The 57,671-nt window shown below is 43.5% G+C and carries 49 protein-coding genes, 2 tRNA genes, 2 pseudogenes and 1 other annotated feature (2 of these 54 only partly in view); of the genes and pseudogenes, 15 read left to right on the top strand and 38 right to left on the bottom strand.

What is annotated here, in order from left to right; genetic code table 11:
* The 8 genes from LOZ80_RS06510 to LOZ80_RS06475 all read right to left on the bottom strand — a co-directional run.
* A protein-coding gene (locus LOZ80_RS06510) for a response regulator (RefSeq protein WP_238170659.1) crosses the window boundary here: on the bottom strand, positions 1 to 87 show its beginning. Its footprint begins 1,530 nt before the window's first position; only the first 87 of its 1,617 coding nucleotides appear in the window; it begins with the start codon at positions 85 to 87; its stop codon lies off the left edge, out of view.
* Between the two features lie 131 nt (positions 88 to 218).
* Entirely contained in the window at positions 219 to 1,478 is a 1,260-nt protein-coding gene (locus tag LOZ80_RS06505; RefSeq protein WP_238170658.1) for an FAD-dependent oxidoreductase, read from the bottom strand.
* An 85-nt stretch (positions 1,479 to 1,563) separates the two neighbouring features.
* On the bottom strand, positions 1,564 to 2,094 hold the full coding sequence (locus LOZ80_RS06500) for a DinB family protein (RefSeq protein ID WP_443147014.1): 531 nt from the start codon (positions 2,092 to 2,094) through the stop codon (positions 1,564 to 1,566).
* A gap of 36 nt (positions 2,095 to 2,130) precedes the next feature.
* A complete protein-coding gene (locus LOZ80_RS06495) occupies positions 2,131 to 3,081 on the bottom strand; it encodes a sensor domain-containing protein (RefSeq protein ID WP_238170657.1) in 951 nt (316 codons plus the stop codon).
* Positions 3,082 to 3,948: 867 nt separating this feature from the next.
* Positions 3,949 to 4,641, bottom strand: coding sequence for a M24 family metallopeptidase (locus tag LOZ80_RS06490; protein WP_238170656.1), 693 nt, complete (start codon positions 4,639 to 4,641; stop codon positions 3,949 to 3,951).
* The gene (locus LOZ80_RS06485) at positions 4,619 to 5,404 is read right to left on the bottom strand and encodes an HAD-IIB family hydrolase (RefSeq protein ID WP_238170655.1); all 786 of its coding nucleotides are present in this window, start codon (positions 5,402 to 5,404) and stop codon (positions 4,619 to 4,621) included. The genes LOZ80_RS06490 and LOZ80_RS06485 overlap by 23 nt, the downstream gene beginning before the upstream one ends.
* 107 nt (positions 5,405 to 5,511) lie before the next feature.
* Positions 5,512 to 6,870 (bottom strand): MocR-like pyridoxine biosynthesis transcription factor PdxR, encoded by a 1,359-nt coding sequence (pdxR, locus tag LOZ80_RS06480; protein WP_443147051.1) that lies wholly within the window; start codon positions 6,868 to 6,870, stop codon positions 5,512 to 5,514.
* A 415-nt stretch (positions 6,871 to 7,285) separates the two neighbouring features.
* On the bottom strand, positions 7,286 to 8,719 hold the full coding sequence (locus tag LOZ80_RS06475; protein ID WP_238170654.1) for a DHA2 family efflux MFS transporter permease subunit: 1,434 nt from the start codon (positions 8,717 to 8,719) through the stop codon (positions 7,286 to 7,288).
* A 228-nt stretch (positions 8,720 to 8,947) separates the two neighbouring features.
* On the opposite strand from LOZ80_RS06475, the gene LOZ80_RS06470 reads away from it, so the two are divergent.
* Positions 8,948 to 9,667 carry a DUF4386 domain-containing protein gene (locus LOZ80_RS06470; protein WP_238172915.1) on the top strand — a complete coding sequence of 240 codons (720 nt, stop codon included), beginning with the start codon at positions 8,948 to 8,950 and terminating at the stop codon, positions 9,665 to 9,667.
* A gap of 8 nt (positions 9,668 to 9,675) precedes the next feature.
* Here LOZ80_RS06470 and LOZ80_RS06465 read toward each other — a convergent pair whose 3' ends face one another.
* Both LOZ80_RS06465 and LOZ80_RS06460 read right to left on the bottom strand, forming a co-directional pair.
* Complete coding sequence (locus LOZ80_RS06465; RefSeq protein WP_238170652.1) at positions 9,676 to 10,260, bottom strand: Crp/Fnr family transcriptional regulator; 585 nt, start codon at positions 10,258 to 10,260, stop codon at positions 9,676 to 9,678.
* A 160-nt stretch (positions 10,261 to 10,420) separates the two neighbouring features.
* Complete coding sequence (locus tag LOZ80_RS06460) at positions 10,421 to 11,137, bottom strand: metallophosphoesterase (protein WP_238170651.1); 717 nt, start codon at positions 11,135 to 11,137, stop codon at positions 10,421 to 10,423.
* A gap of 803 nt (positions 11,138 to 11,940) precedes the next feature.
* On the opposite strand from LOZ80_RS06460, the gene LOZ80_RS06455 reads away from it, so the two are divergent.
* Complete coding sequence (locus LOZ80_RS06455) at positions 11,941 to 13,380, top strand: ABC transporter substrate-binding protein (protein WP_238170650.1); 1,440 nt, start codon at positions 11,941 to 11,943, stop codon at positions 13,378 to 13,380.
* A 101-nt stretch (positions 13,381 to 13,481) separates the two neighbouring features.
* On the opposite strand, the gene LOZ80_RS06450 is transcribed toward LOZ80_RS06455, so the two are convergent.
* Positions 13,482 to 14,156 (bottom strand): MBL fold metallo-hydrolase, encoded by a 675-nt coding sequence (locus tag LOZ80_RS06450; protein ID WP_238170649.1) that lies wholly within the window; start codon positions 14,154 to 14,156, stop codon positions 13,482 to 13,484.
* A 372-nt stretch (positions 14,157 to 14,528) separates the two neighbouring features.
* Here LOZ80_RS06450 and LOZ80_RS06445 point away from each other — a divergent pair, with 372 nt between their 5' ends.
* The 7 genes from LOZ80_RS06445 to LOZ80_RS06415 all read left to right on the top strand — a co-directional run bounded on the left by LOZ80_RS06445 (position 14,529) and on the right by LOZ80_RS06415 (position 19,871).
* Entirely contained in the window at positions 14,529 to 14,843 is a 315-nt protein-coding gene (locus LOZ80_RS06445) for a hypothetical protein (RefSeq protein WP_238170648.1), read from the top strand.
* A gap of 1,199 nt (positions 14,844 to 16,042) precedes the next feature.
* On the top strand, positions 16,043 to 16,708 hold the full coding sequence (locus LOZ80_RS06440) for a stalk domain-containing protein (RefSeq protein WP_238170647.1): 666 nt from the start codon (positions 16,043 to 16,045) through the stop codon (positions 16,706 to 16,708).
* 314 nt (positions 16,709 to 17,022) lie between these two features.
* Entirely contained in the window at positions 17,023 to 17,232 is a 210-nt protein-coding gene (locus LOZ80_RS06435) for a hypothetical protein (protein ID WP_238170646.1), read from the top strand.
* Positions 17,233 to 17,488: 256 nt separating this feature from the next.
* Positions 17,489 to 18,043 (top strand): 2'-5' RNA ligase family protein, encoded by a 555-nt coding sequence (locus tag LOZ80_RS06430; protein ID WP_238170645.1) that lies wholly within the window; start codon positions 17,489 to 17,491, stop codon positions 18,041 to 18,043.
* A gap of 461 nt (positions 18,044 to 18,504) precedes the next feature.
* Positions 18,505 to 18,732, top strand: a complete 228-nt coding sequence (locus LOZ80_RS39305) for a hypothetical protein (protein WP_337951005.1) — start codon at positions 18,505 to 18,507, stop codon at positions 18,730 to 18,732.
* Positions 18,733 to 19,141: 409 nt separating this feature from the next.
* A complete protein-coding gene (locus LOZ80_RS06420; protein ID WP_238170644.1) occupies positions 19,142 to 19,363 on the top strand; it encodes a DUF7660 family protein in 222 nt (73 codons plus the stop codon).
* Positions 19,364 to 19,562: 199 nt separating this feature from the next.
* Complete coding sequence (locus tag LOZ80_RS06415) at positions 19,563 to 19,871, top strand: pentapeptide repeat-containing protein (RefSeq protein WP_238170643.1); 309 nt, start codon at positions 19,563 to 19,565, stop codon at positions 19,869 to 19,871.
* Positions 19,872 to 20,031: 160 nt separating this feature from the next.
* Here the strand turns inward: LOZ80_RS06415 and LOZ80_RS06410 are convergent, their stop codons facing one another.
* The 3 genes from LOZ80_RS06410 to pyrE form a co-directional block, all read right to left on the bottom strand.
* A complete protein-coding gene (locus tag LOZ80_RS06410; RefSeq protein ID WP_238170642.1) occupies positions 20,032 to 21,114 on the bottom strand; it encodes a hypothetical protein in 1,083 nt (360 codons plus the stop codon).
* Positions 21,115 to 21,725: 611 nt separating this feature from the next.
* The gene (locus LOZ80_RS06405; protein WP_238170641.1) at positions 21,726 to 21,872 is read right to left on the bottom strand and encodes a hypothetical protein; all 147 of its coding nucleotides are present in this window, start codon (positions 21,870 to 21,872) and stop codon (positions 21,726 to 21,728) included.
* Positions 21,873 to 21,967: 95 nt separating this feature from the next.
* The gene (gene pyrE, locus LOZ80_RS06400) at positions 21,968 to 22,504 is read right to left on the bottom strand and encodes an orotate phosphoribosyltransferase (RefSeq protein WP_238170640.1); all 537 of its coding nucleotides are present in this window, start codon (positions 22,502 to 22,504) and stop codon (positions 21,968 to 21,970) included.
* A 357-nt stretch (positions 22,505 to 22,861) separates the two neighbouring features.
* Between pyrE and LOZ80_RS06395 the strand changes: the two genes are divergently transcribed.
* The 4 genes from LOZ80_RS06395 to LOZ80_RS06380 all read left to right on the top strand — a co-directional run bounded on the left by LOZ80_RS06395 (position 22,862) and on the right by LOZ80_RS06380 (position 25,516).
* Positions 22,862 to 23,221, top strand: a complete 360-nt coding sequence (locus LOZ80_RS06395; RefSeq protein WP_238167655.1) for a transposase — start codon at positions 22,862 to 22,864, stop codon at positions 23,219 to 23,221.
* Positions 23,222 to 23,244: 23 nt separating this feature from the next.
* Positions 23,245 to 24,120, top strand: coding sequence for an IS3 family transposase (locus LOZ80_RS06390; protein WP_238168157.1), 876 nt, complete (start codon positions 23,245 to 23,247; stop codon positions 24,118 to 24,120).
* 310 nt (positions 24,121 to 24,430) lie between these two features.
* Positions 24,431 to 25,048 carry an amidase family protein gene (locus LOZ80_RS06385; RefSeq protein ID WP_238170639.1) on the top strand — a complete coding sequence of 206 codons (618 nt, stop codon included), beginning with the start codon at positions 24,431 to 24,433 and terminating at the stop codon, positions 25,046 to 25,048.
* Between the two features lie 255 nt (positions 25,049 to 25,303).
* Entirely contained in the window at positions 25,304 to 25,516 is a 213-nt protein-coding gene (locus LOZ80_RS06380) for a hypothetical protein (RefSeq protein WP_238170638.1), read from the top strand.
* Between the two features lie 197 nt (positions 25,517 to 25,713).
* Here the strand turns inward: LOZ80_RS06380 and LOZ80_RS06375 are convergent, their stop codons facing one another.
* From LOZ80_RS06375 to LOZ80_RS06355, 5 genes are all read right to left on the bottom strand, one after another.
* Positions 25,714 to 27,390: an S-layer homology domain-containing protein gene (locus LOZ80_RS06375; RefSeq protein WP_238172914.1), complete on the bottom strand. Its 1,677-nt coding sequence runs from the start codon at positions 27,388 to 27,390 to the stop codon at positions 25,714 to 25,716.
* Between the two features lie 888 nt (positions 27,391 to 28,278).
* Entirely contained in the window at positions 28,279 to 28,683 is a 405-nt protein-coding gene (locus tag LOZ80_RS06370) for an NUDIX hydrolase (RefSeq protein ID WP_283214779.1), read from the bottom strand.
* 294 nt (positions 28,684 to 28,977) lie between these two features.
* Positions 28,978 to 29,286 (bottom strand): GNAT family N-acetyltransferase, encoded by a 309-nt coding sequence (locus LOZ80_RS06365; protein WP_337951004.1) that lies wholly within the window; start codon positions 29,284 to 29,286, stop codon positions 28,978 to 28,980.
* 107 nt (positions 29,287 to 29,393) lie between these two features.
* Positions 29,394 to 29,466 (bottom strand) — tRNA-Phe (locus LOZ80_RS06360).
* Positions 29,467 to 29,481: 15 nt separating this feature from the next.
* Positions 29,482 to 29,554 (bottom strand) — tRNA-Phe (locus LOZ80_RS06355).
* A 117-nt stretch (positions 29,555 to 29,671) separates the two neighbouring features.
* Positions 29,672 to 29,901: a binding site (T-box leader), on the bottom strand.
* 356 nt (positions 29,902 to 30,257) lie between these two features.
* Between LOZ80_RS06355 and LOZ80_RS06350 the strand changes: the two are divergent.
* Positions 30,258 to 30,464, top strand: a pseudogene (locus LOZ80_RS06350) (IS110 family transposase); the annotation flags it as partial.
* Here the strand turns inward: LOZ80_RS06350 and LOZ80_RS06345 are convergent.
* Positions 30,436 to 30,924, bottom strand: coding sequence for a Gfo/Idh/MocA family protein (locus tag LOZ80_RS06345; RefSeq protein ID WP_443147013.1), 489 nt, complete (start codon positions 30,922 to 30,924; stop codon positions 30,436 to 30,438). The pseudogene LOZ80_RS06350 and the gene LOZ80_RS06345 sit on opposite strands and share 29 nt — an antisense overlap.
* A 20-nt stretch (positions 30,925 to 30,944) precedes the next feature.
* On the opposite strand from LOZ80_RS06345, the gene LOZ80_RS06340 reads away from it, so the two are divergent.
* Complete coding sequence (locus LOZ80_RS06340) at positions 30,945 to 31,547, top strand: helix-turn-helix domain-containing protein (RefSeq protein WP_238170637.1); 603 nt, start codon at positions 30,945 to 30,947, stop codon at positions 31,545 to 31,547.
* Positions 31,548 to 31,863: 316 nt separating this feature from the next.
* On the opposite strand, the gene LOZ80_RS06335 is transcribed toward LOZ80_RS06340, so the two are convergent.
* The 18 genes and pseudogenes from LOZ80_RS06335 to LOZ80_RS06255 all read right to left on the bottom strand — a co-directional run.
* On the bottom strand, positions 31,864 to 32,823 hold the full coding sequence (locus tag LOZ80_RS06335; RefSeq protein ID WP_238170636.1) for an acetylxylan esterase: 960 nt from the start codon (positions 32,821 to 32,823) through the stop codon (positions 31,864 to 31,866).
* 186 nt (positions 32,824 to 33,009) lie between these two features.
* A complete protein-coding gene (locus LOZ80_RS06330) occupies positions 33,010 to 33,288 on the bottom strand; it encodes a hypothetical protein (RefSeq protein ID WP_238170635.1) in 279 nt (92 codons plus the stop codon).
* A 58-nt stretch (positions 33,289 to 33,346) separates the two neighbouring features.
* The gene (locus LOZ80_RS39135) at positions 33,347 to 33,478 is read right to left on the bottom strand and encodes a hypothetical protein (protein WP_283214742.1); all 132 of its coding nucleotides are present in this window, start codon (positions 33,476 to 33,478) and stop codon (positions 33,347 to 33,349) included.
* Positions 33,475 to 34,557 carry a Gfo/Idh/MocA family oxidoreductase gene (locus tag LOZ80_RS06325; protein WP_238170634.1) on the bottom strand — a complete coding sequence of 361 codons (1,083 nt, stop codon included), beginning with the start codon at positions 34,555 to 34,557 and terminating at the stop codon, positions 33,475 to 33,477. Before LOZ80_RS06325 ends, LOZ80_RS39135 begins: the two co-directional genes overlap by 4 nt.
* Before the next feature lie 56 nt (positions 34,558 to 34,613).
* Positions 34,614 to 35,480 (bottom strand): carbohydrate ABC transporter permease, encoded by an 867-nt coding sequence (locus LOZ80_RS06320; RefSeq protein ID WP_238170633.1) that lies wholly within the window; start codon positions 35,478 to 35,480, stop codon positions 34,614 to 34,616.
* Positions 35,481 to 35,495: 15 nt separating this feature from the next.
* Positions 35,496 to 36,404 (bottom strand): ABC transporter permease, encoded by a 909-nt coding sequence (locus tag LOZ80_RS06315; RefSeq protein WP_238170632.1) that lies wholly within the window; start codon positions 36,402 to 36,404, stop codon positions 35,496 to 35,498.
* A gap of 78 nt (positions 36,405 to 36,482) precedes the next feature.
* Positions 36,483 to 38,006, bottom strand: coding sequence for an extracellular solute-binding protein (locus LOZ80_RS06310; RefSeq protein ID WP_238170631.1), 1,524 nt, complete (start codon positions 38,004 to 38,006; stop codon positions 36,483 to 36,485).
* Between the two features lie 352 nt (positions 38,007 to 38,358).
* Positions 38,359 to 40,572: a helix-turn-helix domain-containing protein gene (locus LOZ80_RS06305; RefSeq protein ID WP_238170630.1), complete on the bottom strand. Its 2,214-nt coding sequence runs from the start codon at positions 40,570 to 40,572 to the stop codon at positions 38,359 to 38,361.
* A 177-nt stretch (positions 40,573 to 40,749) separates the two neighbouring features.
* Positions 40,750 to 42,468 (bottom strand): S-layer homology domain-containing protein, encoded by a 1,719-nt coding sequence (locus LOZ80_RS06300; RefSeq protein ID WP_238170629.1) that lies wholly within the window; start codon positions 42,466 to 42,468, stop codon positions 40,750 to 40,752.
* 93 nt (positions 42,469 to 42,561) lie between these two features.
* Positions 42,562 to 47,814: a DUF4962 domain-containing protein gene (locus LOZ80_RS06295; protein WP_238170628.1), complete on the bottom strand. Its 5,253-nt coding sequence runs from the start codon at positions 47,812 to 47,814 to the stop codon at positions 42,562 to 42,564.
* Between the two features lie 314 nt (positions 47,815 to 48,128).
* On the bottom strand, positions 48,129 to 49,874 hold the full coding sequence (locus LOZ80_RS06290) for a multicopper oxidase family protein (RefSeq protein WP_238170627.1): 1,746 nt from the start codon (positions 49,872 to 49,874) through the stop codon (positions 48,129 to 48,131).
* 188 nt (positions 49,875 to 50,062) lie between these two features.
* Entirely contained in the window at positions 50,063 to 51,577 is a 1,515-nt protein-coding gene (locus tag LOZ80_RS06285; protein ID WP_238170626.1) for a sensor histidine kinase, read from the bottom strand.
* Positions 51,567 to 52,244, bottom strand: a complete 678-nt coding sequence (locus LOZ80_RS06280; protein WP_238172912.1) for a response regulator transcription factor — start codon at positions 52,242 to 52,244, stop codon at positions 51,567 to 51,569. Before LOZ80_RS06280 ends, LOZ80_RS06285 begins: the two co-directional genes overlap by 11 nt.
* 303 nt (positions 52,245 to 52,547) lie before the next feature.
* Positions 52,548 to 54,392, bottom strand: a complete 1,845-nt coding sequence (locus LOZ80_RS06275) for a cyclic nucleotide-binding domain-containing protein (RefSeq protein ID WP_238170625.1) — start codon at positions 54,390 to 54,392, stop codon at positions 52,548 to 52,550.
* A 76-nt stretch (positions 54,393 to 54,468) separates the two neighbouring features.
* Positions 54,469 to 55,077: a hypothetical protein gene (locus LOZ80_RS06270; protein ID WP_238170624.1), complete on the bottom strand. Its 609-nt coding sequence runs from the start codon at positions 55,075 to 55,077 to the stop codon at positions 54,469 to 54,471.
* Between the two features lie 337 nt (positions 55,078 to 55,414).
* Positions 55,415 to 55,872 (bottom strand): annotated as a pseudogene (locus LOZ80_RS06265) (IS6 family transposase); the annotation flags it as partial.
* A gap of 52 nt (positions 55,873 to 55,924) precedes the next feature.
* A complete protein-coding gene (locus LOZ80_RS06260; RefSeq protein ID WP_238170623.1) occupies positions 55,925 to 56,965 on the bottom strand; it encodes a phosphotransferase enzyme family protein in 1,041 nt (346 codons plus the stop codon).
* Between the two features lie 298 nt (positions 56,966 to 57,263).
* Positions 57,264 to 57,671, bottom strand: partial view of an endonuclease MutS2 gene (locus LOZ80_RS06255; RefSeq protein ID WP_238170622.1) — the end only. It continues 1,503 nt past the right edge of the window; the window shows 408 of its 1,911 coding nt (coding positions 1,504–1,911); its start codon lies beyond the right edge, outside the window; its stop codon occupies positions 57,264 to 57,266.

Genomic DNA, 57,671 nt, shown 5'->3' with positions numbered 1-57,671 from the left:
AACAATTCCAAAGTCACTCCACTCCACGAATTTGCTGAGCCCGCCCCGAACGGCCGGCTCATCGTCGATAATGACCAACTTAAACATAATCCCTGCCCCCTTATCTGAACATGTAGGAACGATATGACAACAACATGCACAAAAATGCACAAACGGGTATCGCTGCTGCTCCGACGCGCGAACCCGTTTGTGCTTTTACGGACGATTCAATGATTGATTCACTTGTGCGTGTTCTTCAAAAACAACACATTCTGAAGTCCCAGCGCTTCATGCAGCTCATCCGCGCTGACACGCTCCAGCGGAATTCCTTGATTCACCGCGATCGAGGCTGCGACACCTGCTGCTTGGCCGAGCGCAAAGCACGTCGCCTGAACCCGCATCGACGACATAGCCACATGCGTGGCCGATATGGAGCGCCCCGCTACGAGCAAACCCTCTACCCCCTGCGGAATCAGGCAGCGGTACGGAATATCGTATCCTTTCACTTCTCTCTCGTCAGTGCCCGCCTTGCCGTCTGGATTGTGAATATCAATTTCGTAGTTGGTTTGCGCCACGACATCGTCAAATCTCCGGCTGGAGAGAATATCATCCTCGGTCAGCGTATAATGACCGACAATCTGATTCGTCTCCCTGACGCCAACTTGACCTGGAAGATGCGAAATCACATAATTCTCGAATCCGTTTCGCTGCAAAAAGTCAGCGACGGAGAAAGCTTGCCGCACCGCTTCTTTTTCCGCATAGCTGACGTCCTTGACGTTGGCCCCGTTCCCCTTCACTCGGGTCATATTGACGAGCAGATTGCCTGGTTCGTTTTGCTCCCAATGGAGCAGTCTTCCTTGCGGCAATTCGGCTATGTTCTCGTAACGATAACAGCCCTCCGGCAGTTGCCGCACGGCCGGCTGACCGGTATTTTGCATCATGAACATTAGCGTCATTGGTTGAGTCAACCCGTCGACGTCACGTCCCGTGGTATAGTCAGCGCCCGCTTCGATGGCAACACGCCCATCGCCCGTACAGTCGATGAACACATCCGCTTCGAACGCCAACAGACCTTCGCGCGAATTCGCGATAACCGCTTTTACCCGTCCCCCTTCGGTAACAGTTCCCGCGAAGCTGACATGGAACAACACCTGAACGCCTTCCTTTTCCAGCTTCTCGTTCAAATAATGCCGCAGACGGAACGGATTGTACTGCGGCCAGATCGAACCTTTATGATCGTCCGGAACCGCCTGCTGCGGCAGCACTTCGGAAATGATCTCACGATAAATGCCCGTCACATTGCCAACACCCATAAATACGCTGACGTTGCCCAAGGTGCCCATTCCGCCTAATTGTCCGGATTGTTCGAGCAGCGCGACTTTTTTTCCGCACCTTGCCGCCGCAATAGCGGCAGCCACACCCGCCGGACCGCCTCCTACGACCAAAATGTCCGCTTTCTCATAGACAGCCACGTTTTTCTGGAATGTATACTGATTCATTCGGATAACCTCCCTTTGCTCCCAGTCCTATACTTTCTAATATAAAATGTTTTGGGAGTAATCTACAGGGTGGATCCTACTATTTCTAGGTTGATGTCACTCTCTTTTTTATCAAATTGATTTGACCCCTATGATTGATTTCATCCTCAAAAACGTGAAACCACATAAAATAATGATTGGCTTGTTTTTTATACCAGAACTCTTCTTCTCTGTATAGCCAGCTATCATCCACCGTTTTAAATAGTTCAAACGTTCGGTTTCTAACTTCATTTAATTTATCCACATAATAAATCAGATCATTGCCTTTAATCTTTTCCCGTCCTGCTTCACCGAGCTCCACAGCCGCTCCCCAGATCAACATTTCAGCTTCATTTAATTCTCTTTTTTCAAATGTTTCCACTTGATAGGCATATTCTACTGCAGCGAAATGCAGCAATAATGAACCTATTGAATTGCTCTCAGAATCCAACAAAAAATCCAATTGAGCCACAGATAAATTTTTTACAGATTCTAATGTCGTATGCCTTGCATAATTCATCATCGACAGCAACCGACTAATTTGAGGCGGATAACCAGGAATGTCAGTAATAAGATAGATATTATTCATGTTGATCATGTTGTTCCTCCACGTCTTATTTGATACATAGCTTGACTAAAAAAATTGATAGGCGTTCTTTCCGCTTGCCTTTGCTCGATATAAGGCATTGTCCGCATTTTTAAGTAGAACTTTCAAGTTGTTGTTCTCGTTTGCAGAATACGTTACAATCCCGATGCTAGCTGACAGTTGAAGCTCCTCTAGCTGAGTGTCCCAAGATGATAGACGAGAAAGTATAGTTTGCGCTAGTTGACTAATTTCTTCTTTGGAAGATAGATCACTAATATTAATAATAAATTCATCTCCTCCTAACCTAACGGCAAAACCATTTTGTTGCTGCACCAAATTTTCAAGCCTTAAAGCCACTTCCCTTAATACCAAATCCCCTGCATCATGTCCAAGTATGTCATTTATCTTTTTAAAACCATCTAAATCAAGAAAAAATAAAGTTCCACCTGTTGTCGCAGGAATTTCCTCAAAATATTTATAAAGAAATTGCCGGTTATAAAGTCCTGTTAAGGAATCTCTATAGGCAATACGCTCTAGCTCTAAGTAATGGGAGAACAACTTCGCTATTCTTTGGAGCATTTGTATGCCTTTCTTATTGAAATCGCTTGCATCTGTATGAACAGCACACAATGTTCCGAATTCCTTCCCATTAGAAAGAATAATAGGTATCCCCAAATAGGAATTAATATTAGCTGCAATTAGTGCTTTTCGCAGATTATCCAAGTTAGTTTCTCTACTCATATCTTCAAAAATTAAGGGAATGCTTTTTTCAAAGTCAATTCTGTTACAAACAGTGTCATTGCGCTCTATAATCATGCCTTCGCTTATATAAATACTCGTGTTAGTTTCAGAAAGCTTTAGAATAATTTGCTGCGTTTCTGTAAAAGTGGTTAAGTAAATTAACCTGTCCGGCATAAATTCTTTTGCCATGTCTAGAACGTCCCTAGCAAGTTCATCAAAGTTTTTATAAAATTGAATTTCATTTAAAGGAATTGACATCGTATACACTCCTTCTATGTTCGTTTGTGCTTATTTAGGTATTCGCGGCATCCAAAGTAAGTCCTCCTGTTTAGATAACCTCCCCCGGAGATTGCTTCTCCAAATAAACGAGAATCGATGTAACCAATGATTTTGGGGCTACATAATGAACAGGCGCACGAAAAACCTAGCCCGCGGCTAGGTCACCCAGTCAATGAGCCTTGAAGAAACCAACCAAGCCTCAAACGAACACAACACCTTTATTCGGCCAATAAAGTGCCGGGTAGCGTTAACTCCGTTCATTAAATCGCCAAAGCAGCTATTTTCCAGTCTATAAGCATCTTGATGCTCTTTAGATGCCTAGCTCAAAGGGAACTAGGATCCGCTATAATGGTGCATCCCGCCAAATTCCACTCCAAAAGGAACTATGTTCCGCTATTTCACCATTTCCCGGTCGGAACCAGCAGGTTCCGTTTAAATAGCATACCTCAGTTCCCTTTCATGCTGCTTTTACTCCAGTTCCCGTCAATTAGCGGATCATAGTTCCTTCTCACACTAGGTTCCGTGTCATCACGTAGCCCAAAGGGAACTGTAGGATGCTATTTAGACAAATAGCAGGGATATTAGGGAAGTAGCGGAACTACAGGGCCTTATTTCCGCGAAAACCGCTGAATTTCCCAGAAAACAGCAGAATAACGCCCTGTAGTTCCCTCAAGCTCGCGATATGGACACTTTTTGCTGTAATAGCGGATTGAGGTTCCCTTATCGAAAGCCGTCACCCCTTTGATATCGGCAGCCTTCTCGGGAGCGCATGCTGTGTATCGCTATTCACATATTGCCACACAATCGGACAGTGCTTTCATCGCTCAGTTAGTTTTATATGTTAGTTTAATCAACCGTTAATAATTGTTCGATAAACCCGCCAATTTCCAATTCCCGATCAACAAAATGGATTTCCAAAATCCAATCTCGCGGGTGACCGTTTTTATCCGGTTCTCTCATGGAAATATGATTGTCGGGATGAATATAGTTCTCAACTTCTTCTCCCTGGATTTCTTCGTGAGGGAATTCACCTATGAGATGACCTGCGTGTGGTCCTCCGAATTCCCAACCATATTTGTGCGCAAGATCACTAACAAATGCGAACAATTCACTACCTGTCATATTAGGTTTAGATTGAAAATAGGTTTTTCCTTCTGCCCAAGCTTGCGCAATATCATGACGTAATTTGGTCTTATTTGGATCTTGTCCGAGCACGTATGTCCGGCCGAAATCAGCCTCCCAATCTTCAAAAATCGGCCCAAAGTCGAGAAAAACAATATCATCCTCAAGGACGGTCAAATCGGGAGGGTTTTCTTTATACGGATGCAGCGTGTTTTTACCCGCTCGGACAATACGTTTATGCCAGTATTTCTTAATTCCGAACATTTGGAACGCCAACTCATAAATATCACGATTAATCTGCTTTTCCGTTGTACCGCTCCTTAATATATTCTTATCTTCGATCGCTTGGAAAAGTTCAGCCGCTTTCCTTTCAGCCTCCCGCAACGAAGCATGTCTATTCTCCACAAATGAATTCATATGTATCTCTCCTCTGTCGAAGTTCCTCTAGCTTAGATATAATATTATGCTCTATGTTGTCATCCATCAAGATTTGATGATTAGCTATCAACCGTAGAGGTTCGTATGTGCCAATTAATACGGAATGTTGGGCTTTTTGAAACAAGGGAAGATCATTCATATCATTTCCCATGCATACAAAAGATTCTAGTTGCAGACCCGTTTGCTTCAATCCCGTCATTTTATTAACATTCCTATTTGTAATATCTAGGATCCCTTCAGCGGAATGGTAGTGAATAGTGACATCGAGCTGTGATATGTTTTGCGACAATTCCTCGAATCTACTGCACGACAGAACGACAATTTTTATAAAAGACTCAATTTGATCCAATTCCACGTGTTTAGCCACCTGATTTTGATCTAGACTCATAAGAAGAGGATGCTGTTTCTCTGTTCTAATCGCGTAGTTCAATGTATCATCAACGAGAAAATCAGCCTGATAGTCATCCAGGAGCTTAATAATTTGATTCGCTAGCTGAGATGGAATCGGATTATAATAAAGAGGTTTTCCCTCGTTGAAAGCCATAGCTCCATTGGCGCCGATCAAAAGATGATCATAAAAGCGGTCATCCAAAATGGGCAGCATGTCCCGATAAGGCCTCGCCGAAGCAAATCCGATAAAGTGACCTAATTGTTGCAGCTCCAACAAATAATCTAAAATCCTTTTGGAAATTGGCTGCCCTTTAAAACAAATCGTTCCATCCATATCAAAAATAAAGTTCATTCATCATCCACTCCAATTACATTGATGTAATCAATAGTAAATAGAACTTCATCAAAGTTAAAGGGACAGAACGAACAAAGTCATTAGGACAAGAGGGTTAAAGAGCGTTAAACAGGCTCAAACCATGCTTCGGTTAACAGCTTTATGCCAAGATGTATCTCCTTACAGCTTAATGACCCGTATCCAAGCAGAACTGTCGGGTACTTCCCTGTCATATGGTATCTATACCTAGATGTACCATACACTTGTACGCCATTCATCTTGCCCAACTTGATTAATTCGGATTCTGATTTACTGGACTTTACTGTAACGAATGCATGTAAACCCGTATCTTTGGCTTCAACTTCCACAAAATACTGACTATTCTGGGACATGGCTTCGAAAAAAGCAGTAGACTTCTCTTCATATTGTTTCCGCACTTTCTGCAAATGCTTGTACCAATAACCATTGGATACATATTGTGCAAAGGTTAATTGATCGAGTCTCGACACAGGTTGATCATATTCGGTTACTCTTGAATGAAATAAAGACAACATTTCATAAGGAAGTACTGCATAGCTTATATTCGTGACTGGTAAAAGCGTTTTTGAAATTCTGCCAATATAAATAACTTTCTCAGGGGCAAGACTTTGAATAGAAGCCACGAACCCATTTTCATATTTATATTCCCATTCATAGTCATCCTCAAAAATATATTTTTTGGAATAGACCCACTGCACCAACTGTTGTCTCTTGTCCTGAGGCATCGTCAACTTATTGAGAAATTGCTGGGAAGGACTCACGTAAACCACATTGGCAGGACTCTTTTCTAGCTCATCTATGGAAATGCCGTCAGTCGTCAAAGGAATCGCATGCACACGAAAGCCAAGATTGATAAAAGTGTTTCTGGCACCGTCGTACCCGGGATCCTCGACTCCTATTACATAATCCCTCGTATCCATTAGCTGGCATAGCAGTGATACAAGCTGTTGAGGAGTAGCGCCTATTATGATTTGCTCGGGTGCAGAAATGACTCCCCTTGCTTCAAAAAGCAATCTTGATAATTCTTTCCTTAACGCGTTCTCTCCCTGTGAGTCACCTTCTACTTCATAATTTCTTTGATAGTGCCCTATAATTTGGTTGCGTGCTTTATTCCACTGATTCAGTGGAAATGAAGAAAGTTCAATATTGCCATAACGAAAGTCGATACGTACTTCATCGGTATAATCGCCACTCCAAATCGGGAAGGAGCTGCTCCCGGATTTTTTAACAAGATGAACAATTTGATATCCCTTTTTGGGAATGTTGCTGATGTATCCTTCTGAAACCAAAAGTTGATAAGCGCTCTCGACTGTATTTTTGCTTACATTAAGCGATTGTGCGCAGCTTCTAATGGAGGGGAGAAAAGTGCCGTATGGTAATTGCTCTTTCAGTATGCCTTGTTTGAAATAGTCATAAATTTGATAAAATAATGGCTTTCGATCCAGCGAAAGATCTAATGAAAACTCAAGAATGATACTTCCCTCATTTCTGGACTATTAAAGTAGATTGCTATATAAGTAGTACTTTCTAAGGACGATAATACGATTACTACAACTTATAAGGATACATCTTTTAATGGGCCAAGCGGTAGAATATCTAGTGGTAGATGGGTGTTAGGAAGTTGGCTGTTCAAATAAAGGTGGTACATACAATGAATAGCTGTTAAAAAAACGATTGATATGGGCTGGACAAACAAAACTCTTTTTTCATTTATTAACTTAATGGTGAATTTTCCATTAGACAAAGCTAACGGCAATTTCTATGTAAGCATCAAACATCCCCCACCATGTAGTCATGTTGAGGGATGAAAAAAAGGAGCAGCCGTTAAGCAAGCTCCTTCCTATTGTTTCGCTTATTTTGTCAATGCACCGCATTCATCGTCGCATGCTTAACGATAACGCGGCGGATGAAGAACGCCACAACTAACCCGATGACGGATACGATCGTCGCGAACAAGAACACGTTCTGGGAACCGAGCATCATCGCTTTAGCCATCTCGACCGGCTCACTCGGCACAGGAGAGCTGGTCAAATACTTCTCCATACCACTTGTGAGGATGCTGATTGCGATTGCCGTGCCGATCGCCCCTGCGACCTGTTGCAACGTGTTCATGACTGCGGTTCCGTGCGGGTAAAGTTCCGGCGGAAGTTGGTTAAGTCCGTTTGTTTGCGCCGGCATCCATACCATAGAGATACCAATCATGAGACCAATATGCAAAGCCACGATAAAGGCTACCGAAGACGCAACGGTTATGCTGGAAAAGAACCATAACATCACCGCTACGATGGCGAGCCCCGGAATTACAAGCCACTTAGGTCCATACTTATCGAAAAGGCGCCCCATACGCGGCGACAAGATACCATTCAATGCGCTGCCCGGCAGCATCATGAGCCCGGTAGCGAACGCGGATAGTTTCATCCCGTTCTGCAGATACATCGGCAAAATAATCATGCTCGATAAGATGATCATCATACACGTCAGCACAAGAAGCAGCCCCACGATAAACATCGGATACTTGAAGACGCGCAAGTTCATCATCGGCTCGCGCATGAACATCTGGCGCAGCGCGAACAAGACAAGTGCGATAAGGCCGATGACGATCGATGCGAGCACGATCGTGCTGCTCCAGCCTCCCTGTCCTTCGCCTGCTTTACTGAAGCCATACACTACGCCGCCGAAGCCGATCGATGACAAAATAATAGACAATGGATCAATACGGGGTCTTGTGACCTCAGTGACGTTATCCAGGTATTTCAATCCGATCAACAACCCTATGATCAAAAACGGTAGAGACAACCAGAAAATATAGTGCCATGTTAAATATTCGATTAAAAGCCCCGCCACAGTTGGGCCAGTCGCTGGTGCGAACATAATGACTAGACCAACGAAGCCCATCGCTGCCCCACGCTTCTCCGGAGGGTAAACGACGAGAATGGTATTAAACATGAGCGGAATTAATAACCCCATGCCGGCTGCCTGAAGAACGCGGGCAACCATCAGCATTTCGAAATTGACAGCAAGCGCTGCGATCAATGTCCCAACGATCGAGCTTGCAAGCGAAACAATGAACATCTGCCTGGTTGTCAACCATTGCAGCAGTAAACCTGTCATCGGCATCAGAATACCGAGAGTGAGCAAAAAGCCTGTCGTTAACCACTGGGCAGTCGCGGCCGAAATCTGGAACACATCCATTAAATTGCTAATCGCTATGTTGAGTGCCGTCTCGCTGAACATGCCTACGAAGCCGCAAATGAGCAGCGACGCCATTATAGCCCTTGTATTGTATTGCTTCATATGAATTTCACTTCCCTCTCCTGTGAACTATTTGGAATAGTTCTTTATCTATTTGGTTCCCGATATAAAATACAACAGAGTCTGCACTTATACAAGACCAAAAACAAATTAAACTATTTTCTACCTTTCAGTCCTATAAAAACTCCTTCCCCTTGATTTAAGTCAATGACCAGCCATACTCCTCCTAATTATAATGAAAATAAACAATCTCAAATAGGAGGCTATCTTATGACTACCTCAGTAAAAGAAGTAACGTATCAGCGAAAATCTGCATTAATTGCTGGTACTTCGCTTATCATCATGGCGCTTGCCTCATTTTTTTCCTACGGCTTTGTCCATGGAACTCTTGTGGTACAAGGCGATCCCATCGCCACATTCAACAACATCGCGTCATCAAACAACCTTTTCAAAGCTGAAATCTTGGGGTGGGTCATCATCCTGATCTGTGACATCGTGGTCGCCTGGGCTTTCTATATCTTCCTGAAGCCAATTCATCAAAGCCTTTCATTGCTTGGTGCATGGCTCCGTCTTACCTATTCGACGATATTAGGGATCGCTATAATGAACTTGATATTTGTACTGCTTCTCTCGAGAAACACCAACTATTTATCCTCATTTAAAATCGAACAAACGCAATCGCTTATGATGCTATTTCTTGAAGCGTTTGAATCCATTTGGTCTATTGGTTTGATCGTTTTTGGCGGGCACCTCTTGATTGTCGGCTATGTCGCTTTCAAATCAGACAGCATTCCTAAAATTATAGGCATTGGATTGTTGCTTGCTTCAATAGGCTATATGGTCATTCACTTAAGCAAAACGTTTCTTTCACACTATGATGCGGCAATTGCAATACTTAATCTTGTATTTATGATACCAATGATTATAGGAGAACTGGGTTTTGGGATATGGCTGCTGTTTAGAGGGGGAAAACTCCCCAAAGCTGCATGACAATCTACCTAAAAATCACTGGCATTGACCCGCTTCTTAATTCTACTTAATGACTCAGGCGTAATACCAAGATAACTTGCCAATTGGTGCTGAGGTACACGATTGACTAGATGAGGTCTTTTTCGCAATAGCGCTTTGTAGCGTTCTTCAGGTGCAGAAGCAATAAATGAACTCAATTCATCTTGTACCTCACCGAGGTTCTCTTCTACCATCTTGCGTATCATAGTTTCCAATTGTGCGTGTTTGTGAAATATGTCCATTTCGGCATCAAAATCACCAACAACCAATGTACAGTCTTCGAGACAAATTAAGGTGTAAGCAGATGTTTTATTTTGTTGATGACGATTGAAAATCGAGACTGCTTGCTCTTCTGTGTAGAAATTGGAAGTGACCTCTTTTCCCGTTTCATCTATCGAATACTGCCTCACACATCCCTTCAATACGAAATAACATTGATTAGGAACTTCTCCTTGTCTAAGGAGCATTGTTCCTTTTTTATATTCCTCAATTAGAATCTCTTCAGCGATAGCCCGTTGCTCCTCATCGTTAAGAGATGTAAATTTCGTCATATACTTGAATAATATGCTTTTCATTTTCCTCTCCTTTCATTTCTTATATTACGTTAGCAAGGTTAGTCTCATCATATCAGAATCTCTTATTGATAGCATAAATTTAGATGCAAAGAGTCCCGATAGATTACTCTGTTGGGACTTGGAGGTAAACTGTGCAAAGCTGCATAATTCTGTTAAGTCTTTAAACTAGTGTTAGAACAGTTATTTCCGGTCGACACATAAATCGGATTGGACGAACCGACACGCCGATACCACGATTTGTATAAAGGGTAAGCGATTTGTCTTTCCCAACATGATAAAGTCCGGATGGATATTTGACACCATAAGGAACCGAAGACAGCGGTCCGACTAGCGGAAGCCTCACTTGACCTCCGTGACTATGACCTGAGAGTTGCAAATGGACGGGTTCTAGAGCTGCAATATCGGCAAAATCTGGTGCATGGGAAAGCAATAGCACCCACTCGCCCTTTTTCACCTTCTGCATAGCATTCTTTAGATTAGGAACACCCTCCCACATATCTTCAACCCCAGCTATCCAAATCGATTGGGTCCCTTTTTGCACCCTAATACCATTATTACGCAAGCAGTGAAAACCAGCATCCTCTAGAACACCCGCCACTGCATCAGCATCCCCATAGTAATCATGATTGCCAAGCACAGCATAACAGCCTAATTTCGGTTTTAATGTATTCAATACATCACGAATGTCTTTACTATGGGGACCGAGAGCATAATCTACTAGATCGCCTGTAAAGCATACAATGTCCGGTTGTTCCGCCTGAATTTGCTCTACTACGTTGGTTAATTGCTTTATATCTAGATGGAATCCATAATGAAGATCGCTGAATTGCACTACACGTAGTCCCTTGAATGCTTCCGGCAGTGTAGGAAACGTCAACGATATACGCTCCACTTGTAACCAACGCGGCTCTACCAATGTAGCATACCCGTAACTCAAAGGTGGTATTGATAGCAGACCACCCGTCCATATGACGCTTTTCTTTAAGAAACTGCGACGAGTTATTTTCTCAATATTTGACATATCATTCTTCCCTCTTGCCCAATTCCCCCTTGTTTTCGGGAACTGGCTTCTCAATTATGCATCCAACTAGGAAAAGAAATATGAATAAAACACTCACTATTAATCGCATTATATCCTCCGATAGGTCAAAGTCGCAGCCTCAATGTACTTCTACAACCACGCTACCGAATAATTTTTCACCTACATGAGCTTCTAGTCTCCATACACCTTTTGAAGGTAAAGTCATCCAAGATGGCATTCTACCTACCTTATCATTATCATTTATAGCGGTATTCGGAATTCCGATACTACAACAGTATAAAATCACCGTTATTAAACATGCTGCTTACTTGCCATGACTCATCTAATATGTCGGGGCTTTCCTTGATCATTGCGTTGGTATCCGTTTTAGAACAACCCATTAAGAAAATCAGCAAAACTATATATCCTAATCTCAATCTCATCATGCCACCTCCTATAATTAGATGAAAGTTTGGCCACTGCATGCTCTAAACTTATCACAATTACCATTTTCTAACAATAAAACCGTACTCCTGACCAACAGAATAAACTTCAACTCTACTAAATATGGCATTATTTGTATTATTATGCCGACATGTGTATGATAGTGAAAGAATAATTACTATATTTGGTAATAGAAACAATATGGAGGGAATCAAATGAAACGTTGGATGTGTACGCTCGCGGCCATTGCAGTAACGGCCTCACTGACAGGCTGTAATTTTTCGGTGGAGGCTGACGGTACTTCGAGAGAAGCCGGGTCGCTGAAGAAGCTGGGGAAAGACGAGAAAGCAACGATTAAAGTACTGTATTATGACAAGAATTCTTTTTACCAACAATACGGTAATCTTTTTATGGCCAAAAATCCGAATATTGACGTAGAAGTCATCTCCAATCAAAGCATTTATGGATCAGGCCAAGATCCTCAGGAAGCGCTAGATAAACTCATCGAGGAAGAAAAGCCGGATATTATCCTCGTTAACGGCACCGAACAACTGGAAAAACTCGTACAAAAAGGACGTCTGTATGCGCTGGACGATGTCATTAAGCAGGATAAATTCGATGTAGAGAATATCCTCCCAGCTACATTGGAAACGATTAAGCTCAAAGGCGAGGGCAAATTATATGGACTTTCACCGGATTTCTACAGCCAGGCTCTTTACTATAACAAGGACCTATTCGAGCAATATGCCATAGAACTTCCCAAAAATAAGATGAGCTGGGAAGATGTCATGAATCTCGCCAAACGATTCCCGACTGACGGTCAGGGAGATCAGCGAGTTTATGGATTTTCCGCTTATTCTTACATGCGTGAAGGAGTCGCCTATGAATATATGAGCAGCATCGGCACGACACTGGGTCTGTCTTACATCGATCCCGAGCAGATGAAGCTGACGATCCAGACAGATGCCTGGAAGAAGGCTCTGCAGCTTACCGTCGACTCTCTGAAATCCGGCGCGCTGTACATGCCCAAAAATCAAACCGCCGATTCTAATGCGCCTCGCATGTTCGAGGATTATCTCAAAGAGAATTTGTTCGCCATGGGCAAGGTTGCAATGACGATTGACGGCAACTACATGATGCAAAACCTGCAAGAGGCCAAAGACCGCCTGAAAGATGTTAAGCCTGTCAATTGGGATATCGTCACCGTTCCCGTTGATCCTCAGAATCCGGACTTTTCCAACTCCGTATCCGTATCCAATGTATTCGGTATCAATGCCCAGTCATCCAATACGCGGGCAGCGTGGGAATTCATTAAGTATATCAACAGCGATGATTTCGCTAGAGTCATGTCCAAATCTTCAAACAGCCTGATGACTCGCACCACTTACTCCAAAGAGAGGGATGGGCATAATCTTGAGCCATTTTATCTCCTGAAACCTAATCCCGACAAGAGCTATAAAGGCTACGAGAAAATTCCAGTTGGCTTCTACCAACCATTCAGTACGCTTGCCAATCAAGAAATTCAAGCCGTCATCGATGGCAAAAAATCAACTGATGAAGCACTTAAGACGATTCAAGATAAAGGACAAGAACAGTTACTTCAAGCCAAACTAACTGATAAAGCGCAGAAAAAGGCTCAGTCCGAGAAGAAGTAAAGCCAAGAAGTTGCCGAATAAACATAACACGATAATGACACTTCTTGCCAGAATAGCGGCTTGCTGTTCCCTTATCTCAAAGTCTCATGTCTCTGCTCATTCTAAATGCTGCCAGTTTTAATCTGTAATGCTCGAATTTGATCATTCATTCTTCCCTTGCTTAGTCCACCGTGATAACATATGACAGATTCAATGTTATAATCCTGATATTTCTGCAACGAGAGCCTAGCTTCCCCTATATCAGGTGTAGTTGGCTCATGTATGCCTCCAAGTTTTCCATTTACACTATACATCGAATCCCCAGCAACTAGCGTTTTACTTCTTCTCAAATATAGGCTGATATGACCGGGAGTGTGCCCAGGCGTGTGAATGACTCGAATTCCACCGCAAAATGCAAGTTCCTGACCATCGATTAAGGTACTGTCCACCCTACCCATGGGTGGATTTTTTATATGTCCGTCTTTAAGAAGAGGCAGCTCCCCTTGAATATAAGGTTTATCCAGTTCGTGTGCGTAGACCTGAACGTTACTGCCACACTCCTGCAAAATCTCAGGCAGGCTCCCTATATGATCTATATCCTGATGTGTCAAAATCACAACTTTCAACATGTCGAGCGACACTCCGGCCTTCTTCATAGTCATTCTCAAATTTTCTATTTGTCCTGGGAATCCAGTGTCTATTAACACCGCCATTTCATGATCCCACAAAAGGATTGGGTTGATTGTATGCCCGTGAAAGTCTAGTTCAAGCATGTGAACACCATTCGCAATTTCCACGTTATTCAGCTCCCTTATAAACATGACCATTAAATAGGACGGCATGTTTCATCTGACACAAAATTATTGTTGTACGTAAAATTATATTATTACGTGAGCGGTTTATTTGTCAACAAATTACGTACATATTGGGTGACAAATAAGTTTTGAAGTAACAAATAAAGTCTTGAAGTAGAGAATAAATAAAAATATGAATAGTTCTTCTTAGCGTTCACTCACTTGGTGAATGCTTTTTTAATGAGATGACGCATGCATGCGGTGATTAAACTCACGGGCAGGTTTGCGTGGAAAAATCAGCATGGTGGTAGGTGTATTTGAATTAGCTGTCGAACTAATATGAATGATTGTTATTACGCGAGGAGACCTGAGCTATTGAAGCTTTTTGCAAAGGAAGTTAAGAAGATTATAGTCAATAATTACGAGTTTCTTTGCGTAATTGACCAAAGACCTGAAAGGGAATTTATTAGTTTTAAAATATACCCGTCCAATACGAAGACATCGTGCTTTTCAATAATGTTCTCTTGGAAGGTCAACTGGGAAACCAATCTTTGTCGACCGATGGTTTGTGCAAAGTTAATTCAACATGCCATAAACAGTGGCTGGGACTATAAAATTAAAAATGCTTTAGCTAAGATCCAAGATGGAGACATTTTAATTACGAACTTAGGTTTAGATGAGTTAGAATAATGTCTTTAATCGGTTAAGCTATCGTAAGAACGTTACTTGAATAAACTACAAAATGAGGCTTACTAAGTGCTTTATTTTCAATCATAGTTATGGCAATGTTATGTGCTATTACATATTTTTCTGATCATAAATTCGAGTTTTTTAGATTCGGATGTGTAATCTTCCTTATTCTTCATGTAGTTGCAGGTATACCTGTCTCCCTTACTATCTCAAAGATAATCAATCCAGAAACAGGAACAACTGTGCATAAAGTGACATACGTATTTTTACATATCCTTGGGGGATTCATAGTAGCTTTCTTATATTTATTATTAACTGACCCTGCTATTTTTGTTCGAGAGGCTTTTTCTAAGGATATGTTTATGTTTTATAATATTGGAATTTCTAATGGACTGGTTTTTAGTCTATTAGAGTTGATGATAATGAAACTCAGAAAGGCATATTAAAATTATTTGAGTATTTCTAGAAGTCAGTAAAATATATAACACCAAATTCATGCATCCGGCATTCGTTCTCGTACCGGTCCATTCGACAGAGATCATTGCGCTAACTGAGAACGTTAATTGAAGTTATTAAATTCATTTCATGGAGTACTTTTTTAAAGGGCAATTAATGCGGGTAGAAGATCAGTTAAATTGGGTGGGATAACTTTGAAGTATATAATTAAGTCGGTTCCAGTTCTGTTTTTAACTATATTTTATGGATTAGTCGATACGATGATTCTGGAATATTCTATTTTTGGTGAGGGTTCTGCCCCCCCAGTTATGATAAATTTGAAAGAGTTAATTTTATACCACTTAGTTTTGCCACTAATCGTTTTCTTCTTTGTTTTCATGTTCTATAATGTGGTCTCAAAGTTCAGTATAAAGGTTTCTATTATAACAATTGCTATTTATTTTATAGTTTTTGAAATATGGATAATGAATATGGCAAATTACTACAATGGAAAAGTATGAGACAAAATCAATAGCTACAAAAGTGCGGACCCTAACATAAGTAAGTAGTTATGGTTATTTCGCTAACGCAGAACTATAATTCAATCACATCACGACGGCAGCCGGCACACGATCGGCTGCCGTTGTCAATTGAAGTAACGGGCAGTTTAGTGAAATAGCATGCGTGTAAGAAATAATGAAATGGAAACTTTTTACATGACTCTTTCGTCTTATTTCTAGAACTAAATGTTAGGAGTGATGAGATTGAAAAAGTTTGTATTAGGTCTAATTTGCGGAATTGGTTTAACCGCGACAACCGCTGTTTATGCTTCAGACACAATTCAAGCGTATTTGTTTCCAGCCAAGTTTGTGTTTAATGGTGAAACCAAAGAGTTGGATACGAATGAAAATATTGTGTTAAATCATAACGGTCATGCATATGTACCTGTTCGTTTCGTGGCTGAAAATATGGGGAAAATCGTTAAATACGAATATGAAACGAAAACCATTTTTATTGAAGACACTTATTTAAGTAAAAAGTTGACGATAGATAAAGAATTTCTTACATTTGCTTCCGTAGGTAAAATTAAAGGTATTGAGTTCGGAATAGGGGCAAATAAAAATGACGTTATTCAAAACTGGGGAGAACCACATCAAATTGGTTCCTGGCAAACCGAATTTTATAGATGGCATAGTTACTATTTCTTTTTTTGGAAACCTGATGAAAATGCTGGTGCGATTAGAGTTAACGGAAATGTGATACCATATCGTTTAAATGAAGTTAGAGATATTATCGGGAAACCACTTTCAGAGGGTGAAGGTGTTGACGGCGGATGGGCTTATGTGTATCAAGTGGGCGAATATCAGGTATTCTTTAATGCTGATTCAAAAGAGGGGAAAATAAGTTATCTAACATTAAAGAAGAAATAGATGAATTGGATGGAATATAAGGGTTCGTAAGTACCATACACCGACACAACTTGATTGCGATTCATCATTAAACTACCGAGGAACGATAGTTCAATCAGAACTACTTCACAAAACAACTGCTTTTATGTATATGTGTCTGCCGATGAAACATCGTCAAACACATAAAAAAGGCCCTAGAATCCATTTACTATTTCTTGGACTTCGACGGAAAGGTAAAATGGATTCTAGGGCCTCTCTGCTTGGGATAAGGCTACTGTTACTTTGCATGTTGCTTTCGTCGTTACCGTCGTAGAAAATATACAAGGGGGAAAAACATGAGAATTGATGGAAAGCGTAAGTGTTCTGATTGTTCGAAGGAATTTGAATGGATGTCGATTGTTGCTCAACCTGATCAACCTGCTAGCGCACCGATCTATACGGTTGAAACGATCGATAAACCACAAGCTAGGATAGTAGAAAAGCGCGGCGATAGATATTTAATCAACATCTTTTGCTCGCATTGCAAACAACTGAATGCATTCTAACACAAATAAGGTAAATGATCGGATGGATAGGGACTAAGGAGGCTGCTGAGGCAGCCTTTTTACATGCTCACAAAATAACGGAATTTGTACATATGTACTGCTGGGCGTTGAGCTAACGGGCAGTTTAACAGTAAAGCAGGATTTGAAAAATATTTGAGGAATACTTTCTAAAAACATAAATGTTCGGAAAGTTGATGATTGAAATGAATAGGAATGCTCCGAGAAAAATACATATTATTTATAAAGGGGTGTAAAAATGCCTTTTTTCATAGGAATCGTTCCACCTGAAGATTATAAAGAACAAATTTTGGTATTTCGTAATAAATGGGCTAAGACATTTCGAAATCGATGGGATAATAACGGATTTAGGGCTCCTGTGGAGCCTCATATTACTGTCAAACTCTCAAATGGACTTGCGGAGGATATGAATTGGCTTGAAAAGGCAAGAGAAACTTGTTCTTCATTTCCAATCTTCCAGTTAACTTTGTCTGAACCAGGAACATTTGGAACAGCGGTTACATTCCTTAGCGTTGAATCGAAAGAGATTTATAATCTTCACAAGAATTTGGTAGATGCAGTTTCCCCACCGCCCGAACTTATTGACAGTGATATAGAGTTGGATAACTTCATTCCACATTTAACTTTGGGTCAAACAAAATGGGGCATGAATGAAGCAGAAATTATAGAAATGAAATTGGCTGCGAGAGAAGCATTACCTCCTTTTCCAAGCTTCGATGTAACATTTGTGCGGGTATTTGATATCAAAACAAACGTACCTTTAGAAGATATCAAACTTGCCAAGTTGTTCTAATTAGATCATTGAACTAACGGGTAACGATAGTTCAATCATTACATGACGGCAGCCGGCACACGATCGGCTGCCGTCGTCTATTGAAGTAACGGGAGGTTAGCGTGGTAATTACTGGGTATTATGAACATATTAAAGGTGTTAAAATATTCCATGTAATAAAATTTTGCGCTGTTGCGAAGCAAGTAACTCAGAAGTGTGGGGGGATAATAAAATTTGATATGGCAAGATATATTTTAGAGTAAGACGTCTGTAGTTCAAACTAACGTGGACACGAAAGTTTAACGTCAAAATACGTAGAAAGGAGAGTGAAATTATATGTGTAGATATGCAATGTATGGGCCATATAAAGACATTTTTGCATGTTTAATTGTAGAAAGGTATTTAAACAAGTATCTGATCTTGAACTTAGTGGCACGGAGATTAGAAATAGACAATTTAAATGTCCCCAATGCAGCGAAATCATGAATGATATGGGACATGATTTCAAGGCACCAAAGCAAGATGATAAAATGCAATGGAGAAAGGTAGAACTGTTATATAAAAGTGGATTTGCTTACCATTCCTGCGGATGCAATGGACCAGGTTATCGGCCGGCAAAATTATCAGAAGTGGAAGAGTTCGTAAACAAAAATAAAACATTTAAGTCAGCTGGAGAGGCTTTACTACAAAATTTATCGTTTAAAAATTAATGTTCTCTAAAGATACATTGTAGAGCGCGGAACTTTAGTTTAACAAAGAGCTGTCGTTTACAATCTGATGTTTCATAACTTTGAGCTTACAGGCTGGTTAGCAACCCGCGGTGATGAATTTGATAGTCGAAATTGATGGTTATTTCGAGAAAGTACTTCTTATTGGTAAGACATGTTCTATTTCAGAATTAAGAAAAAAAATATGAAACAGCCAAAAACCGTTGTACTAACATAAATGAATTCACAGATATCTTTTGTAGGATGTTTCAATTTGAGCGTCTGCCATCTTCGCGCGGAATAGGTGTTAAGCCAGATGTTGTAATTGATACCGATACTGACTGTATTTATGTGCCACTGTATTGAGCTAACGGAGAACGATAGTTGAATAATGCGAGGAGGATCTGAAACCTTGAACCCTAATGATGTGTCCAGTAAAGATGAGTTGGTTGCATTTCTTCATACATTAAGACATGATCTAACGGATAATGCTTCGAGGTGGGAGAACCAAACACTGGAAAGCTTTTTGGAGGCTATGGCTGCATGGTTAAATGATTCTGATGATGCGAATTCTAAAACGCCTACCTGGAGTTTGCTTGCAACCTCTTTATGGGCTGGTAAGGCATACGAGTGAAAAAGTCAATACTCTAACGTAAGAACGAGAGTTCAATAACAACAAGAGGCTGCCGACCTGATTGGATTGGTTGCCTTTTCTCAACTATCGGGCACTAGAGCATGGTGGATACACACTTCCTGTCAAGTAGGAAATGAAGGAATTTCTAGTGGAAGTATCGAATAATTTTGTTTGATACTAGTATTGGAGGTTGATGAAAATGGAATTAAAGGTTGAACGTTTAGATTTTGAAATGGCTGATATTTCTGGGTCGAGGTTTCAAAAGGTTAAAGCTGAGGAATTAAATTTTGATAATGTTAATTTAGCAAAGACGCAAATTAATAATGCAAATATGAGTGGAATGGTATTAAACGATGTGAATATGTCCGAGTTTAGAATTTCGGATGCTAATCTCTCTAATGGGCAACTAACAAACAGTAATTTAACAAATCTGGATATTCGCGAATGTGATATATCTGGATTGAAGATTAACGGGGTGTTAGTAGAAGAATTAATAAAAAATAAATAATGCATCTGAAGAACTAAGATAGACATTTTTTTGGTAATACATGGTGTTATACATAAAAGTACCGGAAGCACCGGACAAAATGAAAGCCCGGAGATACTTTCCCTCGGGCTTTTCAGCGTCTTCAACCAATCTCGTCATCGATTAAGATAAATGCTTTTGATTATCTTAAAACTTCATTTGCCTGCTGTGCAACTTCAAACTCATCGTAATCCTCGTAAAATTTAGCATCAGTAATAGGTTTATCTCTTAACCCAGTTATATGGCCCCTGCCTATTTTAACCATGCTAGGAACTGGAAGATTAGCGATATTTTTAGCCATATATCGCTCTCTTAAAGCATTAGCTTTTGACATAGCATCGTTCTTATCAGGATTATTATAATCATTATATACATCATATCCATCTCTATCTTCTCCTTTGATAATGGCTAAACAAGCAGTCTTCATTGTTGTTATGACAGCCATCAACCTATTTAAATCTTTATAAAAAGAACTCACATCTTTATGACCCTTAACTCGTTCGAATAATACCCTTTTATTCTTAATATTTAAAAAGGATGTGACTTCGGGAAGTCCAGGGTGGGCCGGCTCATTTCTAAACCTTCTGGCAAAATAACCAGGTGAATTTTGTTTATAGATTTTAAGCGAATCTTTGATCCTCATCAGACCTGGCAAAGCTGATATAAAACTTGGAATATAAGTTTTACTAATTTTTTCCATCTTATCGTACTTCTCCTCACTCTTCTCATCATCGTCGCTTCTTTTAGTTTTCCCTTCTTTAATTTCCCTGATCATGTTCAAAATGTAAATAGCAAGGTCAATCTCAAATAATTGCTTAGCAACCGTGTTCTCCAAAGGCATCGCTTGGTATTCGGGTTCATTTTTATCTTCACGAGCCACTCGTTCTTGAGGCGATGCACCCATTCGCGGATGCGAGGTAAGCTTCTCTGCCATCCTCGGGGCTCCCCACGACCAATCATCTACCGCTTCTTTAAATCTAGAATTTTTATGGATTTCACCAATAACGTGTTTGTGTGGTGTTAATATATTAACTCCAACGTAGTTTGCTGCTTCAATTTTCTCAACGTCCTCCTCTGACTTCAACAAATAAGATCCTTCAGCTCGTTTGATTTCTTGAACACGGAGAGGGTCCCTTGGCGAGACTCTGTCACTCCCGTAAATTCCTCCTGTTTTAGTCTTTAATTTTCTTTGTAGAGTCTCTGAACTTTCTGATATGGTATTCATCGATATCTGATGCCTCATTAGTCGGATTACGGCTTGATTGCCTATTTCCCTGTGCATTTGCATCACATGAGAGTGAGAGTATGGTGAATGAGGATATCCAGAAGTATAAGGTGACGCTGCCGAGGAATTCACCTTAACATTAGAGTTAGATTGATCTTTCGCTTTCGCCTGAAGTTGATTATCGGGTTTAGAAGCCGCGGTAGTTTGCTGTTTATACTTCACTTTATCCATCCTCATCTCACTTATAATATAAATATTGAATGGCGCGGGTTTACAATATTTAGAAATCTACGTTATTTTACCATGTCTTACTGAAAGAATTCTAAATAATTCCACAAATTTTTCCTCATTCCTCATACTTTATCCAATCTTTATCCAATTCCATCGGACAAAGAAAAAGCCCAAGGGAAATCCCCGGGCTTTTGATTTAATATTTACTTACCCTTTTTTCTACTTTTCCCATGATTCGGCTTATTATCTTCTTGATCTTTAGCGTGATTTTCTTGCTGTTTATCGTGCGTTGTCATGACATTAGCCTCCTTCTGAGTAATTGAAACATAAATATTGTACTCAGAAAATGGGTTTTGTACGCAGCCACTTTGTTCCAATTTCTAGATCTTTTCAAGCAACCAATATGCTTCCATCTCTATATCAAAAACTATTATCTGTCCACCGTCGCCATAAACCATGTCATTCAATTCAAGATGGCTCAGCGTCTTCTCTTCGCCTGTCTCCTTATGCTTTACAAGGTATTCCATTGGATCACTCCTATACAATAAATTCCTCGAACAACGGCAGCCGATCGTGTACCGGCTGCCGTTGTACTGTGATTGAACTATAGTTTTCCGTTAGTTTAATGAACTATTGATTTTGTGTCTATCAGTTCTTCCATCTTAAACAAGGATAAGAATGTTAAGCCTGAATTTTCTAAATTCTCTCTTCCTTGCTGTTCACGTTCGATTACACATATCACATTTTTAACAATAGCACCGTAGCTCTTCAAATCATCTGCACTTAACAATATTTGACCGCCAGTCGTTACGACATCTTCAATAATACAAACATTTTTCCCTTGAATATCAATGCCTTCTGCCAGTTTACAAGTACCGTATTCTTTAGCTTTTTTTCTTACAAAAGCAACTGGAATACCAGTTTTAAGTGATAATGCTGTTGCAATAGGTATGCCACCCATTTCAAGCCCCGCCAGTATTTCAGTGCCCGTTGGGATTAGTTTAGATAAATGTTCAGCAATCTCGCTTAACAAAACTGGGTTAGATTCAAACAAATATTTATCAAAATAATCATTTGACACTTTTCCTGACCTTAACTTGAAGGTTCCTGTTAAATGTGCTGTCTTATAAATCTCATTTGCTAATGTAATTCTATCCATTTTACACCCACCATAAATTTTTACTTTATTTTACCATATGACCATCTTGTTGAATATAACTCCCGTTACTTGAGAAAGGCAACCAAACCACCTGGGAAAATGCTTTTTCATGTTCATTAAGCTATAGTTCTCCGTTAGGTTAATCATACCTCTAGAAGCTTTTAGTTTTTCATGTAATATCTATAAGTAATTCAGTTAAGCCATTAGGATATAGGATTCTTTGACCGAGTTCAAAATCGGTAACTGATATCCATTGTGCATATGTGATTTTTTCACCTTCATTCTATTAAGCCCCCTAATTAGATTGGAGAATACCACGGGAAATAAGGTACACTTTTTATTAGGGAGGCGAATACCGTGCAACAACGTAACAAGGTGTTTGAAGAAGTGCGTTTCAAGGTAGCTCAAGAAGCGCTTGGTGGAATTAAGACGGGTGTTCTTTCGCGAAGATATGATGTATCGCCAAAAACCATCCGTAACTGGGTAAAGGAATATCAAGAGACCTTTGGGGATGATGCGTTACCAACATTAGATGAACGTATGGCTGAATCCAAGCGCCTAGCTGAACTGGAAGAAAAATATGCTTGTGCGCTAAAAGCACTCGGAGAGAAAGAGTTGGAAAACAATATTCTGAGAGAACTTGTAAAAAAGTCCAGCCCTGCCTCGAAGATAAACTCAACATTGCCCAAACGTTCATCGAGCAGGGACATCCCATAACGACTGTACTGCGCCTAACTAATGTGGCTTCTTCGACCTACTACGACCGTCACAAAGTTATGCGTTCTTCGCTAAAGCGCCCTTCAGCACCTGGAAGGGGGCGTCCAGCCACACTTCACTCGAAGACGCATACGGGTCAAATCGTAAGCAATGCCCAGATTGAGGAATGGCTGTTAGAGCTAGTTTCGGGTGAGGAGCATAGTTATGGTTACGTTCTACTGACGGAGTGTTTGCGCGTTCAACATAGCCTTGTAATCAACAAAAAGAAAGTGTATCGGTTATGTCAGAAGCTCGGTATTTTAAATCCGCAGCGGCGCAAAAAGATTCATTATCCGAGACGTTTAGCCCGCAATCATACCATTAACGCGTCCAACCAACTATGGCAATTAGACATCAAATATGGGTACGTAGCAGGCTATGATCAATTCTTTTATCTCGCGGATATTATCGATGTATTTGATCGAAGCATCGTCGGCTATCATCTTGGATCCAGCTGCGAAGCTAAGCATGTTTGCCAAGCGGTTAAAGACGCTCTACGTTCACGCATAGCATCAGGTGCAAGCAAGCCGATTATTCGCACAGACAACGGTCCTCAGTTTATTAGCAAGGCTTTTGGAGACATGTGTGAGGATGAAACGATGATTCACGAGCGGATTCCACCCAAAACGCCCAATAAAAATGCCTATATCGAATCATTCCATGCCACATTAGAGCGTGACTTATTGAGGAAAGAAAGCTTTGAAACGTTTGAAGAAGCTTATCGAGCTATTCATACGTACATGGATTTTTATAATAATCGTCGCATGCATAGAAGCCTCGGTAAACGATCGCCAGCCGCATTTATGAGGTGGGTAGAAAAAGCATCGATGGATACGTCCAGCTATGTGCTCGCCATTTAACTAGCAAAAGAAGCCGACAGCGCTTCAAAAAACAAGCAATACTAAGATAACACCTTGTTGTACAACCGATTCTCCGGAATTAGGGGGCCTGACCGCATTAACCTCAAAACGTTCTTGCTCATATAAATTTGGGTCGTTTAATTCTACTAGGTATATTTGAGTTATTTCATGCCCTATATTCTCATCGATCTTATAAATGTTTTCTACACATTTGACATGCCTTTTTATTGTTACTTGAACACTTTTGTGCTTGAAAATGGGGGGGGTATTATAGTTTTGAATAATTGCAGTCATACTAGGAAAGACAAACATGACTGAGTGGTCTAACTTTATGGCTAACCGAATGCCAGCGGGATACAGCTCACGGGGCGGATATGTTCTGAATCCATACGGTCCCGGAAAGTACTTCGTCAACGGCTCCAGTTCAGGCTCAGCTGCAGCCGTAGCTGCGAATCTCTGTGCGGCCGCCATTGGCACAGAAACCACTGGTTCAATTGTTGGGCTGGCCAGCCAGCATTTCCTCGTCGGTATTAAGCCTACTGTTGGCCTTGCGAGCCGTAGTGGCATCATCCCTATCTCCATAAGCCAGGACACGCCGGGGCCGATTGCCAGAACAGTTACCGACGCAGCGATTCTGCTTGGGGCGATTACAGGGATTGACGAGAACGATAGGGCCACATTAGCAAGCCAAAATTACATTCCTGCTGACTATACCGCTTACCTCGAAGCTGGATTTCTGCGTCAAGCACGTATTGGGATCCCTAGGCATTATTATCGTGTGTTAGACGAAGAAAGAAAATCCATCATGGAATCCGCCATTGATGTTCTAGGTAAACAAGGCGCCACAGTCATCGATCCCGTCGAACTCTATTGGAGCAACATCCTTGAAACAATGACGTTATCACCTATGAATTCAAGGCAGGGCTGAATCGCTATTTATCACAGCTACATGCGGATGTACCCGTGCATTCTCTCCATGAATTGATTTCTTATAATCATAAGCATGCCGCTTCTGCATTGAAATACGGACAAGAAAATCTCATTCGCTCGGAACAAAATATGATGAACGAAAAGACCTATCTGCTAAAGCGTCAGGAATATAACCACCAAGCAATAACCCAAGGAATAGACTATTGATCAATACGGCTTGGATGCGCTGATGCTACCTGGGGATATAGATGGTATGTACATTGCCGCCCGGCTAGGTTACCCCCTTATTACCGTTCCCGCTGGCTATTCTGAAAAAGGAATAATCGATACGGACGGCGATTCGAGCCAGGGATCATTCGGTGTTGTCTTCTCCGGGAGAGCCTTTAGCGAGCCAACGCTGATCAGTATCGCTTATAGTTTTGAGCAGGCGACCCTCCAGCGCCGCCCGCCCATGCTGGATAATTGAACAGCATTCCCAATCAATTGCAAAGGTTTTGTAAAGAGGCTGCCGATCATGCCGGCAGCCTCTTCCTGATGGTTTATGAAGCTATCGTTCGCCGATAGTTGAGAAAGTGGCAGTCGATAGTATCCGGCTGCCATTTCTTGATGTTTATGTTATCTTACCTTTTTTAATATGACTCTAAATATACTTCCTAGTCCAAATTATCTCTCGTTATGTACCTCTAAGTTAGGCTTGGCCCTTATTAAGGTTACACTCGCATTGCCACCGTTTTTGCCATAACTTTGGTACCTGTAGTAGCTGTTGGGAGTAAACGTAATATCGGACAAAATGCCTGCACTCATGTCACCCTTGGGGTGCAATTGCCCGGCAACCCAGTAATATGTCTCCCCAGTTTGAAGAACAGTTCTGGATGGGTTATAACCTTTTTTTATATTAAGATCCTGTTCGTTTTGTCCGATTTGAATTTTACTATATAGGATGTGATCATCACTTTCCTGTGGGATAAATTTATCTAACGGGTTAATCACGATACCTGCATTCGTTTTACTGCTTTCATCAATGGGGCTGATATTGACCTGTGCCCTACCTCCGGCAGCATTAGTCATCCATGAAGGATAAGGTCCCGTTAATTCTTGTTTTACTTTGGAATAGGAAATATAAGATTGATTTGGAGCAGAAATCGTTTGAAATTTATATCGATTCTCGTTTGAATCGTAAGCCTTCCGACTGAATAGCATCCCTTCGGTTTCAGCCTTGAAAGGATCATGAGGATCATCTACATCTACAACGATAAACTCCAATAATTGCTCATGATAAATTCCGTCTGGAGAATCCCATTTTCCTTTTCCAATATCAAACGAGTCTATAAATCTTTCCGGAAAATATCTAGGCCACATCGTGAATACATTTGTCCCATGCCATAAAAGCTCAGCTCTCGACATCGCATGCTTATCAGCAGTAAGAATTGTTCCTTGATTGAATGCAAGCATTCGTTCAATACCCACAACTGCCTGCGCGCGGGTCAGAGTAGATTTAAGGGCAAGATCGCCTTCGGCATCTATCCCAGTAAGTAATCCACGCTTTGTAGCTTCAAACACTATTTTATTGTAAGTATACTTCTTCTCGGCTTCTTCGACTTCTATAACAATAGATTGCAAAAAATCTATGTACTTCGCAACAACCTGTCCATATACTGCATCGGATTGTAGGTAGCAGATTCGTGATTTGTCCTGTTTGACTATACAGTAGGTTCCTTCTGTTTTATTGGTTTTAAACTTCACAATTAATTCATCCCAGTAAACTTGCAATTCTTTAATTAATTGGGGTGTCTCCTCAACATCATTAATATTTCCAAATGTTTGGCCTCTAAAGTTCGGAAGATTCTGCAGAGTCTTTAATTCCTCAGGCTTCATGATTAGGCCTTCCTGCTGAGATCGTTCCCTGGCAAGCATGCGATTCTTTTCAACTGCTTGGGTTGCTCTGACTAAGGTTTGGGCCGCATCTCCGCGAGTAAGTGGTTTAGACCAATCGCTTCGGTAATCATCGTGATAAATTCCATTTTTCTTCGCTGCTTCGTAATAAGGAGTAAACCACGAGGCATTGGACGGTTGTGCATTAATCGGAAGTTTAACCGCTCGAACAACCATGGATAAAAACTCTTCTTCCGTTATGGATGCATCCGGTTTGAAAGTTCTGTCTGAATAACCGTTAGCATAACCAGCCTTAACTGCATTTTTAATTTCAGAAACTGCCCAATGACCGTCTAGGTCTGTTAATTTGATTGTTACGTCTGATGGTTCTGCCGTAACGGGGTTGGGGGATATTAGGAAAATACAAAAACAAATTATAAGAGCTATTGTAGATAATATCTTGTTCATGTTCAATTCAATAATCCTCCGTCTTTAGGTTGTTATAATTTATCTATCGGATCTTTTATAATATTTTTGAATTTAATAAAATAACCCAGTTATCACAAATACTTTATAGAACTCTTTCTAAGCTCCAAATTAGACTCAGAGGTTAACTGGTACTAATGTATTTTAGCATGTTGCTCAAAAGTGGTAGAAGCCTATTTAATGAGCTAACGTATCTCGTCATGACTAAACCCATTTCGTTTCGTAATCTGAAATAGCTTTTTAATCATTGTAAAATCAGTCACCCGCATCACACCTTATCCTTGTATAATACTCCATCGATTGACTTAAGAATATTCCAAGTCGGTCTCCTTAACCATCAAGAGAGCATATTATACCCCCATTTTACCATATCTTTACTCGACTATCCTGCCGTTAGCTTAATAAAACAAGGGGCGAGCTGCCGGGGCAAAACTGCTCCTTGTTTTTGTTCAACTATCGTTACCCGATAGTTCAATGGTTCCTCACGCTATTAATATTCGCCATTGTATTCAACAAAACTCGTTTTTTTAACGAGAGAAATATGATAAGGCACATAGCGATTCTTTGTATCTGGTAGTATATTTTCGATAAAGTCAATTGCTGCTTGCACTATTTCATCATTATTAAAGAAGCTTTCATCTAAATGTCCGCATACATAGGTACCCGTGACCAGGATCAACATGAACTAAATTAACAATTTCATCTTCATGTTGTTCACTTTTATTATCATAAAATCTTACCACTGTATTTTGGTCATTTAGGAACAGTTCAACATCACACGAGACGCTATTGTAAATAAACTTCATTCGTTCCTCCTTAATATCAAGGCAATTCGATAATCTGGGATGATTGAGCTTTAGAACCAATGAATCAGGAGAGCTCATTTCTTAGTAAATCTGTTAATCCATTTGGATAAAGTATCTTATTCCCTAATAATAATTCTTCTTTTGAAACCCATTTTGCATATGTAACCTTATTCCCTTCAAGTACAGTAAACTGTTCTTTCTCATATAAGCTTTTATCTTTAAAGTCTACTAAATATATTTGAGTTATCTCGTGTCCTATATTATCATCTATTCTGAATATATTTTCTAAACAAGTGATGTAACGTTTCATAATTACTTCAACGCCCATCTCTTCACAAAATTCTCTTATTAACGTCTCATCTGACCGCTCTCCAAGTTCAATTGTTCCACCGAGTGGACGATAGTAAACACCTACTCCTTTTGAATGTTTACCTTCCTGCTGTTCTAGAAGAATTTGGTTATCTTTAATTATTAGACCTAATGTATTAGCCTAGCAACGCCCCCTCTACTTCCCAATATCTTTCTACTAAGATATCAAGTATCCTGTCCATAGGTGAATAAAGGCTGCCAATCATGTGGCAACATTTAAGATGTTTTATTGAACAAACATTTCCGTTAGTTCAGTACCAATTAAGTTCTGACACTTTAAACAATAGCTTTCTTGAAATAATAATGATTACTCCCGATTGGAGCTTTTCAAATATTGCGACGACGATATAACCGTTCTTTTGATAAAATTCAGGTGCTTGAAAGCTGAAGGTATTTAGCTAAAAAACGTACAGCTTTTTTCCTTTGCGATATTCTCAATAATATTTAACAGGCGGGTACCGTAACCCATCCCCCGGAGAGATTTTTCTATCCAAAAAATATCAACCTCTATCCAATTCCAACAGAGTATAGCTAACATTCCGCCAATAATCCGACCATCACCATCCTTGATGGTTAGATTAATTTCTTCATAACGTGAGCTTAAATTCTCAGGAACATGCCCCGCGTTAAATTCATTCAACCTTCTTCGAATGTATTGACTATCTTCTTTATTTCCAAAAGAAATATCGAGTTCATCAATCATGTAAACTCACACTTTCTGGGTTTTGGTGGACGGTTCGGGATGAAATACATCGGATTTTCAGTTCTTTGCCCTACCGACTGAGCTACCAAGCCTTATTGGGTTTGTGATGGCTTGGGACGGAATCGAACCGCCGACACAAGGATTTTCAGTCCTTTGCTCTACCGACTGAGCTACCAAGCCTTATTGGGATTATGATGGCTTGGGACGGAATCGAACCGCCGACACAAGGATTTTCAGTCCTTTGCTCTACCGACTGAGCTACCAAGCCTTATTGGGTTTATCTTGTTGGACGGTTTTTCTACTCATTACTGCTTTAATTTCATCGATTATTTGCCCTTTGGACACTGAGTCAATCGATAAGAAAACACAAAAAGCCCCTCATCCAGAAAGGGACGAGGAGCCGTGGTACCACCCTAATTAGAACACACCCTACGGAGGTTCTCACTTATTTGTCATAACGGAAAATATCCGGTGCCCTCTAATTGCCGCTTAATGGTTTCAAGGGACTGCTTAGGAGTGAACTTCAATCAACCCTATCCCTAGAAACGCTCTCAATCTCCGGCGCTTCCTCCCTGTAAGAGGTATTGATCTACTTTTCTCCATCTTTGCATTTTTGGTTGTATTCAATTTTTTCCATTGTATGTTAAATAATGGATTAATTCAACAAAAAATCCCGGTTGCATCGTCTACAGTAAGAGATTAAGGGATTATTACGTTATTCTGCCCGATCGTATTATGAGGTCACCAGATCTTTCTGGTAGACCTCATTTTTGTGTGGTCTTATTATAACGGTAGCCGGGGATTGAACGTTTCTGCCCGTGGGACTTGGATTCCGTAAGCTATTCAGTTCATCCCCCCTACTTGTTCAACCATGGTTAGGCTGGTTGGGACATGAATCCCGTATCACATGCGATAGTGTGGAAGACAAGAAGGTTAGGGGTTACCGGTGAAAATATTAAAGGAGTGATGTCATGAATCCAGTCATTGGTGTGGATGTTTCAAAGGGAGAGAGCCATGCACAAGCTTTTTTAGACCGTGGAGTACCTCATGGGAAGATTTTTAGGTTTAATCATGATCTAGAAGGTCTAACGTCTTTTCTAAGTTATATTAGTAGTGTGGAAGCGGTAGCAGGGATTCGTCCTACTATTGTTATGGAAGCAACAGGTCATTATCATGCTCATAGCCAAGAATATGGCCCGACGGCCAATACGCTTGAGCGAACGGATGGGCTTCCTCCGTGCAGTTAATGACGCGAAAGCCTTGGCAACCGGCGTCGTCCCCATCCAAATATAAGTGAAGATTGTTCATATTTTCAAGATCCCATCGTATGGATCCTTTGGAACCGTTGATTTCGATCCGGTTGCTGTTCCGGTTGCCCTTGGCAAAGCGCGACACTTCGAACACGCCGGTGGCCCCGTTATCAAACCGCGCTAAGCAGGATGCAGTATCGTCTACATCCGCTTGCGGACGGAACGATTCCATCTGCGCGGATACGTCTCGGATTTCACCAACTAGGAAACGCGCTAGATCGATCGAATGCGCCATTAGATCGCCGAGCGCACCAGAGCCGCTGACCTGCTTATCGGTACGCCAAGACGGGGTCGCGCTCGCCTGCGACAACCAGTCCTGGAGATACACGGCGCGGAAGTGACCTTATCATGAAAGACAATAGCATCGATTACTTTGTGATTTGCAAGGGAACATGGATCGACCAATGGTGGGCAAATTTCTCACCTCCGCAGAAGACAACCATACCTCTCGACGACGATCTTCTGAAACAATGGAATCAGTTGGCGAAGGAAAAGTATCGGATGAATGACACCAGTAAAGAGCTGACAGATTATATACTACGCGTCTTTTGTTTAACTTTGCAGCGTCTGCATGAAATTGCCAGTATGGGACAAACGTCAAGTCCATCCTACATTGCCTATCGCATAAAAAATTTCATCGATCAGCATGCAACAGAAGATCTCACATTGGAGCAAATTTCCAAACATGCGGGAATTAGCATTTCCAGAGCTGTATACTTGTTTAAAACGAATTTCGGCCAATCCATCATGCGTTATGCCATTGAAGTCCGTCTTGCGGTCGCATGCGAACTTATTCGTTTCAGCGTAATGTCGCTGGAGTATATTGCTAAATCGAGTGGCTTTAATAGCTATACCTACTTCTATCGGCAATTTCGCATGCATTATGGGCTATCTCCACGACAATATAAAGAGGAACAACAGAAACGTTCGAAGCTTCCAATGGAACATTAGAAAGATCGCTTTCCACTTTGCCAAGAAAGCATAAAGTGAAGAAGCGATCTTTTTATAATGAACGTAACTACCATTCTCATATAAATTATAAGTTGTCCATTGGTTCCCCACCACATGTTCATGCTGACTTTAAAGTTGCCATCACCATCCCAGTTATCGTTGGAAAGTACCGATTTTTCCGGTGTCGCTATTGCTACCTGTTGTCAGAAGCTTCGATCAACTGATCACAAAATTAGCAATGTCGCGACGAGTGTAGGCTATCAGGATATGAAAGTGCCCCTCCCATGCGATTGCAGTGAGAGAGGCACATTTGTTATTACAATCCCAACATGAACTGCAAGGTTTTGTCAGTAAAGCCCGGCAAACCTTCATGTCCGAAGTCAGGATAAATTTCATACTGCTTCTTCGACTTTATTTTATTATAAGCAGCAAATTGCGTGGAAGGAGGACATGTGGTATCACTCAGTCCCACGGCAAGCAGAACCTCACCTTGAATTCGCTCCGCCAGAAACTGAATATCAATATACCCCAGTTTCGTAAACGTTTCCTCTGCCCACTTACGCTGTGGATCATGACGACGGAAATATTCCTTGAGCTCATGGTAAGCACCCGTCGCTAAATCCATTTCCCAGACCCGTTTATAATCACTCAGGAATGGATACACAGGCGCAAGTCTGTTAATACGGGGTTCGAGTGCCGCACACGCGATCGTCAACGCGCCTCCTTGCGAGCCGCCCATAGCTCCGACCCGTTCGGGATCAACCTCGGGCATATTCATCGCAATACCTGCAAGTTGAGCCGTGTCTAGGAAAATATCCCGAAACAATAGTTGATCAGGATGATCGTCTAAGCCACGGATAATATGCCCGCTAAATGTCGTTCCTTTGACATGCCCAACATCTTCAGATAGGCCACCTTGTCCACGACAGTCCATCGAAAAGAATGAATAACCAAGCGCAGCATACTGAATTTTATCTGACCAATCGCCTGAATTTGCGGAGTAGCCATGGAATTGGACAATTGCCGGGTGAGGCGTTGTGGCCTGTTTTGGACGGATGTATTTGTTATATATACGAGCACCTTTTACACCTGTGAAATAGAGATCGAAGCATTCGGCGAATGGTACTTGAAACTCACTTGGACGAAGTTCGATTTGCGGATCGATTGCCTTCATTTCAGCGATCGCCCGCTCCCAATAAGCGTCGAAATCGTCAGGGCGAGGATTACGTCCTTCATAAGTAATAAGCTTGTCAAGTGGAAGATCAATTAATGGCAAGTAAAAAACCTCTTTTCTATGATTTATAAGTAACTGTATAGGTAGTGAAATCAACAGCTTCGCCGTTCACAAGTCACTTTCCCACGCTGACCGAACAAGCCATTCAATTCCTCCACCACTCGCCTAGTTGTAAGCAACTGATACTCTGCTGGGGCAGTAAGCAAGCGATGCCGAGGTGAGCATAGTTTAGGGCTGTTCGACCGTAACCCGCTGCCCGGTTCGAGCTGAAGTCTCGATCGCATGCAGCAGGATTTGGTTGCGCAGCCCGTCCTCGAAGCTGGGTGAAGGTTGTATGTCGTTAGCAATTCCTCGGATGAATTCGGAAATCAAATTAACGAACGTATGCTCATAGCCGAGAATATGGCCCGGTGGCCAATACGCTTGAGCGAGCGGATGGGCTTCCTCCGTGCAGTTAATGAGGCGAAAGCCTTGGCAGCCGGCGGCGCCAGTCCGTCTCGCAATCATGCCAGCCCATTCCCGCAGCAGCAGCGGACAAGCTCTGCGAATCTCTACCGGAGATCGCTTAAAGTACCGGCACCGCTCCCATCTTGAAGAAGAAGGGTGCAGTGCGATAGCCGTGGCTGTGTACTTTGCCCATGAATTTGTACCCGATCAGCCCGATTCGGATAGCTTTATCTCCTGTGCCCACGTTCACTGCCTAACCGTTTCCAATTGTGGAATGATCATCTGAAACAGCTCCAGATCCTGCAAGAAATCTTCCGCCGTCGTGATCGGATTGAGACCCTGAGTGATGACGTCATACCAATGCTCGATCTCGGCAACATAAGCATCCTTATAGGTCGGACGGATCGTTCGCTCACTAAAGCTCTCCCCAACGGTATCCTTGATATGTAAAATGGTGGGCAGTTGACGAATGTTATTCGTATCGTATTGCACCTTGATCGTTTTCTCCGGTCCGAAAACCTCAATATAGGCATCGAACCTCCGCTGCCGGTCTGTGCCGACTTCGTAATTGACGATGAAGCTCCCATAATCGAACATGATATGGCAAAAATCGCCTCTGACTACGCAGGAAATGACGCTCTTAGGCATTCCGAACATTTCCCGCATAGCCGACAAATCATGGCAGTAAAAGCCGTGAAGCATCCCATACAAATTGCAAGCTTCAGTCGAGGCGTCGGACCCAAGGGCTTCAAGCAGCTGGGCGTCGTTTTTTGCAGAGCGTTCTCCCGACATATGAACAGGAATATCATTGGGACGGTAAATATCGCTATTATGGTCGACAAATAGTTTGCCGCCACCGATAATATCGCGCACATGTACATAATTGATCTTCTCCAGCTTGCTCACCTCTTCCAGAGCAAGGCGATAAGCTGGTGCGAACCGACGCATGTACCCGACCATTACCTGCAAGCCTCTCTCATTCTTCTCCTGAATGATAGCCTCTGCGTCCTGCTTCGTCATGCACATCGGTTTCTCCACAAATACATGTTTACCTTCGCGCAGTGCGGCACTCGTACAGTCCTTGTGAAACTCGCTGCTGTTCAGGACGAACACCGCATCAAGATCGGACTGCCGGACCAGCGAGCGATAGTCGGTGTACCTGTTAGCCTCAGGAACCCGGTATATTTCCCCTATGACAGCTAATACATTTACAGAAATATCGCATAATGCGGCAATTTTGAATTTTTTGTTCAGCATCTCAAGTATAGGCAAATGAATAATTTGCGCGACTTCGCCTAGTCCGATTATTCCGACTTTCAACTGTTTCATCTGTGGTTCCTCCCCTGACGATTCAACTTCTGGCATTTCGCCGATAAGCTCCTCTTTCATCCTTTCACTGATCCAATCATGACACCTTTAACAAAATGCTTCTGGATAAAGGGATATACCATCAGAATCGGAAGTGTACTCACGAGAATAACAGCGTATTTCAATGATTCCAATACGATCTCTTTTTTCCCGAAAGCATCACTTACCGTAGTTTCACCGACTTGACCAATTAGGACGATATTCCGAACCATTACCTGGAGAGGGAACAAGCTTTCATTCCGTAAGTAGATAAGCGCGGAGAAGAAGTTGCCCCAAATCCCCACAGCATAAAATAATGAGATCGTCATCATAACAGGCTTTGTTAATGGAAGAACGATTCTTAACAGAATGCCAAAGTTGGATAACCCATCCATTTTGCCGGACTCCTCGAGCTCCCGGGGAATTCCTTGAAAAAACGTGCGCATGATGATCAGATTATAAGAGGAAACGAGCCCAGGCAGCACCATTGCCCATATGGTATCGAGTAAACCATAGCTGCGTATAACGAGATAAGTTGGAATCATACCACCAGAGAAAAGCATAGTGAATACGATGATCAGCATAAACGTTTTACCGAATACGAGATTTCTTCTGGACAATGCATAGGCTCCCATCGTTGTGAACAACAGCGAGAGCGTAGTTCCTAGCACCACATAAATGAGTGTATTTTTGTAGCCAACGAGAATACGATTGTCCTTTAGAATGGATGTGTATGCATTGAAATTGATACCTTTAGGCCAAAGGGTGATTTCATTTTTAATTACGTGTTCCGAAGAGCTTATGGAAACTGCTGCCATATGAATAAAGGGAAACAGCATGGAGCAGACGACGATTCCCATCAGCAGAACGTTAACAATATCAAATAGACTTATTCGCTTTTTCATACATGTGCTTCTCCCTTACCATAAGCTGGTTTCCCCTAATCTGCGGCAAATCTTATTGCTCGTATAAACGAGCAATAAAGCGATGATACCCATGAATAAATCGATTGCTGTGGCATAACTAAATCCTGCTTGTAAAATACCAGTCCGATACACATAAGTAGAGAGGACGTCCGACGTGTCATAAGTAGCTGCATTGGACAGAAGGAATACCTTTTCAAAACCGATTTCCAGCACATGGCCGATTTGTAGGATAAACAAGATAACAATAGACGATGCAATTCCAGGAAGTGTCACATGCATGGTTTGCTTCCACCTGCCAGCGCCATCCATTTTCGACGCCTCATACAGCTGTGGATCAATTGTTGTAATGGCAGCTAGGTAAATAATAGAGCCCCAGCCAACTTGCTGCCATACTTCCGAGCTAATGTAGATGGTTCGAAACCATTCTGCCTTCTGTAAAAAATTGATAGCTGGGAACCCAAGCCATTGAATCGCATGGTTGATCCAGCCGGTGCTCGGGGATAGCAGCATGATAATCATGCTCGAAACAACGACGCTGGACAAAAAATGGGGAAGATAACTAACCGTCTGAACGAATCGTTTGTACACTGAACTCCGAAGCTCGTTGAGCAAAAGTGCCAGAACGATGGGTGCGGGAAACCCAAAAAAGAGCTTATATCCTCCAAGGAGAATCGTATTTTTAATAATGACAAGAAAATCACGATTTTCGAAGAATATCTTGTAATATTTTAATCCAACCCATGGACTCCCCCCAATACCCTTGAACAAATTGTAGTCCATGAAAGATATAATAATTCCGAACATGGGAACGTACCTGAACAAGATGTAATAGACCAACACGGGGGCCAACAGCAGTACATAGGTCCTATCACGCTTCAACTGTCTGAATATCGATAGCTTCAATACGGTGTCTCCTTTCTCAAAGAAATCGATAGAGCTGTCAATCCGATGTACAGCCCTATCGTCTCCATCATTCGCTGCTTATTTCACTTTAATTCGATCCAATCCAATCTGGTATACATCGACGAGCTTCTGTGATCCCAATTTATTCAGCTCACCGATGAATTCGTCCCATTGCGTCAATGGTGTCTCTCCCATAATGAACTTGGCTACGGACGTATTATAATATTTAGTCACCTGCTCTTCATTCATCGTGATCGCATTTCTCTCTTCTGCTTTTAGCGGAGGCAGGCTGCCTATAACAGGAAATTGATATTTCTTTGCCTCTTGGTAGGAATACTGCTCGTTTTCATTACTGAGTGACATCAAGGCAGCATAATCGAACAACCCATACGTGCCTGCCGTCATAATGCCCGCTTCTTTGCGCAGGTCGTTAGCCCCTTTAAAAATTGTCATAAATTTCCTTTTTCCACCTTCGATTGTATAGGTTTCCCCTTCTTTCCCCCAGCTGAGGATGTCCGTCCCTTCTTTGGAATAGATAAAATCGAGATAACGCAGTGCAGCGTCCAAGTTTTTCGTTTTGGAGGATACGGCGAATCCAAAAGTTTCAAAATCCCCTTTAGGGAGGTATGCCTTGCTGCCATATCCCAGCGGCGGCGGCATAAACTTCAGATGAGCGCCATTCTGAAGTTGTGCGTTCATGATTTCGATTTGTCCGATATATTGAAACGTTATGAACGACTTGTTGGTCGTCATGAATTGTGTCCACGCCTTATAATCCATGGAGAGCCAATCTGGCGGCGTAAGACCTTCCTTATAAAACTTAGTTAAATATTCAATCATTTTTTTGAATCCTGGATCTGTCACACCATACTTCATCTTACCAGTGGCCTTGTCCTCAAAAAACGTCGGATAAATACCAAACGACGGACCAAATCCACCCAGGGTACCCAATCCATGACGGAAAACGAACGGATAGCTATCTGGATATAGCTGCTTCAGTTTCTTCGCTGTTTCATAGAGCTCATCCCACGTTTTCGGCTCCTGGATATCATGCTGCTTAAAGATATCATCCCGATAAAACCAGACCCCCTGGCTCCCTGCGCCCGCACCATCGTTGAGCAATTGATACATTTCTCCCCCTGGCGCCGTCATTCTTTGGGCAACATCGGGCCTGGAGGCTAAGAAGGCTTTAACATTAGGCATCTTATCCATATATTTAGACAAATCGAGGAAAGCGCCTTGCGGTCCATACTTCTGAGCATCCTCAGGGAAAACAGAGAACAGGTCCGGCATGTCCCCCGATGCGATCGCAAGCGCCATCGACTCCGGTCCTGTTTGCGTCTCCTGTACCATTGTGATATTCGTCTTCTCCTTCACCCATTTCCATACGGGCCAATCTTTCTTTACCGGCCATGCCGTTGAATTTTCCGTTAATATACGAAGACTTGCCGGTTCAGGCAGTTTAACCGTGCCTGATGCGCTTGTTGTTGCGCTTGGTTTGGGCGAATCCGTTTGAACATTGCTTCCTGTGCCAGAACAACCTGCAATGAGTGCTGTTATCAGGATGAATACAAGCGCCCCGTAATTATATTTTCGATTCAATTTGAGTACACCATCCCTTTTATAATTTTAACTTAACATCTTTTCCTTCTAATCCACTTCTTTATGTAGTGATTGATAAATTGTCATCAAAGCAAGTGAATTCGCTTTCAGTTTTTGTACCTCCCTCCTGATATCGTCATCATAAGTCATTGTTCGATTCTTGGTAAATAAGCAGAACTAATGAATCTGCAACTACTTTACAGTCACCTAATAAAAATACTAACTTTCGCAAAAACGCCTATGTATTCTATCGGATGCGGCGGCTATAAAGAGAAAACGGATATCACCATCTTGATTGGCGCATCCGTTTCTTTCAAAATTTTATAAGATTCCTATTTAGTAAAACTTTCTTCTAGGAAGAGGCATCCATCCTTTTCCGGTATTCACTCGGCGTTACCCCCGTATATTTTTTGAACATACGGTTGAATGACGTCATATTCTGATACCCGACAGCCTTCGCAGCATCATGGATTTTGATACGATTATCAGCCAGAAGGGTTGTCGCTTTCGCGATTCGGGTTTCATTGATATAGTCCACGATGTTCTTACCCGTTTTCCCCTTAAAATAAGAAGATAAGTATCCGCTGCTCATCTTTAGCTTTTCGGCCAATGCATCCAAGTATATTTCATCCGACAAGTGGTCGTTTATATAATCAATAACAAAGGATGCAACTGGATACTTTTCTTCCTTTTTTCCCTGTACAGCTTCAGAAGTCTGTGTTACCCATTCAAGCAGAAGCTGCTCAAGTTCTTGGATCGTGCTGCATTGTTGGATTCTGTCCTCCGCTTTGGCAAGGATCAACTCCAATCTGGCTGCGTCAAGATAGATGGGGCTTATAGCGTTCTGAATCTTGCCTATCATCGATTCGGCAAACCGTATCATAACAGCTGCCGTCAACTCCTTCGTATGCCATCTGGCAAAAAGACGTTCCATAAGTGCAATTAGCTGCGCTGTGTTCCCCTCTTTTAGATTGACTTCAAACTCCTTATCCTGATCCGGTGTAAAACCAACCGCCATTTGTATGGCAGCACGCTTCCGTATAATTTGCGTTTCGTTAATTAACAACCGTTCTCCTACGAGTTCCTGTACCTCTTCATAGGCAGTAGTCAATTGAATCGAAGCCGAGTAGATCGAAGTAATTGTAATCGTAACAATACCGTATTCTCTATCATGATCGAAAACAAATTTCATTTGGTCGAGTAGTTCATTTAATTCTGTCATTTGTTCGGTAAACACAAGGCTTAGAATCTGATCACGTTCGATCTGAAACGTCAGTGAGTCTGCGAATGTAGGTTTTAGCTTACTGTCTATAAAAGTCTTCATATAGTACAACCATTTCTGGATGGATGCTTGCATACTCGAATCACTTTTGTACTGTTGGATTTGAAAAAGAACAAAGACGAACGGCTTGTCAGTAAAGTCGAGGTCAATGGTATCACGCTCATGATTTCGAATTGTCTTCAAATGGTTGATAAAAGACATCTGCTTACGCATCATTTGATTGCCATGAATTTCATCACTAATGATATTAAACTCCTTGATATTCGTTCGATAGGGCATATTGTCGTTCATGTGGCGAATCGATTCGATCACTTTTTTCAGTGGGTTGTTAATTCGTGCAGCAAACAGGAACGAAAAGAGGATACTAAGCGCGATCGCTGCTGCCATAATCACAATAAGTGTAATATTCAACCGAGATTGGCTGACAATTCGTTCAAGAGGAACACGATAGACATACTTATAACCTGTACCCGCTCCTGTCATGATAAAATGATACTTTTCATTACGGATGAACTCGTTGCTTCCGTATTTCTGTAGATCGTCAAAGGAGATGTAGGGATCCTGCCCTTCCGTTTTGAATATGGTCTGTCCGAGGTCGTTGTATATGATAAAGTCATTATAGATGCTTTGATGGAACGCCTTGTACATTTTATTGGCATCGAGAAAAACGACCATATAAAAATCCTGATTATCTTTGTTTTTGAGAATGATAGGAATAAACTCGCCCAACATTTGTGGAGGGTCGTGAAAAACGGCATTCTTCATATGAGCAGCCGGGAAAATTCGGCTCGTATAGTTTTCAGTGAACTGTTTCCGCCAAAAGTCTAGAGGGTATTCACTGCTCGTATAGAACACGTTGAACATCGCTGTGGCATTTGTGCTCGTTCCCTTCTCCAGTACGAGCTCACCTTGCTTTGAATAAAGAACGATGTTATCGATAAACAAATAGGGATTGATAACCCAAGTTGATATATCACGCACGATAAGAGGAAAATTGCTGAAATTGGGGGTTTTTTGCAACTTTTGAACTTCTTCACTGAAAAAAAACAGATACATCTGTTTTTTGATTTGATCCAAATGCTTTTCATAGCTGTCCCTTGTATTCTCAAGCGTCAGCGTGTTGTACTTGACAATCTCCGCTCTCACATTCTGTTTAGAAACCGAGATCGAATAGATCATAAGAGAGGCTAGTAGAAGAACGATGCATAGAAATCCCGCAATGAGCCTTATAAAAAGGGAATTCGATCTGTTTCTAATGAAAAGAATCGGTTGAGTATTTATCATGCAACCCCCCACTTTATCGTGAATAACCACCATCAATTCTGCCATGGCGCTGATAATCACATCTTAACAAACAAGTAATAAACTGTAAACGATATGCTTAATCAGGTTGAAAATAATTGAAAAAGCTATCCCTGAATCTTTTCAGACTGGGGATAGCCTTATCAATTCAGGTTCTATCTATCCACTGTACATTTCCACATGCGTCAGTAAGCGTTTCAGGACCGCCGCAGCTTCGGCCCGCGTGGTCTGCGCTTCCGGCCGGAAGGCATTTCGCTCGTTCCCCTCCATAATACCTGCCGCAGCTGCATCGGCGATATCCGCCTGCGCCCAGTCTGCTGACTGCCCTAAATCGACAAACGGATTATGCCACTCTCGTGAGTTGGCAATCTCAATCGGTTTGCCCGCATACCGAGCCGCCCGCCTCAGAATGACCGCAAGTTCCTGTCTAGTCATCCACGTATCGGGCTGAAAGCTTCCGTCCTGATAGCCGCTAACCAGGCCGGCCCCCGCCGCCGCTCTGACATCCTCTTCATACCATCCCCCCTTAACATCCGTAAACGAGGCATCACCTGTGGTGCGATCCAAAGCCAGAGCACGCACCAACATGGCTGCGAATTCGGCACGAGTCACCGACTTATCTGGCTCGAAGCTATGTTCCGTCGTTCCTCGGACTAGAAGCTTGTTCGCCATTGTTTCCACGATGGATTTGCTCCAATGCCCATCGAGATCAGCAAAATGTTTATCCATTCGAATTAAGGTGTAAACGCTGTTCCCTTTCCGGTACTGCTCGGCGACGGTCTTTCCGCCCACGACTCGAAAAACCGTAGGCACTGGCAGCAGCTCCCCTGTAGCCACATCCATATAGACGCCTGTCATTTGAGAGGGTTCGACATCGAAGCCAAGCTCGAATGATCGCCGCACATACTGCGCAAACGTCGATAACAACACGGCTTTTCCATCCGATGCTACCGCATACACCTCGAATTCTACCGGCTTGATCAGCAGATCGGTACCGATTCTGGAGGCCCCGCGCTTTGCCTTGACCGTTTGCTCTTCGTTCGCTTCGGCAATAGCGATTTTAATCACTGCCTTGTCCGCATCTGCCCCCAACCGGGCAAACAATTCCGCCGTGGAAATCTCGCTCAGCGGAAGCGAGTAGGTGACGTTCCCGGCGTGCAGCTCAACAACAGCAGACGGATTCTGTTTAGCCCATGCTTGGAGCAACGCCAACGGGACTTGAACGGGGCCGTCCGCAGGAATCACGATCCGGTCGGTTTGCACTTGACCGGCGCCGATCACTTCAATGACAACGGTATCCACTGCCTTTCCTCCAGCATTACGGGGATTACCTGCGCTGCCTGGGTTCCCTGGGTTCCCTGGGTTCCCTGGGTTTCCTGGGTTTCCAGGCGTTACGTTCACACGAACCGTTCGTTGTACTGCATGCGTCGTTGCTTGTAAGTTGGGATCAAGCGTCTTGACGCTGACCAGCCTGATGTCAGCAATGCCTGAAGTATCCGCATGCAGCGTCAGCCGGCATAACGTTTCCTCTCCGTTGTCCCCGGCGGCCTTTCCCGCCTTCGTCGACGCGAATCGTATCGTGCTCCCTTTAACGATGGGAGGAGCAGAGAGGCCTCCTGGCATCTCGTCCTCCGCGTTCACGAACGAAACGTCAGACGGCAATTCGACCGTCACCTCATATGCGTACAACTGGCTGAGACCCGCTCCCTCTACGGTTACAACGAAATTGTCATTTGCCTTGACGACAGTCACAGCCGTCCTAATATCGAAACCAGTCGTCTGTGATTCCGCTGCGAAGATCGTCGATCCCTTGCCAGACCAAACCATACCCGCAATTAATACTAAGGCTGTACCCCATTGTAACCATCTTCTGTTCAATCCGCTCTCCCCCCAAAAACTTCGATTCTTGCCTATAAATCGAAATGGTGCCCCCCCTTGACGAAACTAAGGGGGACACCTTCGGCTTTATAGCTAACCGATAATCCGGCTGGCGATAAATGCCAAATCTTCAATATCGACGATACCGTCCTCATTGATGTTCGCCTGCTTGGCCGTCACCCAATCGGGACTTGTTGGATCTTTCCCATATTGGGTAGCTACCAGCACGAAATCACCGATCGTAATGCGATGGTCACCGTTCATATCGCCCGTCGTTGCCGTAATGCGGTGGGACTCGAACACCGCGATAGCCGTCGTCAGAGTCGTCTGCGCAGTCTGTACCTGACTTGAGGTCGCATCGACCTGAGTCACCACTGCCTGTGCGGGCTGAATCGCCGCAGTGAGCGCTGTCTTTAAGCCCGGCAATACCGCGCTAAAGAATGTACCTGTTGCCGTTCCCGAGATCGCCTGATCACGAGTGACCGTTGCTTGCGAGATTAATGCGGTCAATGCGGCTTTATTCACAACGCTTACCGTTAAGCTGCTATCAGCAACCGCAAATTCGGTTCCTGCCCCCGTCGAAGCCGTAACCGCCGATGTGGCGAAGCTGCCGGTATTCGACGGCGCATCCGACTTTGCCTGAAACTTCAGTGTCAAGAATGAAGAGCCTGCCGGTAACGTCCCCGTTCCCGTTCGCGCAGCCAGTACGCGCAGTTTGCCGGTCGCAGCGTTGTTCGAAACGCTAACGGCTTGCTGCGAGTAGTCTTTGGCATAGCCGGTATAGGTGAACATCGCCGGATCATACGATAGCGTCAGGTCGACGCCGGACGCCGGATCTGCATGATCCAGCGCCACATGAACGTCCAGCGATTGCCCAGGACTCACGGTATTCGCGCTTGACGTCAGCTTCACCGTGGGCTGCGAGGGTACCTCAACCAATCCGACCCAATCCAAATTCATCAGCCCCTGCACGTTCCACATGCTGAGGTCGACCGTTCCCGCGGGTAAATCCTGCCCGGTGTGGATCGTCAGTGATCGCCAGTTTTCCTGAATGGTCCCCCAGTCCGCCGTGGCCGGCGCTTCTGCCGTATACATTTGAGAACCAAGTCGAATCAAGCGCGTCGTCTTGTTCCCGTTCGTCATATCCCATCCCGCTACGTATTTCAGTACAAGATCGTATTTGCCGGCTTTCGCCACAGGAAGCTGCCAGCTAATTCTTGAACCGGGATCGTTCGTATCAGAGACACCTTTCCCCCCCGATAGAAACGGTCGTGTTGAATACACGGTGAACTTTCCTCCCTCGGTACCTGAGAAGCTCTCGGCTTCCGCGAATGAGCTCAGACCGGCCTTCACGACATCGTAGTCGGCCCTGACGTCGGCCGGTGTCTTGACTCCTAAGCCTGCGCTGCGGAGCTTCAGTGTACCTGCCGAACCATTCGTAATCACTTTCGCATTCGCACCAAGATACATGGTCGGCTGCGGGCCACCGATTTTTTCGAAGATAAGGCCATCCGGCGCTTGGAGAACCTCATACAGTCCCGCCGTATTCGACAAAGTACCCCACGAGGAGACCCCGCCATGTCCGTTGCCGTAGGCGGCCAGCGTTACCGTCGAAGCAACGCCGTTGATCTCCACTGGCAAGGATACTGGAGCCATGGGGGCCGGAGCAGGAACGTTGCTCAAGCGGAGTTGATGCGAGCCTGCTTCGACATTCAACGTCAGCAAGCCGCCAGAGGTGTCCCATTGAACGCCCCGCGCATAAACGGCCTCCGTTACGCTGCCTCCCTTCGGAATGCTGCGGTACGATTCGTCGAGAACCGTCGTAACGCCCGAGGATTGCAGGCTGACTTGCCCGGCCTTCGTGCCGGTGATAGACAGCTCGTCGCCCGAGAGCGCGACAGTCGCTGTCTGCGTGCTGTCGATCATCGTTACACCGTTCTTGACCAGCTTGGTGCCGCCGACAAGCAGGATTGAATTTCCTTTGACCGAAGCCGCAATGCCGTCGAACTGAATACTGCCGGTATCGACGACACCGCTTTCCGTGTTGCGAACGTAAACATCAGTTCCGTCGCTCCAGTGAAGCTTCCGGTAAGTGCCGTGATCTTCAGTGACGATATTGTCCGGTGTGGAATCCGTCTTGTATGGCACATAAGTAGATACGATCGTCGCATAGCTCGTTTTCGGAGTCGTAAACTCGGCATGCACCCGTTTGCGACCTGTAAAACCGGATGCTGGAAACTGTTCAACGCCATTTCCATCGATATACTTGTCGGTTATCGACGCCGTCAAATTCGGATAGTACAGCTTCACCTTAAGCGCTGCCTTGTTCTGGATAATCGTCGCGCCGTTCTGATCGGCGTCCAGCGTCATATTGGTATCAGCGTGCAGCCAATACTCAAAGCTGGAACCTCCCGGCTCACGCGCCTTCAAATTGTCGACGACGACGAACGCGCCCGGCTTCACGTAAATGATGCTCCGCTGTGCCTGATCCAGTCCGCTTTTGGCCGGCTCTAGGTTGTAGGCCGTCTTGGCGTCGCCAACTGCAGCGTCGAAATCCTTGTTGGTCGCGAAGCCTGTGATTTGACCCGAGGCCTGCAGAGCGCCATCTTTCTGTCCTTTTTTGCCGTCGTACGTGATCGCATTTTTGGCAAACGATTGCCTTGTATACTGCCCCCAATACGGGGTACCCCATGTATCGTGGAATCCGCCGTCTACCGCAAGCTCCTCGCCAAACGCGTTGATGACGAAAGAGTTCTGATCCGCATGACTGTGAACATAGCTGCCGTAAGAACTAGACCTGAAATAGAGAGAAGTTCGCTGCGGATCGTACAGGCTGGAGTGCATGGCTACCAAGCCAACGTAATTGAAATACTTGGCAGTCGGCATCTCCACCGGAGGACGTGGCGTCAAGCTGCCATCTGCATATAAGTAGGTGAATAAGTTATCCGCATTATACGGACTCGTCTGCGCATACCACTGCATCACCGGATTTTGGAACATTTGCGCGTTGCGCGTCATATTCGAAGCAGTGTAGGCCGGAGCGATGATGTTGATATCGTCGCCGAATTCTCCGCTTTTCTGACCGACCGGCAGCATGTAAAGTCCGTACCATGACTCATTGCGGGAGAATGCCTTCTGGTAAAGGTTAAACCCCGTCGCCGCATAGAGCACGTCCATGAACTCCTTGTTGCTTCCTGATGACCAATTCCAGTAACCGACTCCCTGCCCCCAGCCGCCATCCTCTCCGCCCCATGGCGGCAATAAATTGATGTATTCGGGCACAACTGCATTAAACCATTGCCGCGCCTTCGTCGAAGCGACGGTACCGTTCACCGTAATGTCGTCATTCAAAAGAGAGATGGCGATGATGCCTAAATAACCGTTGGCCGTCCAACCATGCGAATCGTAGGGGGACGTCGTGATTGGGTAGTCATCGTAAAGCACATCGTCCGCTATCGTTTGGGCCCTTGTAAGAATCATCGACAAAGCATCCTCCTTATCCTTAGGACTGAGGAGGTCATTAATCCAGTCATACACGATCGCACTCTTATAAGCGATGTCCCGGTGCGCCTGGTCGTTAGCCGAATAGGAGGTTACGCCGTTCGGATTCCAGGTGGCGAGATTCAAGAGCCGCGATCTAGCGAAATTCCCGTAGCTGGCGTCCCCTGTAATCAAATAGACGAAGGCGGCGTCCATCATTTTGCTCGTTTCTGTCGTCGATTTGGTAAGTGCATCCACACCCGCTACTGTCGGTTCGGGCGTCAACGGTACCGATAGGTTGATCTTACTCAAAATTTTCTGATACGTCGCCTTTCCGTCTCCGTCTTTCCTCGCGCGGAATGCGCTCAGCTTGGAAGAATCCGTCAGGATTCGGGGATGCACACTCGGTACCTGGTCCAGCAATTGCGAAACTGGTGGCACTGGGAACGGTACGGGATCGGCATCGATCCGGAATTGCCGGACATCGCTCCAATTCGACCATCCCGCCGTCTTATGGAATCGCACTCTCCAGAAATATGATTGTCCAGCAATGAAAGAACTGGGGAAATTATAATAGTTGATGTTGATATCGTTCTTCTGGTAGGCAATGTTGTTGAAAGCGCCGTCAGTCGCCACCTGCAGTTCAAACAGATCGGCATTTGCAATAGCAGGCCACCCGAAATCGGGCGGATTCTGCGTCGTCACGTTATGATCGCCCGGTTGAAAATGCCTCGAAACTGGATCAATCACGGTCGGCCATTGAACCTGACCACTCGGTGGGGGCGTCGGGGATGGACTCACGGTAGGCGTTGGCGTTGGTGTCAGATCAGCCGCCGATAAAGACGCTTGGTCGAAATAGACGTCTGCCGCTTCTGCACCCAGCGTGGCTAATTCCATCTGAACATCGGTTGTCCCGGCAGGCGGCTCCGCCGATACGGTCAAGGGTTCCCAGCCTCTCGTGCCTGTCGTCTGAGCTGCTACACTTTGTTGGCCGTAGGAACCGAAGAAATTCATATACAAATGTCCACTGCCCGCCTGCGCATTAGCCTGAACGGACACGGTATACGTTTTGCCGGATACGATAGGCGTGGGCGCGCTCTTCAGGCTGTAACCATCCGTAGCGGAGCTGTCGCTAATGCGCACCGACTTTTTGCCATGCGTCAAATATACGGCGTTGGTCACCGTACCGATACTGGACGCTAGACCATGGTCAACAGCCGTCCAAATGTTCGGCCTCGAGGCCGTAACAGCCTCAAAGCTCGGATTTTGCAGCAGCTCGGTCGTTTTCAACGATGCGGCGTCCACATACGCGCTCCCAGTTCCAGGAGTGCTCGGTATGATAAGTACCATCTCCAGATAAACTGTATTCGCCGGTGGCGTATCGGTCACCGTGAGAGTCTGCCAGCCTGATGCAGCGTTTACCGTCTTACCCTTCTGAAAAAAATAATTACTATTGTCCGCATCGAAATAACGGATCAGTATGGAAAACGCGCCTGCGTCGACCTTCGCTTGAACGCTGGCGGTGTAAGACGTCCCCGGAGAATAGGCTATCCTTTGACTTCGAATGCCTGCTCCATCGGTTGTCGAGTTGTCCGTGAGCTTAACACTGCGTGTTCCCTCCACCACTTGGCCGGTGACCGATTCGACAGACACGTCGGGTGCAGTAGCGAAGTACGAGATCCAGTTTGCAGGCATACTTCCGGACACCTGCTCAAAACCAGGATTAACGACCAGTTCGGGCCCCATGACCGAGTTGCTGCCGGAGGCCCAGGAGATTTGAAACGAAAACAAGTTCATAATCAGACTTAACCCCATTACGAAAACGATTGTTATAGCCATTTTGCGCTGCCAAATACGATTGACCAAATTGAATCTCCTCCCACGTCTCGAATGAACGAATTGATACAAGTGCTAGAACATTGAATCCGCTTTCAAATGATGCCCCCCCTCTCCTTAGTTCTTATGGTAGCCATCATTTATTAACTCGTATATGAAGGGAACCTTAGATCGATCAGCTTTTTTGTGATCTGCGTAAAAAAATACCAACTTCCACAAAAGAGCCCATATTGGATGACAATAAAGTTTTGAACGACAAAAAACCAACAAATCCAAAGGGATTGCTGGTTTCTCTACTCCTATTATTGGGCCTCAGTCGTGGCCCTGCCCTCACAAGTATAAATCTACTCAGGTTGATTTCCGGATGTGCCCCCAACTACGAATGGCGTTGAGATTCCTTCATAATTTAACATCATGTCCATACCCATGGCTGCATGTTTTAAATTGTGACAGTGAATCATCCAAATACCGGGATTATCTGCTACAAATGCAACTTCATATGTTTCATGCGGCAACACATTCAGAGTATCTAAATATACAGGACTCCCTTCTAGTGGTTTTCCATTTCGTGTGAGCACTTGGAGAGTATGTCCATGCAAGTGCATGGGGTGAATGGCATCATCGTTATTGATAAAGTTTATCTTAACGGTATCGCCCTTTTTAACAACAAGCGGCGGAACGTCCGGGGATGATTTTCCGTTTATTTGAAATGACCAATCCTTTCCTCCTGAACCTTTTCCACTGCCTAATTTCATCTCAATTGTCTTCGTGAACGTAGAATCCGTACTGAATATCCCCTTTTGCGGGGTGCCGTATGTCGTAAAGTCAAACCATTTATAGTTGTTTGGGTTACTATTTGTGCCAATCGGTTCCCCGCTGCCAATGGTTACGGAAACCATTTTGTTTGGTTGAGTTGCTTGATCCGCACTTACTAATTGGACACTCCCGCTTTGAGGCATACGGAAACTAATATCATAACGCTGACCACCACCGATTGGCAGTAAAGTTTTGTCGATTGTGGCTCCTCCAACAAGATCACGCCCGTCCAGAGCTACCACTTGAAAAGGAGTATCCAGTAACGTTAACAAATGGGTTGCATTACCTGCATTCACTAAACGTAGACGAACAAGTTCGCCCGGTTTTGCGTCAAAATGTAGGCTACCAGTCGTATCGTTAGTCGTTAACGTATCATACTTAACATCTGTCAGTGCTCTAATAAGTTCATTATTTGTACTACTTCCTTTGAAATTATCCTTGTTAGAATTGTTCCTGCTGTCTTTATTATTAAAGGCTATATTATTGATGTCAGCTGGAGCTTCGCTTATTTTTTTTTTTTGATTATCTTTAAAATTTGTATCGCTTGAACCGGCTTTTACGTTCCATTCATGTAGAACTACTGTATAATCTTTATCATATTTTACAGGCTCTTCTTTAGGTTCTACAATGATGGCTCCAAAAAGTCCTCGTGCCGTTTCTAATTCACTTTGTTGATGAGAATGATACCAATACGTTCCAGGCTGATCTGCTATGAAATTGTAAGTATATGTTTCACCTGGTTTAATCGCATCCTGCGTAACACCGGCAACTCCATCTTCTGCGCCTGGTACATTTATACCGTGCCAATGAATAGTTACACCCTCAGGCAGCTTGTTTGTTAAATTTACAATTACCCGATCACCTTGTTTTACACGAATTTCCGGCCCCGGAATCGTTCCACCGAATGTCCACGCTTGTATCGTTTTTCCATTTCCTAAATTTATATTAGCTACTTGAGCTGTAATATTGAATGTTTTTTCAGGGGCATTAGATTTTTGTGCGACTAATTGTGTTACAGATGTCGCGTTGGGATCAGACGACCCCATATTCATTCCATTATTCTTATCCATAGTCATATACGATGCCGTATCGGTTGATCCCATATTCATTATTGAATGAGCATCGCTTGTTCCCATATTCATTGTCGAATGAGTATCGCTTGTTCCCATACTCATTGCTTCGTTATTTTTTATGGTTCGATAAAGACGGAAACCTCCGACTAAAAGAACAACTACCAAAATAGCTATAAAATAAACATTCATCGATTTTTTCATTACATTCTCCCATTCTTTCTAATATCTACCCTTATGAAACGTCCTTTCTTTATTTGTAGGGCTATAATATAACAGAAGAATGATAAGTTAATGAAAATGTAAAAATCGGTTATGGGTATCCAGGATGCCAAAAAATATAACCCATACTTTTCATAAAAAGTACGGGTTATGCCACATAATTGCATTGCTTATGATGACTTTTGAGGGTCAGTGAGTGGAATCATTATGGTGAACGTACTTCCTTCGCCTGGTGTGCTCGATAGTTTTATGGTACCCCGGTGTTCATCTACAATCCACTTCGCGATAGCTAATCCAATCCCGGTTCCTACAATTTGCTTCGTACGGTTTTTATCGACACGGTAAAAGCGATCAAAAATCTTCTTTTGTTCCTCAGGCTTTATTCCTATCCCAGTATCTTTCACATGGATAAGCAAATCTCGTCGTCCCTCGTTAACGTCCATCGAAAGTGTTAGATCAACGTCTCCTTGGTCAGGCGTATATTTGATGGCATTATCAAGTAATATATATAACAACTGTTTAAGTCTTTCTTTATCGCCGCTAATCCAAAGCGTGTCAGACGTACGGAGGTTCAGCTTAATTTGCCGTGAAGCAGCCAGAGGTTGAATCGTGCGTGCGAGCTGATCTATAATTGGAATAAAATCGAACGTTTCATATAAAAGACTAGGCGTACCCGAATCTGATCGAGCTAACGTTAGTAAATCGTTGACAAGCGTAGTCATCCTTTTCACTTCATCCTTCATATCCAGCAAAACACTTTGGGAAAAATCTGAAATATTCTCCCTTTCTTCCAATTCGAGAACATCAATGGATGAATTCAAAATGCTCAAAGGAGTTCTCAGCTCGTGGGAAGCATCTGCAACAAATTCACGCTGCTGAGTATAGGATTGAATAATGGGTACCATGGCACGTTTTGACATAAAATGACCGACTAACAATGCAATGACAAAGAATAGAACAGCCAGTCCTATAAAGATCGTGAGCATCCAGTAAAGTTCATTCCAATAATAAGTAGTATCTTTGCCAATATACATCATCCCAATTCGTTGGTTCCCATCATAAATGGAGCGAGCCGCTATCATTAGATGAATTTGTTTACCTTGAGAAACACTGAATTTCTTATCCTGAACCTGATCATTTTGAAAATTTCCATTCGGGGATTTCCAATCACGAGAGTTCCAATCATTCGAATCCTTATCATTCCAATTCCAATCGTTATGTCCATTTCTTCCGTAAAATAATTTTTCCGTTTTGCTATCCACTTCATTATTTTTAGGAATCCAGCCGCTAATCATTTGTATCAGGGTTGGACGTAGGCTTGGCATGATCTCGTCTCCAGCGATTAACTTACCTTGCTGGTTGACGACATAGTAAAAAAAAAGATTTTTATTGGCAAGAACTATCTTTCGGCCGTCGATATTCTGCTCATTGCCATTGATATCGTTTTCCAAAAGCTTTTGACTTTCAACCAATTCTTGATCTGCAATTGTTTTTATTTCTTGTTTTTGTTGATAAGAGACAATCAAGAATAGTGAAGAATAAACAATTGTAATAAAAAGGAGAAGAAAGATCATCAGCATCCCGCTATACATAATGGTCAAGCGATTACGCATCCTTCCAAATATGTCCGCGTTGCGCCTCAAGCGCATACGATCAAAAATGTGCTTAATGGGTTTATTTTTCAAATTTGTAACCCACCCCGCGTATATTCTGAATCAAAGTCTTTTCACCTGGAGTATCAACCTTTCTACGTAACAACTTGATGGTTGCATCAATCGGATTACTTGTGACTTCTGCATCATATCCCCAAATTCTATCGAGTATCAATTCGCGAGTTAAGACTTGCCCTCTATTTTGCACCAACAAGTCCAACAATTGAAATTCACGCGGCGTTAATTGAATCTCCCCCTGCCCACTTCGTTGCACTGTGCGGCTTGCACGATTGATCGTAATGTTATCAATTTGGATAACCTCCTCCTGTAAGGGAGCAAAATTCCGGCGCGAGAGAGCACGCAACCGGGCATGGAGCTCATCAAATTCAAATGGTTTCATTAGATAATCATCAGCACCGGCATCCAGTCCCTCTACACGATCCTGAACGGAATCCTTTGCTGTCAAGAGCAGAATTGCTCCGGAATACCCTTGTTTACGTAAACGACGGCATACATTTACACCATCTTCAACTGGCATCATCCAGTCCAGAATAAGAACATCATAGTAGGAAGCAAGAGCGTAATTGTATGCGTCTTCCCCATGCATAACCCAATCTACTTTATATTCAATCTTTTTTTTCAATAGGTGAGCAATCAGTCGTCCAAGACGTGGATCATCTTCGGCTAATAAGATATTCATCGAAACGAAGCCCTCTCTTTTAGTTCCTAATTTTATCGTGTTTAACAACGCTTGACGAGATAAAATAAGACCGGAAATGGAAAACATCTGCTTTTCCTTTATAGTTGTAAGTTCCCACAGACAACGTAAAGGATCAGACAGATGCAGACCCAGTATATCAATCTTTTTCTCAACTTGCCAGAGGTTCGGATTCACCAAATCATACCTGTGAGTATGGATGAAATTCATATCGAAGTCATTCTTATTGCTGAAAGAGAATTCCTCAGTCCGGAAAATAAAGAACAATCAACGCTCCAAGAGGCGTCAATTCCGCGCGGCCTCCGCCCGGAGTGACTGCCCGCAGCGCGGACAATAACGTGTCTTTGGCGGGCACTGCGTGTCACACGCTAAGCAGTTTAGCGGACGCTCGACATCCGCATCTTCTTCCCCCGCATCGTCTATCAACCGGTCCGCGCTCAGCGCAGGATTCAGCAGCGTCAGCGCTTGTATTTCTTCCACCGTGCCGGAACGGATAAGCAGGAATAGCAACAGGAGCCCAGCTGCACCGACTGCAGCCATGCCAATCACCCTCAGCGCTCCGCTTGCGAACTGGAAGTCCCAGAGCGTGTGCAGCAGAATGCTCGCGCTAACCAGCCCGGCCACCTTTAGCCATACGCTTAACCTGCCAGACGATGTCGAAGCCTTCGACAATCCGATCCCAATGCCTGCTGCCGCAATAGCCGTCCAAGTCCCGTGCCCAAATGGTGATAGCAAGGCTCTCAACCACAAGACAGCAAGCATGCTGCCGGTCGCTCCCGTTCCGAGAAAAGCCCAGCCGTAGATCATGTTTTCAACGGCAGCGAAGCCCATGCCCGCTGCGGCGCCAAAGACGACCGCATCCATTCGGAAACGCTGCCTCTTGCTGCGCAGGAAGAAATAGCAAATCAGTAGTTTCGATCCCTCTTCGATTAAAGCGACGGCAATCGGTAGATGAAGCTGAGTAAATGTATGTGCGTCCTGCCCTTTTGCGAACAACCAGCTTTTCTCGAGCAGTATGGCCAATGGTAAGGCGATGGCTGCTGATGTTACAAAAACGCCAAGCAGCCGGCTTATGCGATAGCCCAGCAGCTGCGAGCTCCTGGCATAGGCGACGAAGGTGACCGGTCCTGCCAGACAGCCTGTCACCAAAGCGGCATAGGTCCATATCGCGCCCTTCAGCCAAACGGCCAGCAGCGTTGCGACCAGAAACAAGCCGCCCATCGCCATTAGCACATCGATCCAGCGCTGCTGTGCCGGCGGCCGAAGCCATTTCTGCCCGGTAGCGGCGACTTGCCCGGGTTGTTCCGAATCCGGCATCCATTGCCGGATGACGGTATCTGCAATATCCGGCCTGCGAATACGCAGGGCCGCCAGAAACTGCCGCTTCACCGGTTCGTGCCGCATCAACGTAAATCGGAATTCCTCTTCTCCAAGTGCTAACAGCTTGCCGTCCTCAAGCGCTGTAATCGTTGCCGTTGTTGATACACCCGTCAGCAGTGCAATCTCACCGAAATAGTCGCCCTGGTGAAGCACGGCTACACGCTTCCCTGACGAACGGACCTCGAAGCTGCCGGAGCCGATCGTATAAAACATATTCGAGGCATCACCCTCGTAAACAATGACTTGGCCCTGCTTCACGGTCCGCAGCACCGTGACCTCCGCCAACCCCCGCAGTTCCGCGTCGGGGATGCTCGACCAGATCGACGCCTTGCTGAGCAGGCCGTGAATGTCTCTAATGCGAGCCGAATAGGTCAGGCTCTCGTGAAAAAGCGGACTTAGCGCTGCAAGCGTCCGAAACGCCTCACGGTCAAGGCGCAGTGCTTGGACCTCGCCTACGGCGCGTATCGTCGCCGTACGCCGCTCGGAGGAGAGCAACGCCATCTCGCCGATGAGCGCGCCAGAGCCGAGCGTAGCCAAACGGACGCTGCTTCCTATCAGACCGCGAGCCGTCACGCTGACCTCACCCGATAGGATGAAAAAGCAATCATCCCCGACTGCACCTTCTTTTAGAATCGTTGTCCTATCCGTGTAGGAAACCATCTGCATCGTTGAAGCGGCTGCTGCTAATTCATTCTCCGGGACCCCATGCAGCAGCGTATGATTTCTTAATACATCAGGGATATTCTCCATGAGTTACGATCTCTCCTTGTAGAAAACAGGAACCCGCCTCGGCGGATTCCTGTTATTTACGTTACTTTATATTCTATTATCTCATATTTCCGATGTTTGAGCTTCTGGATTCTTGCATTTTCTTGATAAAATTGGTCATAGTCTCAAAAGCTTCGTTGCGCTTGTTGCTTAAACTTTGCATTCTTAGCATATCCATCTGCTGACTGCTATTTAACGAGTCGATTTTACCTTTTATCTCATCTATCGTTACTTTCAATTCGTCAGCAGTTAAGGTCGCTTTGGAAGCGTACTTAGCGCCAGCTTGCTGCAATTTTGTTTTTAAGTCTGCTGCCAACGTATAGGGAGCATTTCCTGATTGCAGTGCGATCACCTTCGCCAGTGTATCGTTCAATCCGGCAATGTCCTCATTACGCTTTTTTATTGAATCCATTTGTTCTTTCAGCTGTGTTTCCAGCAAAGCGGCGCGATTAGATTGTACGGCCTGCATCGCCGCTTCCAGATCCATGTTAGACACATTGACTGCCGTAGTACCACCTACGCCAGCTACAGCCGCATTGTTCGTAGCACCTTGCCCGATTGCCTGCTTAACGGAATCGTGCGCCGTATCATTGAGCATGATGCCCGCCCCAGCTACGACCCCCACCAATAATCCTAAAGCTGTTGATCCAATAGTTGTTCTTTTCATTGCTGTCTCCCCCATACATTTAATTTTCCGTTCATCAAACGGGTTACGAAAACCTTGAATCCCGTAAAGCGGTTCTGAAAGCCCTTATTCTTTCCCTTGCCATGTCCTGCCTAGACGATATCAACTTGATCATAACTGTTCTATCCCTCAAAAAAATGAACAGCGGATAGAATGATAACTTTCATAATGTAAGTGTACTACAGTCAAATAAAAGAATAATGAAAGAATCGGCCATAACTAGAAAAAAACCGCGTAGAATCAAGCCTTCGCGGTTTTTTGCAGATTAAGCACCTAATCCACAGATTGCGAAAAACATAATTTCCTATACAAAAACAATCTGTCTAATCAAGGTTTCTTTTGGTATGGCTTTTTCATTTATTAATTCTTGTATGGCTGGTGGATATGCCGGGTTTTTATCCAAAGTGATCACACGAGGTACTTGATTATGTGGCGAGGACAAAGCCTTTGTAAAGAAACGCTTAGCTGCCGTCATATCACGATTTTCAGATAACATGAAATCAATCGTTTTCCCCATTGAATCAACTGCCCGATATAAATACTTCCATTAACCTTTGACTTTGATGTAGGTTTCGTCCGTACGCCACGAATCGTTTGAGGTTTCAAATAGCTGCGGATTCGTTTATCTATTTCGGGTCCAAACTCATGGACCCATCTCATGATCGTTGTATGCGATATCTTTAAACCCCGCTCGCTCATCATTTCTACGATGTCTCGATAGCTTAAACTATATTTTAAATACCATCTCACGGTTAGTAAAATGTTGCTCCATCCCATGACTTCATTATCGATTACGTTATTATGAATTAGAGCTTTGCACCACAACCGATCAAAGTAAGTACTTCTCAAGCAATTGATTTATCGAAGATTGATGTTTGTTAAGCCAGTCATTTCTATTTAGAAATTGAATTAGAATATAATTGAAGTTCTGCTCAATATTTTTACCTGAATAATACAGGCCGATGTAAATATGAAGTACAGCAATATGATAAATTTGAGTCAATAGCTGCAGTTGATTTATTTCTCGAGATGTACTTTTTCTAAATCGCGAGTAGCCTCTAATAAATGCCTCCGTCAGATCCCAAGAACCGTTTGTCAACTGGATCACGTGATTTAGGGAAATAGTAAATTCCATAAAGCTAAAATCAATTGACGTAAAGTCAAAATCTAATACACCATGAATTCTGTTATCTTTAGCGAGTAAGTTGTAGATTAAAAAGTCATGATGAACAAGTTGCTTGGGCAATTCCAATAATTCATGTTTATTTTGCTCCAAGGTGGAAACCATCTCTTTATAAAAAGTAATGGCCGTTTCAGGAATTTCAATGGGTGGCGACTCAAAAAAAGTTACTACGGCATGATAATCGGCTAAAGGATTCAGATCATAAATTCTTGAAAAGGTAATCCCTTCATATTTTAGCTCTGCCTCGTATTGACTAAGTACTGAAGTAATTTCACCGACAACACGGCCAAACTCTTCGGCTTGCTGAATATTTGATAACTCAGGAACGGTCCCTTCAACAAATGAAACGATCGCACCTAGTGTTCCATCCGATAAATGTACGTACTGTTTACCAGCATTCGTATTTAGAAACACCGGCACAACGAATGAAAGATTCTGTTTACTTAAATACGAAGTTATCGTTGCTTCAAATTTAATACTCTCTATATTTTTAGTATGACGATTGTAGATACGACTAACATACTTTTGGCCATTAATAGTTAAAATTTTTGTGAGATTAGTCAGACCGAAGGGTACCATCCAAGGAATGACCACGCTAAACTGCCCGTTAGTCTTGTTTTCTATATAAATAAAAGTAATTCTGTTTCCGCTTGCTAACTCGTCAGTTCTGGCAAATATAAGGGGCAAATTAAGCTCACCAAGCGAGGCAACTCACTACTGCGCAAGCATCTCTATTTCACTGTGTTTCACCATTTTGGACGTTAAACAAATTCAATTAGATTTTATCAATTTCTTGAATATGTCCGATAGTTAATACGATACATTTTTCAAACCTCCTTCAATTTTTGAAAATGCAAAAACGCTCCTCGTCTTATTGAGACGAGAAGCGTTTGCTTCCGGTGCCACCTAACTGGTCGGGACGGCTAACTTAGGATCATCATTTGCATGAAAGTCTTGATGGAAACGCCTCAAAGCTACGATCCTCTCACTCCCGTTGCTTCCGTATTTCCTTCTGCACTTGCCGCAACGCCTTCTTCGAGCCACGCTCCATGTCGTGCTGAAACTTGCGGTCTTTATAGCTGGTGAACAGCGTATTCAGATCATATCCCGTAGGATACAACTCGCTGGCTCGTAGTTCTAAGGATACCCGCTTGGCATGCACCTCTACGAGCTGCCCTTCAAATAAAACCGTCATATGGTTGAAGCTATCTCGGCCTTTGTACACGATCGCGGGTTCATCATGCTCTAATAACCGCACACGATCACCCATCCCGTACTCCTCAAGTACAACTTCCGTTTCATCCGTATGTGCCACTACCGGCTTCTTCATCACTTTACTTTCATGAAGGAGATCCAACCGATAGTTCTTACTCTTCATATACAGCTTCGCCCG

The organism is Paenibacillus sp. HWE-109 (genome assembly GCF_022163125.1).
Classification (GTDB): Bacteria; Bacillota; Bacilli; order Paenibacillales; family NBRC-103111; genus Paenibacillus_E.
This window is presented reverse-complemented; position numbering and strand designations above follow the sequence as displayed.

What these genes read in the sequence shown, in the direction of transcription:
- LOZ80_RS06505 (WP_238170658.1), bottom strand. Translation starts at nt 1,478, where the DNA reads ATGAATCAGTATACATTCCAGAAAAACGTGGCTGTCTATGAGAAAGCG.
- LOZ80_RS06500 (WP_443147014.1), bottom strand. Translation starts at nt 2,094, where the DNA reads ATGATCAACATGAATAATATCTATCTTATTACTGACATTCCTGGTTAT.
- LOZ80_RS06495 (WP_238170657.1), bottom strand. Translation starts at nt 3,081, where the DNA reads ATGTCAATTCCTTTAAATGAAATTCAATTTTATAAAAACTTTGATGAA.
- LOZ80_RS06490 (WP_238170656.1), bottom strand. Translation starts at nt 4,641, where the DNA reads ATGAATTCATTTGTGGAGAATAGACATGCTTCGTTGCGGGAGGCTGAA.
- LOZ80_RS06485 (WP_238170655.1), bottom strand. Translation starts at nt 5,404, where the DNA reads ATGAACTTTATTTTTGATATGGATGGAACGATTTGTTTTAAAGGGCAG.
- LOZ80_RS06475 (WP_238170654.1), bottom strand. Translation starts at nt 8,719, where the DNA reads ATGAAGCAATACAATACAAGGGCTATAATGGCGTCGCTGCTCATTTGC.
- LOZ80_RS06470 (WP_238172915.1), top strand. Translation starts at nt 8,948, where the DNA reads ATGACTACCTCAGTAAAAGAAGTAACGTATCAGCGAAAATCTGCATTA.
- LOZ80_RS06465 (WP_238170652.1), bottom strand. Translation starts at nt 10,260, where the DNA reads ATGAAAAGCATATTATTCAAGTATATGACGAAATTTACATCTCTTAAC.
- LOZ80_RS06455 (WP_238170650.1), top strand. Translation starts at nt 11,941, where the DNA reads ATGAAACGTTGGATGTGTACGCTCGCGGCCATTGCAGTAACGGCCTCA.
- LOZ80_RS06435 (WP_238170646.1), top strand. Translation starts at nt 17,023, where the DNA reads ATGAGAATTGATGGAAAGCGTAAGTGTTCTGATTGTTCGAAGGAATTT.
- LOZ80_RS06430 (WP_238170645.1), top strand. Translation starts at nt 17,489, where the DNA reads ATGCCTTTTTTCATAGGAATCGTTCCACCTGAAGATTATAAAGAACAA.
- LOZ80_RS39305 (WP_337951005.1), top strand. Translation starts at nt 18,505, where the DNA reads ATGAATGATATGGGACATGATTTCAAGGCACCAAAGCAAGATGATAAA.
- LOZ80_RS06415 (WP_238170643.1), top strand. Translation starts at nt 19,563, where the DNA reads ATGGAATTAAAGGTTGAACGTTTAGATTTTGAAATGGCTGATATTTCT.
- LOZ80_RS06410 (WP_238170642.1), bottom strand. Translation starts at nt 21,114, where the DNA reads ATGAATACCATATCAGAAAGTTCAGAGACTCTACAAAGAAAATTAAAG.
- LOZ80_RS06405 (WP_238170641.1), bottom strand. Translation starts at nt 21,872, where the DNA reads ATGGAATACCTTGTAAAGCATAAGGAGACAGGCGAAGAGAAGACGCTG.
- pyrE (WP_238170640.1), bottom strand. Translation starts at nt 22,504, where the DNA reads ATGGATAGAATTACATTAGCAAATGAGATTTATAAGACAGCACATTTA.
- LOZ80_RS06385 (WP_238170639.1), top strand. Translation starts at nt 24,431, where the DNA reads ATGACTGAGTGGTCTAACTTTATGGCTAACCGAATGCCAGCGGGATAC.
- LOZ80_RS06380 (WP_238170638.1), top strand. Translation starts at nt 25,304, where the DNA reads ATGTACATTGCCGCCCGGCTAGGTTACCCCCTTATTACCGTTCCCGCT.
- LOZ80_RS06375 (WP_238172914.1), bottom strand. Translation starts at nt 27,390, where the DNA reads ATGAACAAGATATTATCTACAATAGCTCTTATAATTTGTTTTTGTATT.
- LOZ80_RS06365 (WP_337951004.1), bottom strand. Translation starts at nt 29,286, where the DNA reads ATGATTGATGAACTCGATATTTCTTTTGGAAATAAAGAAGATAGTCAA.
- LOZ80_RS06340 (WP_238170637.1), top strand. Translation starts at nt 30,945, where the DNA reads ATGAAAGACAATAGCATCGATTACTTTGTGATTTGCAAGGGAACATGG.
- LOZ80_RS06330 (WP_238170635.1), bottom strand. Translation starts at nt 33,288, where the DNA reads ATGATTGCGAGACGGACTGGCGCCGCCGGCTGCCAAGGCTTTCGCCTC.
- LOZ80_RS06325 (WP_238170634.1), bottom strand. Translation starts at nt 34,557, where the DNA reads ATGAAACAGTTGAAAGTCGGAATAATCGGACTAGGCGAAGTCGCGCAA.
- LOZ80_RS06320 (WP_238170633.1), bottom strand. Translation starts at nt 35,480, where the DNA reads ATGAAAAAGCGAATAAGTCTATTTGATATTGTTAACGTTCTGCTGATG.
- LOZ80_RS06305 (WP_238170630.1), bottom strand. Translation starts at nt 40,572, where the DNA reads ATGATAAATACTCAACCGATTCTTTTCATTAGAAACAGATCGAATTCC.
- LOZ80_RS06290 (WP_238170627.1), bottom strand. Translation starts at nt 49,874, where the DNA reads ATGAAAAAATCGATGAATGTTTATTTTATAGCTATTTTGGTAGTTGTT.
- LOZ80_RS06280 (WP_238172912.1), bottom strand. Translation starts at nt 52,244, where the DNA reads ATGAATATCTTATTAGCCGAAGATGATCCACGTCTTGGACGACTGATT.
- LOZ80_RS06275 (WP_238170625.1), bottom strand. Translation starts at nt 54,392, where the DNA reads ATGGAGAATATCCCTGATGTATTAAGAAATCATACGCTGCTGCATGGG.
- LOZ80_RS06270 (WP_238170624.1), bottom strand. Translation starts at nt 55,077, where the DNA reads ATGAAAAGAACAACTATTGGATCAACAGCTTTAGGATTATTGGTGGGG.